A 56357-nucleotide genomic window follows, 5' to 3' on the forward strand; every position below is an offset into this window, starting at 1 on the left:
CGCGGCATGGATGCCGCGGCCAAGCCCCCAAGGACGGGTTCACGGCGTCCCCGCACTACCCACCCTCCCGGCCAGCCCCTGGGAAACCAGCTTTCCGCGAACAACCAAACCACCCACGAGGGGCTGCGCCGTTGGCGGGAATCCGCCACGGATTCGTTAGCCGGAAGTTAAAGATCCGTAAGCATTCTGCTGCGATCCCGCAGTCATTTGCATGCAACCGATCGTCATTAGCCTTCGTGACGTTCCAGTCAGGTTCGACGCGGTAAGCTCTCCCTCGATGAGCTCGCAGCATCGTTCATCGAGTGCAGTACGCAGTAGCAATTTGGAGGAATACATCACATGGCAATCGTTCTTTATGTCGGTGGTAGCAAGGATGGCGAGAAGGGCGTGGTGCCCTACGGCTTCAGCAAATCCCGCGCCGACACCGCGCTGGGGCCGGAGTTCTACACGGAGCGGTTCATGGAACTGCAGGGTGTCGGCAAGGTCCGCCTGATGGCCCTGGAAGGCATGCGTGACGAGATCGTCATGCAGCGCGCCGCCCGCCACTACCGCTGACCTTCGCAACACGCGGCAGGGCGCGCCCACCATCGCGCGCCCGCGCCGGCATCCCACCCCAGGGCCAGTCCGAGCCCTCTCTCCGCCAGGATGCCGGCGTCCACTCCGGCCCCGCCGCTGAACCTCGCCCCCTGTCAATGCCTTGTCCGGCTCCGTCGTGGATTGCCAGAATGGGATCTTCCCGTACCGCGGCACAGACCTGAAGCAATGCACGACGCCAAGAACGCCCAGAGCGCGCTCGCCCAGCAGATCGCCCAGACCATCGCCGACGAGATCGGTGCCCAGTCCGCCCAGGTGCGCGCCGCCGTCGGCCTGCTCGACGAGGGCGCCAGCGTTCCGTTCATCGCGCGCTACCGCAAGGAAGTGACCGGGGGCCTGGATGACACCCAGCTGCGCAACCTGGAAGCGCGCCTGACCTATCTGCGCGAGCTGGAGGACCGCCGCGCGGCGGTGCTGGCCAGCATCGGCGAACAGGGCAAGCTCAGCGACGAACTGCGCAACGACATCCTGGCGGCCGATACCAAGAGCCGCCTGGAAGATCTGTACCTGCCGTACAAGCCCAAGCGCCGCACGCGCGCGCAGATCGCCCGCGAGGCCGGTCTCGAGCCGCTGGCCGATGGACTGCTGGCCAATCCCACGCAGGACCCGCAGGCCTTCGCGGCCGCCTTCGTCAACACCGACAAGGGCGTGGCCGACACCAAGGCCGCGCTGGAAGGTGCGCGCGCGATCCTGATGGAGCGCTGGGGCGAGGACGCCGCGCTGGTCGGCGAGCTGCGCACCTGGCTGGGAGAGAACGGCGTGATCCGTGCCCGCGTGGCCGAGGGCAAGGAAACCGAAGGCGCCAAGTACCGCGACTATTTCGAACATGCCGAATCTCTGGCGAAGATTCCTTCGCACCGGTTGCTGGCGCTGTTCCGCGCGCGCCGCGAAGAGATCCTGTTCCTGGAACTGGACCCGGGCAGCGATGCCGAGGCCGGCCACCAGTACGCCGAAGGCCGCGTGGCGCGCAGGGCCGGCATCGCCGACCGGGGCCGCGCCGCCGATCGCTGGCTGCTGGACGCCTGCCGCCTGACCTGGCGCGCCAAGCTGCACACCCATCTGCTGCTGGACCTGTTCAACCAGGCCCGCGAGAAGGCCGAGGCTGAGGCCATCGCGGTGTTCGGCGACAACCTGAAGGATCTGCTGCTGGCCGCACCGGCGGGCCCGAAGACCGTGCTTGGGCTGGACCCGGGCATCCGCACCGGCTGCAAGATCGCCGTGGTCGATGCCACAGGCAAGCTGGTGGCCACCGACACCATCTACCCGCATGAGCCACGTCGCCAGTGGGACCAGTCGGTGCAGACGATCAAGCAACTGTGCGCCAAGCACAACGTTGAACTGATCGCGATCGGCAACGGCACCGCCAGCCGCGAAACCGACAAGCTGGCCGGCGAAGCGATCAAGGCTGCCGCCAACCCGAAGCTGCAGAAGGTCGTGGTCAGCGAGGCGGGCGCCTCGGTGTACTCGGCCTCCGAGTTCGCGGCCAAGGAGTTCCCGGGGCTGGACGTGTCGCTGCGTGGCGCGGTGTCGATCGCGCGTCGCCTGCAGGACCCGCTGGCCGAACTGGTCAAGATCGAACCCAAGGCGATCGGTGTCGGCCAGTACCAGCACGATGTGGACCAGTACCGGCTGGCGCGGGCGCTGGACGCGCGCGTGGAGGACTGCGTGAACGCCGTGGGCGTGTACGTGAACACCGCATCGGCCGCGCTGCTGTCGCGGGTGTCCGGCCTGTCGGCCACGGTGGCCGAGAACATCGTGCGCCATCGTGACGAGAACGGCCCGTTCAAGCGCCGCAAGGATCTGCTGAAGGTCGCGCGCCTGGGCGAGAAGACCTTCGAACAGTGCGCCGGCTTCCTGCGCATCGCCGACGGCGACCAGCCGCTGGATGCTTCGGCGGTGCACCCCGAAGCCTATCCGGTGGTCGAGCGCATCGTGGCCAGCACCGCACGCCCGATCAAGGCGCTGATCGGTGATGGCAGCTTCCTGCGTGGCCTGAAGGCCGAGCAGTTCACCGATGACACCTTCGGCTTGCCGACCGTGCGCGACATCCTGAAGGAACTGGAGAAGCCGGGCCGCGACCCGCGTCCGGAGTTCAAGGCTGCGCGCTTCGCCGAAGGCGTGGAGGACATCAAGGACCTGCGCGAGGGCATGGTGCTGGAAGGCGTGGTGAGCAACGTGGCGGCCTTCGGTGCCTTCGTCGATATCGGCGTGCACCAGGACGGCCTGATCCACATTTCGGCGTTGTCCGACACCTTCGTGAAGGACCCGCGTGACGTGGTCAAGGCTGGCGACATCGTCAAGGTGAAGGTGCTGGAGGTGGACGTGGCGCGCAAGCGCATTGCCCTGACCCGGCGTCTGGACGATACCCCCGGGCAGGCCACCAGCCGCCCGGGCCAGCGTGATGAGCGCGGCCATGGGCAGGGTCCGCGCCGGGATGCAGGCGGCCAGAACCGCGGGCCGAACCGGGGCCAGGGCAATGGCGGCCGTCCCGCCGCGTCCGTGCCGCCGGCCAACAACGCCCTGGCCGAGGCCTTTGCCCGCGCCAAGCGTAGTTGAGGACCGTGTTCCCCGTCACGCTTGATTCGTGGCGGGGGACTTGTCGATTTTCCCCGTGATTGCGCACACTTGCGCTTGAGGGGAGGCGTCCGGCCACCCCGCTGTCGCTGGGGAGGGCCATGACGCCAGCAGGACCCGTCGTCTTCGTTGAGGTCTGCAGCGTCGCGCTGCGGCCGCTGCCTGCCTGCGCGGGCCGGGGGCAGCGGTGATGGCGGGCCAGGGCACCAACGGCAACGGGTTGCTGGAGCGCCGCCTGCAGGCGCTGGCCGAAGAGCGTCGGCGGCTGGCGATGATCATCGATGGCACCGCCGCGGGCACCTGGGAATGGAACGTGCAGAACGGCGAGATGCGGGTCAACGCGCGCTGGGCCGAGATTGTCGGTTACCGCCTGGAAGAGCTGGAGCCGGTCTGCCAGAAGACCTTCCTGAAGCTGGTCCATCCCGATGACATAGCGCTGTCGGACGCGGCACTGGACGAGCATTTCGAGGGGCGCACCGACAACTATGCGTGCCTGCTGCGGATGCGCCACAAGAATGGCCAGTGGATATGGATCCAGGACCGTGGCCGCGTCTTCGAATGGGACGCGCAGGGCAAACCATTGTGGATGGCCGGCGCGCATGCCGACGTGACCGAGCTGCAGCAGGCCCGACAGGATGCGGCCGAAACACGGCAACGCCTGCAGGCCGTGGTCGATGCCTCCGACGAGGTGGCGGTGATCGCCACCGATATCGATGGCACCATCACCCTATTCAACACGGGCGCGCAACGCCTGCTGGGCTACAGCGCGGCGGATGTGGTCGGCCAGCGCCGGCTGGATGCCTTCCACGATCCGCAGGAACTGAATGCCTGGCTGCGACCGCTGGCCGATGCCGATGGCCAACTGCCAGATGTGTTCGAGGCACTCAGTGCGCGTGCCGATGGCCAGACCTATTCGCGGCAATGGACGCTGCTGCGCAAGGACGGCCAGCCACGCCAGGTACGCCTCTCGATCAGCCGCATGGACGGTGCCGACGGTGTACGCATCGGCTATGTCGGGATGGCCATCGACATCACCGAGATCCTGCAGGCGAGGGCCGAAGCGCGCTTGTCCGCGGAGAAGTTCGCCGGTGCATTCACCTCGGCTGCGCTGGGCATGGCGCTGGTGTCACTGGAAGGGCGATGGCTGGACGTCAACGATGCGCTGTGCCGGATCCTCGGCTATCCGCGGGAAGAACTGCTGCAGGTGGATTTCCAGCGTCTCACCCATCCTGATGACCTGCAGACCGACCTGGCCCTGGTGCAGGACCTGCTGGCCGGGCGTCGCAGCCACTACCACCTGGAAAAGCGCTATCTCGATCGCGATGGCAAGGTCATCTGGGCCCGATTGTCTGTCTCGCTGGTGCGCAACGAGCATGGCGAGCCGTTGCATTTCGTGTCGCAGATCCAGGACATCACCGCCCAGCGCAGCAGCGAGCAGCGGCTGTTCGAGAGCGAACAGCGCAGCCGCATCACCCTGGATGCCGTGGCCGACCTGGTGCTGAGCGTCAGCCTCGATGGCCGTATCGATTACGCCAATGCCGCTGCAGTACGCATGTTGGCCGGCGATGGCGCGTTGTCGCTGGCCGGACACAAGGTGCAGGATGTGCTGGCGCTGACCACCGAATACGCGCCGGGTTCGGTGCTGGACGTGTCGGTACTGCTGGATCCGGACAGCAATGCGGTCGACCTGCATGCCGACCTGCTGCTGCGCCTGGGTGCCGCCACGGTGCCGGTGGACCTGACCCGCGCCTGGTTGCGCGATGACGAGGGCCACGTGCGAGGCGCGGTCTGGGTGCTGCGCGACGATACCCAGCAGCGTGCCCGCCAGCGCGAGGCGCGTCATCTGGCCGAGATCGATCCGCTGACCGAACTGAGCAACCGCCGTGGCTTCGAGGTGCATCTGCAGCAGGCGATCACCCGCGTCGAACGTACCGGCCAGGCCGCGTCGCTGATGTACATCGATCTGGACCGGTTCAAGCCGATCAACGATACCTGGGGCCATCTGGCTGGCGATGCGGTGCTCTGGGCAGTGGCCAGTGTTCTGCGTCACGGGGTGCGCGATTCGGATGTGGTGGCGCGGCTGGGCGGCGATGAGTTCGCGGTGATCCTGTCCGGTTGCACGCCGCGTCGTGCAGCGCGCATTGGCGGCGAGCTGCTGCATACCCTGGCGTCGCTGTCGATTCCGTGGGACCAGGACCGGTTGCGGGTAGGGGCCAGCATCGGCATCGCGCCGCTGGCCGGAGGGATGAGCGTGGACCAGGCGGTGGCCGCGGCCGATGCCCAGTGTTACCGGGCCAAGGCGATGGGCCGCAACAACGTGCAGGTGCAGGGCGAGGCCAGTGAGCTGCCGGGCGATGATTCCGAGGTCGTCGAGGGCTGATCTCAGCCTGTGAGAGGGCGGGCGCAAATACTCCGCGCACCTCCTCTCTTACAGGTGATCCCATGAATGTCTGCAACCCGATGGCGGTGCGTGCCTTCGCCCCGGCCCTGGTCGGCTGGTGCCTCGCGCTGGCCGCCTGCCTGCGTACGGAACAGCTGCGCGGCGACCTGCACGCGCAGGCCTTGCTGCCGGTGCTACAGGGCGGGGCGGTCGCCCTGCTGGTGTTCACGCTGTCCTGCATCGGTGCCGCCAGCATCGTGCTGTGGCGGGCGGGCAGGAAGGAAGTACCGCCTCATGCTTTTGATGCTCAGGCCCATGCTTCACGGGAAGGCGCAGAGATCACCTGAAGGGAAAGAGATGTTACCTGTCGATATAACGCCTGCAACACCACCCTTTGCATTGATGCCGTTGCAGTTTCCAACACCCAAGCGACGATTCTGAATGAACCGGTTGGAGCGGAATGTTGCCGTGGTACCGCCCGATGTCTCAAACACCGCCCCACCATAGTTCGCACCGCTTACAGCATTGTTTTCTGCAAGAAAGCGCTGTGAACCCTGTACGACGTCGATACCCCATTCGCCAGGGCGTTCAATCACCGAGTTCTTGATGGTGCAGTCGACGCAGTTCACCAGATAGATGGCGCTGGCGCCGGAGTCGATGACGCGGGCGCCATCAATCATGACGTTGCTCGAGTTGTAGATGGCCATCTCGCCATCGCCCCCCGGGCCATCCTTGCGGCCGGTCAGCTGCCCATAGAGGATGGTGACGTCGCGGGAATCGGTGATCCACAGATTCGGGTCTGCCACATTGTTGCCCGCTATGCCGTTGGCACGCATGAAGGTGTCCCATATATCCACACCTTTCCCGCCCACGACACCAGTGCTGATCTGGAAGCCGACGATATCGAGGCTCCAGATGATGATGCGGTCCTGATGATAGGCCAGTACACCGAAGTTTCCGCCTGTACCGGTGGACAATGTGAAGTTGTGCAGCATGGTGCCGCTGCCGAGCCCGATTGCCTTCTGTGGGGAGCCATGGGCGGAGATCACGACGTCGGCCATGCTCGCACCCAATCCCTCGATGGTCGTGCCGGAGGGTACTTCAAGTGGTGCAGGCCCAGTGACGTAGGCGCCAGGCCGCAGGCAGATTTTCTTGCCAGGTGCGGCTGTCACTGCGGCAGCAAGGTCACCACCACTGTCGAGAGTGAGATCGCATGCCGAGGCCTGCGCAGCACCGGTCAGGCCTATGGCAAAGAGTACGGCGGAAATGCGTTGTTTCATTATGGGTTCCTTCCGTGGAGTGGTTGAAGTTGCATCCAAGATACCGCAGCCGACCGGCTTGACGTCAACGCAGAACTTCATCCGCACTGACCAGCTGCACATCGTGCATCTGGTTGAGGTACGCCTCGTAGTAGCCCTTGTGCGAGGCACCGACGATGGTCAGCATGCGGGTGCCCGGGTGCTGGCCGAGCACGTCGCGCATGTTGGCGACCATGCGCAGGTTGCGGGTTTCCCAGTAGCCCACGTAGTTGCGGCCGAAGCCTTCCGGCGAGGGTTCGACGAGCGTCGCGCCGAAATCGCTGTTGAAGGCCAGCATCGCGGCCTCGGGTGCGTTGTAGGCGCGATACATCGCGAGCAACCCATCCGGTCGAGCAAGATTGGCTTCCAGTCGTTCATCGGCCGCCCTGCGCGCTTTGGCGAAGGAATTGTCCCAGGCACCGCGTATGGCGGCAGCGTAGGCCTTCTGCTGCGATTCCGGTGTAGGCGAATCCGCAGTGTGGTCGTCGACCGCCCACAGCCGCTCCAGCCCCAGGCGTGCGGCGAGGACGCCGGCCACCAGGCCGGCCTCGTTGCGGCGTGCCATGCGCGTGTCGAGGAACTGCACCAGCTCCGGTGTCAGGCTGTCCGAGGCGCGTCGCTCTTCCCTGGGCAGCCGCAGCCATTGGACGACTGCCGAGCTGCTCTCGCCCGCAGCCAGGAACACTGCGGCCAATCGGCGTCGCTGGGCAGCGGTTGGCGCCTTCGGCCAATCCGCAAGCAGGCGTTCCATCTCCACGTTGGCGCTGGGCACGTCCAGGCCGGTGGCGGCCTGCGCCGGTGCCGGATCGACGCAGTAGTCCGCTACGCTGTCCGCGTATCGGGCCGGATTGCGGCGCATGAAGTCACACTGCAGGCCGGACAGGTTCTCCACTGCGATCGCGGTGGGCCGCCAGGCTTCCAGACGCTGCAGCAGAGGTTCCAGCATCGCCGGCGTGAAGGTCTCCGGCAGGCTGGACAGGTGCGGGCTGCCCAGCACCAGCACTTCGTTCGGGCGCCCCGCGGGCGGTCCCTTCAGCTGGTCCGGGTGGAAGGCCGGTCGATAGGCGGTGTCGTTGGCCAGCGCGCTGCTGCTGCACACGGCCAGGAAGAGAAGGCTGGCAAAGCGAGGGAACATGCGATCTCCATGTCGATGAGCATCCTGCGGGACCTTCATGCTGGTCATATTCTCCTGCCGCGGAATCCCGCATTGGTCATGTAAACCTTTTTGCCTTGAGCTGCATCCTTCTGCTGAGCGATGCTGTACCCAGCGCCCAGGCAATGCAGAACATGACGTCCGACGACTGGACCATCGACAGTCCGCGGCTGCACCTCCGGCCATTCACGCCCCGGTGTATTCCTTGGCCTGGCAGGCCTGCATCGAGCCCGTGACGCAGAACCCGAACTGGGCATCTGGACCGCCGAAATGATGCATGGGCACGGCTATGGTCGCGAAGCCGTGGCGGCGGTGTGGTCGGCCGCCTCAGGGCGCCTGCGCTGTGCTGCGTTCCGCTATCCGGTGGCCGAGCAGAGCCGGTCCAGCCGTTCCCTCGCTGAGTCCCTCGGCGGACTTCCTGTAGCACGTGAGCAGGGCGTGAAGTACACGGCAATCGTCTACCGCATTCCGGCTGCAATGCACGGAGTTGCGACGGACGTCGCGGAATCCCGCTAAAGCGGCCGACGGCATCGCCGATACTCCCTCTGGATCCCGCTCCAGTCACCCGCCGCAGGACCCCAGGCTGCCCCCGATGGGCGGTCCGCGCAGTGTGTTCCGCCGCTCCCAGATGCCGATCGCACCCGCAGCAGACGTTCTTGGCAGTCGCTCGAGAGGTGCCGTTGGCACCTGTAGTCCCTGGCAACTGATGTTGCCGCCGGGCATCCCGCCCGTCGGGTCACAACCGCTTACCGGACACCGAGGATCAGACAATGCTCATTCCAGGCTTCACGGCAGGCGCGCAGGCGCCGGCCGAGCTGCACACCCGTTGGTCGCCGTGGCGTGCGCTGCTTGGCGTACTGGCGCCGCAGCAACGCACCGGCACAGAGAAGGCGATGACCGACCGCACCGAGCTGGAAGCGCAGGTGGCCGCGCTGCATCGCGTGCAGGCCGTCATCGAGTTCGCGCTCGACGGCACCATCCTGCAGGCCAATGACAATTTCCTGCAGGCGATGGGCTACCGGCTGGAGGAGATCCAGGGCAAGCATCATTCCCTGTTCGTCGACCCCGAGCTGGCGCGCAGCGCCGAATACCGCGACTTCTGGGCGCGCTTGGAGCGCGGCGAATACGACGCCGGACAGTACCGCCGCTTCGGCAAGGGCCAGCGCGAGATCTGGATCCAGGCCTCGTACAACCCGGTACTGGACCGCCAGGGGCGGCCGTACAAGGTGGTCAAGTTCGCGACCGACATCACCGCGCAGAAGCTGCAGGCGGCCGACTCGGCGGGGCAACTGGCCGCGATCACCAAGTCGCAGGCGGTGATCGAGTTCAGCATGGATGGCCGCATCCTGTCGGCCAATGACAATTTCCTGGCCGCCACCGGCTACAGCCTGGACGAAGTGCGCGGGCAGCACCATTCGTTGTTTGTCGAGCCCGAGCATCGCAGCAGCATCGAATATCGCCAGTTCTGGGAGAAACTGGGGCGCGGCGAATATGACGCCGGCCAGTATCGGCGTCTTGGCAAAGGCGGGCGTGAGGTCTGGATCCAAGCGTCCTACAACCCGATCCTGGACCTCAATGGCAAGCCGTTCAAGGTCGTCAAGTACGCCACCGACATCACCGCGCAGGTGCATGAAAACCAGGCCATGCAGCGCGCGGTGGCGCAGACCCGCGAGGTGGTGGCCGCGGCCAAGCAGGGCGATCTGACCCAGCGCGTGGCCACCGCCGACAAGAATGGCTCGATCGCCGAACTGTGCGAAGGCGTGAATTCGCTGGTCGAGGCGATGGCCGCGATCATCGGCCAGATCAAGTTCGCCGCGGACACCATCGCAGTCGGCGCGACTGAAATCGCACAGGGCAACAGCGACCTCTCGCAGCGCACCGAGCAGCAGGCGGCTTCGCTCGAGGAAACCGCGGTGTCGATGAAGGGCCTGGCCGAAACCGTGCAGCGCACCGCCACCAACGCGCGCCAGGCGAGCCAGCTGGCCGGTGGAGCCGCCGATGTCGCTGCGCGCGGCGGCAGTGTGGTGCATGAGGTGGTCGAAACGATGGCGGTGATCAATGCCTCGTCGCGGCGCATCGTCGACATCATCGGGGTGATCGACGGCATCGCCTTCCAGACCAACATTCTCGCGCTGAACGCAGCGGTGGAGGCGGCGCGCGCCGGTGAACACGGCCGTGGATTTGCCGTGGTTGCCACCGAGATCCGCGAGCTGTCGCAGCGTTCGGCCAGCGCAGCGAAGGAGATCAAGCACCTGATCGATGAGTCGGTTGCCAATGTGGGTGCCGGTACGGCGCAGGTTGAGAGCGCGGGCCGCACCATGGACGAGATCGTGACCAACGTGCGCCGGGTGAGCGACCTGATGACCGAAATCAGCACTGCCTCGCAGCAGCAGAGCGACGACATCCAGCAGATGAACCAGGCCGTCGATCTGATCGACCAGGGCACCCAGCAGAACGCGGCCCTGGTCGAGGAGGCGTCGGCGGCGGCACGCAGCATGGAAGAGCAGTCGGCGCAGCTGCTGCAGACGGTGGCCAGCTTCCGCTTGCAGGGCGGCGCCGGGCACCGGCACGGAGCGGCGGCGCTGCATGCGGTCTAGGCGCGGCGACCGGACTGTTCTTCCTTGGTTTCGGTGTCGCCGCGTACGCAGTTGCGACCGGCATGCTTGGCGCGATACAGGGCCTGGTCGGCGCGTTCGACCAGGCCGCGCGGATCGCCGTCTTCGCCGGGTGCCTGCCAGGCCACGCCGATGCTGATGGTGACGCTGGAAACGGGGGCGGGCAGGGCTGCGGCTTCGACCGAAGCGCGCAGCCGTTCGCCCAGGCCCAGGGCGTGGGTGGCATCGGGCGAGGGCAGGGCGGCGATGAACTCTTCGCCGCCATAGCGGGCCAGCAGATCGTCGCCCCGTTGCAGGCAGCCATCGAGGATGCCGGCGACGGCACGCAGGCGCCGATCACCTTCCGGATGGCCGTAGGTGTCGTTCAGCCGTTTGAAGTGGTCGATGTCGATCATCAGTACCGCCAGGCCCTGGCCCTGGCGGCGCGCGCGGCGGTGGGCCCGATCCAGCGACTCATCGAAGCTGCGCCGGTTGCCCAGTCCGGTCAGCGGATCGCGCCGCGCCAGCGTTTCCAGTTCATCGCGCTGGCGCTGGATCTCGACCTGGCTCAGCACGCTGCGCAGCGCATAGCCGAGCAGGGAGCCGATGAAGCCGACCGTGGCCAGGGTCGGCTGCAGGCGCGCGACCAGAAGCGCCACCAGCATCAGCAGCAAGGGCAGCATCAGTGGTACGCCGGCATCGACGATGCGCCGCAGGCTGCGGGATACCTCCACTGCCGGGCAGCGACGATGGCTGCCCGCCAGGATGGCCAGCAGCACGAACAGTCCACTGATCAGCAGGTCGCCCCAATTGCCGTCGGGCACCTGCGGCTGATAGGTATTGATGTAGAAGGCCAGCAGGAAGTAGCCCAGCGCGTAGATCGTCAGCGTCCGGAAAAAAACGCGGCGGTCCGGATCGTCCTCGGCCAGGAAACGGATCAGTGCGAAGCAGAACACCAGGCTGTTCTGCACGCCGCTCATGGTGTTCAGGCACTGCGTCCACAAGGCGGTGTTCAGCGGCGCCATGGCCCGCGCATGCAGGTAGTACAGCAGCCAAAGCAGGGCAATGATCCCGAGGTCCACCGCACGGATGTAGCGGTTCCCGCCGCCCGGGCTTGCAGCGACGTAGGTCAGGGGGATCCGGTAGAACACGTACAGGATCAGTGTTGAGGCGGTCATCTGCGCAGGGGCGAGGCCGGCCACATTGCGGTACAGCAGCGCCAGCAGCGCGAGAGAGAACAGGCCGACGGCCGCGCCGAGCAGTCGCCACTGGCAGGCCGCCTGGCTGACACGTGCACGCCGTACGCAGGCCAGTGCAGCCAGCAGCGGGGCGGTGATCAGCATCAGGTAGGAGCCGACCGGGTCCTGCGGGCCGACAAAGGCAATGACGAGCGCGTGCGTGACGAGAAAAAACAGTGCAGCACGCAACGTCATGCAGTCCCCCACCCCCGGATCCGGCGGGATCACCATAGGCAGATGTACGTGAGGCTGGCAAGAAAAGTGTGCACTACGTCTAGCGACAACCCTGTCAGCGGTCGCAGTTTTGCGTCAGCACAGTGACACCGGAGCGGCTACACGGGCCTGCATCGCCCGAAAAGCAAAAGGCCAGGTCATGGACCTGGCCTTTGATGCTGTGGTGCCGGTGAAAGGACTCGAACCTTCATGGGGTCACCCCCGGCTGATTTTGAGTCAGCTGCGTATACCATTCCGCCACACCGGCAGGCAGCGTGTGAGTGTAACCGAGGAGGGCAGGGCTTTCATAGGGGCAAGGCAGATCGAGGCGTTTCCTGTCGGCATCGGCTCTGCGCTGGCTATACTGCGCCGGCTTGAATGCCTCCAGGAGCCATAGCCGATGACAGTGTTGCAGGACCTGAGGGTGCTGGTGGTCGAGAACGACGAGATGAGCGCAGCCTTGCTGCAGATGCAGCTGGTGCATGCCGGCGCGACCGTGGTCGGGTTGGCGGCGAGCGTGGCTGAAGCATTGCGCGTGCTGGAAGACTCGGTCCCCGATGTGGCCCTGCTGGACTATCGCCTGGCCCGCAACGAGACCAGCGAGCCGGTGGCGGCAGCATTGTCGGCGCGAGGCGTACCGTTCGTGCTTGCCACCGGAATGCTGGCTGAGCAGCTGCCCGAGTCCATGCTGTCCGGAGTACTGCTGGTCAAGCCGTATCTGTCGGCGGATCTGACCCGGGCGCTGAGCCGTGCGGTGGGCCGTTCCAGCGCAACGGCGTGAGAACGGCGCTTCAGCCGGCCTCCTCGTACAGGTAACGGATGTCCTCGCGGTCGTCGAGGATGCTGTACTGCCCGGCCAGGTTGTCCGGATCGGGGTTGAGCCACGCATCGAGATGCTCCCTGCGGATCGGTATCACGCCGCGATCGTGACCTGCCGCGGCGACATCGCGTGGCGGGGTGTCGGTGATCGTGGCGAATGAGAGCAGGCGTCCTTCCGGTCCCTCCCATTCCGCCCAAAGGCAGGCCAGAAGCAGGTCGCGGGGCGGGTCCGGGCGAAACTCCAGCACCACATCCTGTTCCTTTTCACTGGCGCCAAGCGCGCGCCCTGCGATCGCGTGGCGTGGTACGTGCTCATAGAACGCCTGCACCACGACAACGCCGTGGCGAAGGCCGAACGCGCCGCGCCAATAGCCTTCCAGGCTGTCGCGTCGTGCGTTGTAGGTGCCGGGGTAGAGCACGTCGTTGCGTGCCGGCTTGTCCGGCAGCCGGCATTGGTAGCGCATCGGCTTGATCACCCGTCGGCCGCTCTCGCTGACCATCACCGGCGCGTAGGTGCCGGGAAAAATGCGGTTGTCGCGCGGCAGTAGTTGTACCCGGTGCAGGTCCTCAAGCCGGGCCTGGGCGCGCTCGATGCGGTTGCCGGCCACGCGCAGGTCGTTGCGTGCCTTCTGGGTGGGGCGGGTGGCGAGCGTCGCGTGGGCGATATCGCGGCGCTCGCGTTGGCGGGCCAGCTCCGCCTCCAGAGCCTGGCGTTCCTGCGCATGCCACTGCTGGATCTTCGCGACGATGTCGCGACCCTGTTCGGTGCGCGCGCCGGCAAAGCCGTCGTCCATGGCCTTGGGGGTTTTCGGCCGCTTCTTGCCGGGATCGTGCGCGTACAGTTCGGCGAACTCCTCCAGCGACAGGATGGCACCGAACTCGCGGACCAGCTTGGCGTAGTCAGCGCGGATCAGGGCGGAATAGCACATGGGAACTCTGCAGGCCTGGGTCGCAGTCGTTGCGACGTGGATGCGGCAGGATAGCCCGACCTACAGGGAGATACCGCATGAATGATTCTGTCAGCTGCCAGTTCCGCGAGGCTGTCCCCACGGTCGAAGACTATTGCCAGCTGCGTGTGCTGGCGGGCCTCAGTGCCAAGAGCCAGGAGGCGGCGGCACGCGCGCTGCCCAATACCCTGTATGGCGTGTGCGCCTACCAGGGCAATGAGCTGGTAGCGATGGGCCGCATCGTCGGCGATGGTGGGTGCCACCTGCAGGTCTGTGATATCGCGGTGCTGCCGCGCCTGCAGGGGCAGGGCCTGGGCAAGGAAGTGATGCGTCGCCTGGATGGCTGGATGCAGGCGAACCTGCCGCCGTCTGCATACGTCAGCCTTCTGGCCGATGGTGAAGCGCACCGGTTGTACGCGCAGTTTGGTTTCGCACCCACCGCACCTGCATCGATCGGGATGTATCGCCGGTTCTGAGGTGTGTTCAGGCTGAGGCCATCCATGCGTGGCATGGATCTACTGGGCCAACCGGCCGCCGGATCCATCCCGGCTCTGCAGTAGATCCACGCCATGCGTGGACAGGGCTTTCACGGGAATCTCAGGCAAAGAAAAACCCCGGCCGAAGCCAGGGTTTTCAAGAATTGGCGTCCCCACGGGGATTCGAACCCCGGTCGCCACCGTGAAAGGGTGATGTCCTAGGCCTCTAGACGATGGGGACGCACGAAAACTTCAAGTTGTAGATCCTTCGACGGCCTAATGTCGAAGTGGTGGAGCCAAGCGGGATCGAACCGCTGACCTCCTGCATGCCATGCAGGCGCTCTCCCAGCTGAGCTATGGCCCCATGAAACTCCGGATGATCTGCCGGGAGCAGAGTCCGTTTTGAAACTGGCGTCCCCACGGGGATTCGAACCCCGGTCGCCACCGTGAAAGGGTGATGTCCTAGGCCTCTAGACGATGGGGACGCACGAAAAACTTCAAGTTGTAGAACCTTCGACGGCCTAATGTCGAAAGTGGTGGAGCCAAGCGGGATCGAACCGCTGACCTCCTGCATGCCATGCAGGCGCTCTCCCAGCTGAGCTATGGCCCCGTGTTACCGAGCCGCCTATCATACCTGCGTGTTCACGTTTGTGGAAGTCTTTTTTTGAACTTTTTTCGTTCCGGTTCAACCGCAGCCACGAGGGCAGGGGAACCGCAACGCCACACCCTGAATGCCGGTAGGCGGTGAACAAAAAAGACCCGGTTATCGGCCGGGTCCTCGTTGTTCGTGATGAGTGGCGTCCCCACGGGGATTCGAACCCCGGTCGCCACCGTGAAAGGGTGATGTCCTAGGCCTCTAGACGATGGGGACGCAATTCTCATCAATGTTCTTTAGCGACCTTTCGACGGCCTAATGCCGAAAGATTGGTGGAGCCAAGCGGGATCGAACCGCTGACCTCCTGCATGCCATGCAGGCGCTCTCCCAGCTGAGCTATGGCCCCACGTCGCTGAGGAGCGAAATAATAGCCTTGCCCCAGGGGGTTGGCAAGCATTTGTTGCACTTTTCTTCACGCGTGTTGCGAAGCCGATGTCAGTCGCCTGCGGCCGTGGTGTCGTCGGTCAGAGCGGCCAGGATCGGGCACTGGTCCAGCGCGCCATGGCCGGGGCAGGCGTCGACCAGCTGCGACAGCGCGATGTGCATGCGCTGCAGTTCGGCCAACCGTTGTGCGATGTCCTGCAGGCGGGCCTGCGCGGTGTCACGCACGCTGCCCATGTCCTGCTGGTGGTGATCACTGAGCGCGAGCAGCTCTCCGATTTCCTCCAGGCTGAAGCCCAGTGCCTTGGCGCGGCGGATGAAGCGCAGCCGGCGCAGATCCGGCTCGCCGAAGATGCGGTAACCCCCGGCCGAGCGCGCCGCCGTCGGCAGCAGCTGCTGCCGTTCGTAATAGCGGACCGTATCGATCGGCACGCCCGCCTGACGGGCCAGTTGTCCAATGTTCATGGCAGCTTTCCTGCGGATCCTGCCGGCCATTGTGAAGCCTGGAGTCTGGTCGAGAGTCAAGGCTTCAGCTCGGTGCGCGCATTCAGCCCACTTTGCAACTTTCTTCATAGCCCCGCAGATGGGCCTGTTCCTACCCTTCGCCTGAACCGGCCGTTCGATGGCCTGCAACGAACCGAGGAGGTGGTCTGTGGAGGGAGTCAGGAACGAAGCATTCGTAGAGGTTGCGGTGGTCGAATATCCGGGAGGGGACCCCTCCGCCGCCTCTGTGCTGGCCGAAATGGCCCACGTCGCCAACCGCCTGGCCCAACAGCAGCGCCGACCCTTCAAGCGTGTGCTTGTCACCCGCTGGATCGTTCCCGCCAGCCAGACCGGCGTACACCGCATCGCGGGTGCTGAAATGCTCGACGCCGCCATTCCCGCGGTGATCGCGGTTCCCGGCCAGATCAGCCCCGGAGCCTGTCTGCGCGCCGAAGAGGTCCTGCTGGACTGGTTGCGGGCCCATTACGACGGGGGCAGCCTGCTGGCTGCTGCCAGCGACGGGGTCGGTGTACTGGCCCGTGCGGGACTGCTGGCCGAAAGAACGGTCAGCGGCCCCGATCTGGGGCGACATCCTGGGCTGCAGGCGCAGGCGGTGAGCTGGGTGCCCAGTGAGCGGGCGCTGGTCGACGATGGCGATCTGCTGACGGTTGGCGGATCGCAGGCCTGGCGTTTCCTCGGGTTGCGTTTGCTGTACCGGCTGCACGGGCAGGGCGTGGCGAGCGCGGTCGCGCAACAGCTCGGGATCGTCGTGCCCGCAGGAATCCAGCAGGATCTTGAGCGTTTCAGTGCCAACTTCGCCCACGGTGACCGCGATGTACTGAAGGCCCAGCGCTGGCTGCATACCACTGCGGCACGAGGAGCCACTCTGGCCGCAATCTGCGAGGTTTCCGGATTGGAACCGCGCACCCTGCAGCGGCGCTTCCTCCGGGCGACCGGTCTGCGGCCGATCGAATACTGCCAACGGCTGCGCATTGCCAAGGCGCAGACCCTGCTGCAGCAGGGCGCAGGCATCGAGGAGGTGGCCTGGGGGGTGGGCTACGCTGATCAGAGCGCGTTCCGGCGTCTGTTCCTCCGCATCGTAGGCATGACACCGGCCAACTATCGCCGCCACGTCAACTGCAAGCGGCGGGAGCGACCGTTGATGCCGTCGGTGGCCGGAAGTCTGCGCGGCCTGCAGGCGTCCCCCGGAATGCAGTTGGGGCGGAGTGCGGCCTGACCATGGGTGGCGGGCGAGCGCTTGCAACCTGGGCGTGACGCTTTGACCATGCAGGCAGTGGAACTTGAACAGGTGGGCTGATGTCGAGTGTTGGACCGGTACCGATGCCGGTGGTGTTGATCCTGATGTGCACATTGCTGGCCATGATCGTTGCCCGTCTTTGGCCGCGCAGGGCAGTGGGAATGCCGCTGCCGTCGGCAGCAGGCATGGTGCTGGACATGCTGCTGGTCGGCCTGCTGTGTGGTCGTGTCAGTTTTGTTGTGCTGAATTTCGCGCTCTATCGTTCGGAGCCCTGGAGCATTCTGCAGGTCACCGATGGTGGCTATCACCTGATGGTGGTGCTGGTGGCCGGGCTGTCGTGGGGATTATGGCGTCTGCGGCCGTGGCGTCAGTTGCGTGCACCGGTGCTGACGAGCGCACTGGTGGGTGCGTTGTTCTGGGTCGCTGGTGGCCAGTTGCTGTCGGCATGGCAGGAGCGGCAGATGCCGTTGCCGGCGCTGCAGGTGGCGGACCTTCAAGGCGATCGTATCGATCTGCAGCAGTTCCGCGGCAAGCCGCTGGTGCTGAATCTGTGGGCCACATGGTGCGGGCCCTGCCGCCGTGAGATGCCGGTGCTGGCGACGGCACAACAGGCACATGATGACGTGCAGTTCGTATTCCTCAACCAGGGCGAAACCCTGGATGAGGTCCAGGGTTTCCTGGCCGGCGAACGACTGATGCTGGGCAACGTGCTGCTGGATGATGACGCTGCTGCTTCCACCGTGCTCGGCGTTCAGGCATATCCTTCCACGCTCTTTTTCGACGCCGATGGGCGCCTGCGTGAACTGCACCTGGGCGAACTGACTGCGGCCGGCCTTGAACACAAACTGCGCCGGCTGCGGTAGCCTGCGCAGGCATCTCACTACGGAGTTCCCATGTTGTCGATTTCCCTGCGCACCGCCCCGGCGGTGCTCCTGCTGCCGGTCATGCTGGCATTGGCCGCCTGCAGCCAGGCACAGACGCCGCCGGGCAAGGCCGCTACGGCGTCGGCGACGACTGCTCCGGCATCTGCCGCCAAGGGCGACCGTCCAGCGGTGCTGAAGGGCATCGAGAAGCACGGCTTCGAGGTCGTTGCCGAGTTCGATGCGCCGGACGGCCTGCGCGGTTTTGCTGGCGTGGTGGGAGGGCAGCAGCCTGCAGCGGCCTATGTCACGGCCGATGGCAAGCACGTACTGGTGGGCAGCCTGTTCGATGCCGAAGGTAATGATGTGGCTGCCGAAGCGGTCGAGAAGCTGGTTGCCGCACCGATGTCGGTCAAAATGTGGACCAAGCTCGAAGCCAGCGCCTGGGTACGTGATGGCAAGGCCGACGCGCCCCGCGTGGTCTATACCTTCAGCGATGCCAACTGCCCGTATTGCCACAAGTTCTGGGAGGCGGCCCGTCCGTGGGTCGACGCCGGCAAGGTACAGCTGCGCCACATCATGGTGGGTGTGATCCGCGAGGACAGTCCGGCCAAGGCCGCAGCCATCCTCTCCGCACGTGATCCGAGCGCGGCGCTGCTGGAGAACGAACACCAGTTCGACCGTGGCGGTATCAAAGCGCTGCCGAACATCAGCCGCGAGATCGCCGGCAAGCTCGACGCCAACCAGGTGTTGATGCTGGAAATGGGGTTCCAGGGCACCCCGGGCATCCTGTTCCAGGATGCACAGGGCCAGGTGCAGCGCCGGGCCGGATTGCCGCAGGGCGACGACCTGCAGACGGTGCTTGGTCCGCGCTGATCCACGCCTGCATGATGATGTAGACCACAGGCCCGCATGGTGACATGCGGGCCTGTTGCGTTCCTGCCCCAGGCGAACACAACCGCTTGCGCATTGTCTGTTCGTCGTCACGTCTGAATCGTGACTGAGATCAAGCATCGTGCCTTGATTCCAATCAAGGCCAAAAGCGACAAACGGACTAGCCTTTGACGCATGGAATACAGCGTCAATGCGCGATGGATGCCGCGCTCGCCACGCCCTGATCAGGGTCGGCCGGCACAGCCATTCACGACACTCTCACTCTGTGCTTGTTACCCAGACCGCTGCGGTCGCCACCTCTCTGGCAGCGCGGCCTTGATGGAGTCGACATGGATGCAGGCGGGGCAGTGTCATCGTCCTGTTGCCTGCCGTGCGCAGGCTGGCCGATGTCGTCGACGCAGTACCCGCATTTCCAGCAACGGCAACGCGAAGCCAGGGCGGCGCATGAATGCGCTCCGGAACCGTGATGCGAGTGTTCGTCAGGGGAGGATGCAATGCGTTTGGCCGTACTGAGTCTGGCATGCCTGGGGGCACTGGCGATCACGCCGGCGTACGCTCAACAGGGTGATGCAGAGGATGCGCAGGCATTGCGGAGCGAGATGGCCGCCATGCGCCAGGCGCTGGAACGCATGCAGCAACGGCTGGACCGGCTTGAGCAGCGCGATGCTGCGCCTGTGCAGGCAACAGCCGCGCCTGCAATGGCGCCGATGGCCTCTGCCGCCCCTGCCGACGTGATCCATCGCACCCAGGTGCCGGGTGTGGCGCAGCCGGTACTGCCGCAGCGCGATTCGGTCGCTGATCCGTCCACTGCGGCATCGCGACCGGACAGTGCGGCGGGCCCGACCGATCCGGATCTGAAGGGGTTCTTTGCCATACCCGGCACTGATACGGTGATCCGCATCGGCGGTTACGCCAAGCTGGATGCCATCGCCGATTCGCGCGCGGCCGGCGACGAGGATCAGTTCATTCCCTCGTCGATGCCGGTGGGCGGCAGCCACCGCGATGTCTCCAACTTCAACATCCACGCCAAGCAGACCCGCTTCAGCTTCGAGGCGCGGCGTCCAACCACGCACGGCAACCTGCGCTTCTATCTGGAGAACGACTTCTTCGGCAGCAGCGATGGCTACGAGTTCCGCCTGCGGCATGCGTATGGACAGCTCGGCAATACCTATGCCGGCTATGGCTACTCCAGCTTCATGGACCCGGACAGCCTGCCCGACACGCTGGACTTCGCCGGGCCGGGCGGCGCCGGCTATCTGCTGGTGGCCGGCATCCACCACAGCTTCACGATGGGCAAGGGCAACACGCTGACCGTGGCGGCCGAAGACCCGAAGACTGAACTTGCCGGTGCCAGTGATGAGCGGGCTGCGGTGAACCGTCTGCCGGACGTAACCGTGACCGCGCGCATGGAGCGCGACTGGGGCCACCTGCAGGTGGGCGCGGTGGCGCGCAGCCTGGCCTATGACGGCGATGGCGAGCGCGACCGGCGAATGGCCGGCGGCCTGCAGCTGAGTGGCTCGGCCTCGGTGGGCGAGCGCGACCTGCTGCTGTTCGGTGCGCTGGGAGGACGCGGCCTCAGCCGCTATACCGCCGACCTGACCGGCTCCGGGCTGGACGCGGTGGTCGGTGCCGATGGCCGCCTCGACGTGTTGGACCTGCACGGCGGCTTCGTCGGCTATACCCACTACTGGTCCGAGTTGTGGCGATCGAACCTGATCTTCGGCCAGCTGACCCTGGAGCGGAACGCCGCACTGGCGGCCGATGCCTTCCGGCAGAGCCGGTACGGCGTATTCAACCTGATCTGGAGCCCCGCGCCGTCGTGGACGATGGGCATGGAGGTGCTGTACGGCCGCCTGGAACAGCAGGGCGGCGCGCGCGGCGACACGGTCCGGGTGCAGGGCAGCCTGCAATACAACTTCATCAAATAGGCGCCAGCGGTCGTACGCCAGCGCAACCGTCCCCACGCCCGGTGCTGCCGGGCTCATGCCAGTACCGGAGATCGTCATGGCAGAAGCAAAGAAAATCGGGGTGGTCGGAGCCACCTTCCTCGTCGCCGGCAACATGATGGGCTCAGGCGTGTTCCTGTTGCCATCGAGCTTGGCCAAGATCGGTACCGCCTCGATCTGGGGCTGGTTGATCACCACCGCCGGTGCGCTGTTGCTGGCCTTCGTGTTCGCCAAGCTGGGCAAGCTGGCACCGAAGGCGGGCGGCCCGTACGCCTATGCGCGCGACTGGTTCGGGCCGTACATGGGCTTCCAGACCAACACCATCTACTGGTTCGCCAACTGGATCGGCAACGTCGCCATTCCGATCGCCGCGGTGGGCTATTTCAGCTACTTCTTCCCGATCCTGTCCGAGCCGCTGGTGCGCTGCATCGCGGTGCTGATCCTGGTATGGGCGCTGAGTTTCGCCAACGTGATCGGTCCGGCGTTCGTCAGCCGGGTGCAGACCGTCACCACCAGTTTTGCGCTGGTGCCGATCCTGGGCATCGCCATCTTCGGCTGGTTCTTCTTCGATGCCGACATCTTCAAGGGCGCCTACAATGTGTCGGGTGAATCCAACTTCGGCGCGATCTCCAGCGCCGCGGCACTGACGCTGTGGGCCTTCATTGGTGTCGAGTCGGCCTCGGTCACCGCTGGTGTGGTCGAGAACCCGGAAAAGAACGTGGCCCGTGCCACCCTGGCCGGCGTGTTCCTGGCTGCCATCGCCTATATCGCCAGCTCCTCGGTGATCATGGGCATGGTGCCCAATGGCGAACTGCAGACCTCCGATGCGCCGTTCGCACTGGCTGCCGCCAAGGCCGTCGGTGGCTGGGGCGGTGCGCTGGTCAGCCTGTGTGCCTTCATCGGCGCTGCCGGTTCGCTGGGCGGCTGGATCCTGCTGACCGCGCAGAGCGCCAAGGCGGCCTCCGATGACGGCCTGTTCCCGAGCATCTTCAGCAAGACCAACAAGGACGACGTGCCGGTCAAGGGTGTGCTGATCGTGGCCGTGCTGATGACCCTGGCGGTGCTGGTCACTTCCACCTCGGAAACCGCGTCGGCACAGTTCGACGTGATCACATCGGCGGCGGTGGTGCTGACCCTGCTGCCCTACATCTACTCGTGCGTGGCCTGCTACTTCGTGGTCGAGCGCTCGCACACCCTGGTCCACACCGGTGCGTTCTGGACCCTGACCAGCCTGACCGTCGTTTACTGCCTGTGGGCGATCTACGGCTCGTCGGGAACCATCGTGCAGTACGCGTTCCTGTTCGTGCTGTTCATCACCGTGTTCTATCCCTTCTTCAGCGAGGAGCGCCGCCAGCAGCGGCAGCGCGCCCGCGAGGCCTCGGCGATCAGCGCCGGCGCCCAGCGTTCCTGAGTTAGACAAGGAGAATCAACGTGTACTTCAAGTCCCTGGACTACCCGGTCATTGTCATCGACAACGACTACGAGTCGCCGCGCATCGGCGGCATCCTGATCCGCGCCCTGGTGGAAGAGCTGCGCAGCAACGACCAGCGCGTGCTGTGCGGCCTGAACCTGGATGATGCCCGTGCCGGTGCCCGCACCTACGTGGCGGCGTCGGCGGTGCTGATCTCGATCGATGGCAGCGAAGAGGTGGATGGCGAGTTCCAGCGCCTGACCGCCTTCCTGCGCGAGCAGAGCGCGCGCCGCGCCAACCTCCCGGTGTTCCTGTACGGCGAGCGCCGCACCATCGAGAAGGTGCCGAGCAAGCTGCTCAAGTACATTCACGGCTTCATCTTCCTGTTCGAAGACACCAAGAGCTTCATCTCGCGGCAGGTGATGCGCGCGGCCGAAGACTACATGAAGAACCTGCTGCCGCCGTTCTTCAAGGCGCTGATCCATCACGCGGCCGAGTCGAACTATTCCTGGCATACGCCTGGCCATGCGGGCGGCGTGGCGTTCACCAAATCGCCGGTCGGCCGCGCGTTCCATCAGTTCTATGGCGAGAACACGCTGCGCAGCGATCTGTCGATCTCGGTGCCGGAACTGGGTTCGCTGCTTGACCATACTGGTCCGATCAAGGACGCCGAGAACGAGGCCGCACGCAACTTCGGTGCCGACCATACCTTCTTCGTCACCAACGGCACTTCCACCGCCAACAAGATCGTCTGGCACGGCACAGTGGCCCGCGGCGACGTGGTGTTCGTCGACCGCAACTGCCACAAGTCGCTGCTGCACGCGCTGATCATGACCGGCGCGGTGCCGGTGTATTTCACCCCCAGCCGCAACGCGCATGGCATCATCGGCCCGATCAGCCTGGACCAGTTCACGCCCGAGTCGCTGCAGCAGCGTATCGCCGCCAACCCGCTGGCCAGCAAGGCCTACAAGGCCGGCTCCAAGCCGCGCATCGCAGTGGTGACCAACTCCACCTACGATGGCCTGTGCTACAACGCCGAGAAGATCGCCGACGAGATCGGCAGCGCGGTGGACTTCCTGCATTTCGACGAAGCCTGGTACGCCTACGCTGCGTTCCATCCGTTCTACGAGAACCACTACGGCATGGCCAAGGGCAAGCCGCGCGAGCAGGATGCGATCATCTTCACCACGCATTCCACGCACAAGCTGCTGGCCGCGTTCTCGCAGGCCTCGATGATCCACGTGCGCAACTCGGCGCAGCGCGACCTGGATGCCGAGCGCTTCAACGAGTCGTTCATGATGCACACCTCGACCAGCCCGCATTACGGGGTGATCGCGGCCTGTGATGTGGCCTCGAAGATGATGGAAGGCGATGCCGGCCGTTCGCTGGTACAGGAAATGCACGACGAGGCGATCGCGTTCCGCCGCGCGATGCTGCACGTCCGCGATGACCTGGGGCGCGACGACTGGTGGTTCAGCGTGTGGCAGCCGACCCAGGTCGAGCGCAGCCTGGACAAGGGCGATACGCCGGCACCGATGGTGGCCAAGCGCGAGGAGTGGTACCTGCAGCCGGATGCGCACTGGCACGGCTTCGAGAACCTGGTGGATGACTATGTTCTGATCGACCCGATCAAGGTGACCCTGCTGACCCCGGGCCTGGCGATGGACGGCAGCATGGGCAAGCTGGGCATTCCGGCGGCGGTGCTGAGCAAGTTCCTGTGGGGCCGCGGCATCACCGTGGAGAAGACCAACCTGTACTCGGTGCTGTTCCTGTTCTCAATGGGCATCACCAAGGGCAAGTGGAGCACCCTTGTCACCGAACTGATGGCGTTCAAGGAACTGTACGACCGCAATGCGCCGCTCAGCCAGGCACTGCCGACGCTGGCCGCCGACTATCCGAATGCCTACGCCGGTTGGGGCCTGCGTGACCTGTGCGACGCGCTGCATGCGTTCAACCAGGAGTTCGCGGTGGCCAAGGTGATGCGCGAGATGTACGTGGATCTGCCAACCCCGGTGATGACCCCGGCCGATGCCTACAACCACCTGGTGAAGGGCGAGATCGAGCGGGTCGACATCGAGCAGGTCAGTGGTCGCATCGCCGCGACCATGCTGGTGCCGTACCCGCCGGGCATTCCGACCATCATGCCGGGCGAGCGCTTTGGCGACAGCGATGAGCCGATCATCCAGTCGCTGCGCATCGCCCGTGAGCAGAATGCCCGCTTCCCGGGCTTCGAGTCGGACGTGCACGGGCTCATCATCGAGAACGACGGCGATGTGACCTCGTACAAGGTGGAGGTACTGAAGGCCTGACCGGCGACGGTCGGCCCTTCGGCGAACGATGGATACCGCGCGCGAGCAACGCATCCTGAAGTTCTCGATCGGGGTCACCATCGCGGTCAGCGTGGTCGGCTTCAGCGGTGGCCTGCTGGTGGGATCGCAGGCCATCCTGTTCGACGGTGTGTACAGCCTGGTCGACGTTGCCCTGACCCTGGTGTCGTTGTCGGTGCTGCGGCTGGTGGCGCGGGAACAGAGCCCGCGCTTCCAGTACGGCTACTGGCACCTGGAGCCGATGGTCGAGGCGCTGGGCGGTGTGATCCTGTCGCTGGCCTGCGTGTATGCGCTGGCCAACGCGGTGATCGGTTTGACCACGGGCGGACACGAGGTGAAATTCGGGCCCGCGCTGTGGTGGGCGGCGCTGCTGAGTGCCAGCAACCTGGCGATGGCGGCGTTCGTCGCCCAGCGGGCGCGGCGCCTGCGCTCGGCGCTGTTGTGGCTGGATGTACGAGGCTGGCTGCTGGGTGGGTTGATGAGCCTGGCGGTAGTGCTGGCCTTCGTACTGGCCCTGGTCCTGCATGGCGGTGAGTGGCACCACTGGGTGCCGTACCTGGATTCGATCGTGCTGGCATTGATCAGCCTGGCGGTACTGCCGGTACCGGCGCGCAGTGCGTGGAAGGCCATGCGCGAAGTACTCCAGGTGGCGCCGGATGATCTGGACCGGCGCGTGCAGCAGGTCATGCAGGCATTCGTGGCCGAGCGTGGCTATGCCGGTTTCACCAGCCACGTGGCGAAGATGGGGCGGATGCGCTTCATCGAGATCCATGTGCTGGCCGATCCGGCTACGCCCTTGGGCTCGGTGGGCGAGGTCGATGCGATGCGTGACGAGATCGCGGTCAGGCTGGATGCTCGGGGCAGCACGTTCTGGTTGACCATCGATTTCACCGCAGACCCGGCGTGGACGTGACCACGCTTCTGTAGAGTCGAGATTGCTCGACTGCTTTTCGTCAGCGGAAGTCGAGCAGGCTCGATTCCACGGGATCGCGTGATCGTTGCGCGTGGCAGACCGGTCTGTTGCACCGGATCCGTTTGACCTCAACCGGGGTTGAGGTCACAGACTGCCGGCAACCCCCACGAAGCGCGCGGCATGAACCTGCTGACCACACCGGACTTCCGCCATGGCCTGCTGGAGCTGTTCAATCCACCGGGCCTCTACGATCCTTCGGCCAACGGCTACTCACACGTGGCGGTGGTGCGCCTGCCGGCACGGGTGATCCACGTGGCCGGGCAGGGCGGTGAAGATGCGCAGGGCCGTCTCTCGCCCAGCTTCGAAGACCAGGTCGGGCAGGCGCTGGACAACCTGCAGACCGCGCTGCGCTCGGCGCAGGCAAGCCTGGTTGATGTGGCGCGGTTGCGCATCCTGGTGGTCGGCCACGATGAGGACCGGCTGGGCATCATTGCCCACCAGGTACGGCGACGCTGGCCGAACCGTGCGGCGCCCACCTGCACGCTGATCCCGGTGCCGCGACTGGCGCTGGACGGCATGCTGTTCGAGATCGAGGCGGAGGCCTACGCCGCCTAGCGCAGGTAGTACTCCACCGGCACCACCAGTTCCTGTGGTGCCTTCAGTTGATCGGGAATGGGCGGTAGTGGCTGCGCGCGACGGAAGGTCTGCAGCGCAGCGTCATCGAGCATCGGCTGGCCACTGGACTGTTCCAGCCGCAGAGCCAGCAGGCGGCCTTCGCGGTCGATGCTGGCCCTGACCCAGGCAGTGCCCTGCTGCCGGCGCGAGCGTGCGGCGGCAGGGTAATAGCGGTAACGCTCCAGCCGCGCCATCAGGCGGGCTTCCCACTGGTCGCTGGCGGCGCCGGCCTGGAAGTCCGCCGGTGGCGCGTCTGGAGCGGGCGGAGCGGCCGTGATCGATGCCGGTGCGGGACTGGCATCGGTCGCGGCCGCCGGCGTGGCGACCGGCAGCGGCGTTCGACCCGTCCCGCCCGTTTCGCTGGCGGCCAACTCGCCCTCGCGCGCGGCGGTGGGTTTCGGTGGCGGCGGCGACTTTGCCGGTTGCGATGCGCGCGCCTGCTGCGCCTGGCTGGGGGTGTCGGCCTGGCGCTCCTCTACGGGCTGTGGCGGCGTGGCCGGCGCCAGCAGGCGCAGGCTGATGCGCACGTCCTGCTCCGGCGGCGGCAGCATCGGCGGCGCTGCCACCCAGTGCACCAACAGCAGCAGGGGCAGCAGGTGCAGGACGGCGGTGATCGCGATCGCCTGCCAGTGTTGGCCGCGCTCACTCATCGTCCAGCACCCACAGCAGATCGGCATCCGCCGCATCCACGGTTTCACCCGGCGAAGCCAATGCGATCACCAGCGCAGGCGTAGCCGGTGACAGGTAGCCCGGTACCCCGGTACCGCGCAGTACATGCCAGCGCCCCGCTACCAGCAGCGCCGGCGCGGGCGCATCGAGCAGCACCTGTGCCATGCGTGTGTCGCGGGCCTGTTGCACGGCCAGCATCCCTTCCAGCATCGGTGCTGCGTCTGCGTGCTGGGCCAGCACCACCGCCGACAGGCGCTGGCGGGCAGCGGCCACCGGGAACCGTACGCCCTTGGTGGACGCGAGCAGCGCGTTGACCTCGGCACGCGACAGGTTGCCGCCGAACAGCGGCGTGCCTGCATCGGCAGCATCCTGTACCAGCCCGCCATACGCGGCCCACGGCCAACGCGTATCCCAGTCCAGCAGTTCCTGCAGGCGTGCACCTTCGGCCTGGTTGCCCTTGGCCAGCCAGCGCTGCACCCGCTGCAGGCGTGGCTGGCGCTCGCTGGCGATCATTTCCAGCACCAGCGAACCCTGCGGGCGCCGCCGCTGCAGCGCCTGCAGCAGCCAGCGCTGGGCGGCGTGGTCTCCGGCGAGGTCATGGCGCTCACCCAGCATCAGCCTCTGGGCGTCCGCCGCATACGCCACGAACGCGGCTTCGTCCAGGTGCCGGCCGTTGGCCAGGTCGATCACTGAGCCAGGCATCGGCTGCGCGCTGGCCACGGTCGCCAGCGCGAGCAGGCATACGGGCAGCCAGCGACGGCTAGAACGCCACATTGACGCCCATCGAGACGGTACGGCCACGGCCGTTGCCGCGGTCCAGGATCGGGCTGAAGATGCTGTCGATCGAGGCATTGTTGTCATAGGCCTTGTTCTGCAGGTTTTCGATGTTCAGCCACAGCGTGGTGTTGGCCTGGGGCTTGAAGCTGGCGTAGAAGTCGAGCAGCACGTCGGTGCCGCCGGTCTTGCGGGTCTGGAAGAAGTCGTAGCCTTCCTCGGTCGGCCCGGAGTACTCGGCGCGCAGGCCGGCCTGCACGCGCTGCTGCCACCAGCGGCCGCCCACGTCCAGCGTCCAGTAGCGGTCGGGCAGGGCGGTGATGTCTTCCAGGTTGACGAACTCGATGGCCGGCGCACTGGTGTGCGAGCGGGTCCAGCTCAGCGTGGCGTGGTAGTGCTCGCTGGCGTAATGCGCTTCCAGTTCGATACCGCGCATGCGCACCACGCCGGGGTGGTTCATCCAGCGCGTGGTGGTGCTGAAGTCGTCCACGTCCAGCGCATCGGTCCAGGCAGTGAGCTGCGGATCGCTGTCGATCGGCACCACGAACGGTTCCACTTCCGGCGGATGCACGATCAGCAGGTACTGCGGCTTGATGTAGTCGCGGATGCGGTTGTCGAAGCGGGTGATCCGCAGCTGTGCCAGGTCACCGTCGACCAGCAGCGAGTCGGTGCTGAGGTTGGCACCGACCTGCAGGTTGCGCGAGCGCTCGCGGCGCAGGAACGGGTTGGCGCCCACGCCATCGGCATCGCTCATGCCTTCCAGCGGGATCTTCTCGAAGAACATCTCCTGCACCCGCGGCGGGCGGGAAGTACGCGAGGCTTCTGCGAACAACTGCAGCCAGTCGGTGGCCTGCCACGATACCGCCAGGCTGGGGCTGAGGGCGCGCTGGGTACGGCGCACGTCGATGCCGCCACCGTTGATCTCCGCGCACTGGCCGGGCACATCCGAGCACACCGGGATGTGGCCACGGATGCCGAAGCGGTCCTGGCGCAGGCCGGCGGTCAGCGCGTAGATGCCGTACTGCAGCTCCAGCGTGCTGAACAAGCTGTCCAGCTGGCTGCGACCTTGCGGGTTGGCACCGCGCAGGACGGGGGTATCGGCCACATAGATGTCCGACTGGTGCTTGATGCCGGTGTTCCAGCGCGCCTGCAGTGCCCCGATGTCGAAGCGGCTGGTGTTGTCAACGGTCCAGCTGCTCAGGTTGCTGTGGGTGCGGCGACCGATGTAGCTGGAATCCTCCACTGGCGGATAGAACAGCCGGGTCTTGTTGCCGGCGAAGGTTGCACGCAGGTCGATCCACGGCGAATAGGGCGTGTAGTGGTAGTTGGCGCGCTGGTTGCGCGCGGAAATCTGCCACGGATAGTTGTGGTAGAAGTCGTTTTCGTAACGCATGTGGCTCAGGTCCAGCCGGTGCTGGTCGCTGGGCTGCAGGCGTGCTTTCAACAGCCAGCTGCTGGGCTGCTGGCTGCCCGGGTCGGCGTTGTTCTTCTGCCCACGCGCGGTCGCGTATTCGCTGCTGCGGCTGCTGCTGGCAGCGGCCAGCAGGCCGAACTGGCGGTCGCCACCCTCTTCACCGTGGCGCCAGGCACCGGCGAAGGTACGGCCGCTGCCGTAGCCGTTGTTGCCGTGGCGATAGCCTGCACGCAGGCCCCAGTCACGGCCCTCACCGAGCAGATCGTCGATATCCAGCGTGCGGAAGTTGGCACTGCCGGCCAGCGTACCCGCACCATCACCACCGGCGACCGCACCGCGTTGCACGTCCACGCCGGCCAGCAGGAAAGGATCGACATAGGCGAACGGACCACCCGAGCCATGCCCGGCATTGTTGCGGAAGGTCTGGGTGACACCGTCGATCATGGTGTTGACCCGGCCAGCACCGGTCATGCCGCGGATGTTGACCTGCAGGCCCGGCTGGCTGCGCGAATGGAAGCTGTGGGTGCCAGGCATCGAGCGCAGCAGGCTGTTGCCTTCCTGGCGTTCGGGCATCGCCACGCGCTCGCTGCCGATCGAAGGCGCAAAGCCATCGCGGGTGGCTGGTACATACTGGCTGGCACCGGCACCCGGTGCCTGGCCGTGTGCGGTAGTACCCTGCACCCGCAGCGGGCCGGTGCGGCGGCTGCCATCGGCGCGTTCGGCCGGCGCCGGTTCCAGGGCGGCACGACGCGCATCCACGAAGCGCGGGCGCAGGCCGCTGCCTGCCAGCAGGCGCGTCAGGGCCTGCGCATCGTCGAAGTCACCGCGCAGCGCAGGCGCCGAATGACCTGGGGGCAGCGCCGCGCCGATCACCAGATCGACACCGGTCAGCCGGCTGTAGGCGTCCAGCGCGGCCGCCAGTGGCTGGGCGGGCAGATCGTAGCTTCGAGTGGCGGCCTGCGCGTGGGCGCTGTTTGGCAGCAGTGGAACGGTGCTGGCGCAGGCCAGCGACAGGGCGAGGACAAGGGGGCGGGGGCACAGCATCGGGGGCTCCAGGGGCTGACGCAGAGCGTCGTCATCCCGGGTAGACGCAGCCGCAGGCCGGATGTCAGGGTCCATCACGCCGTTCCCTGCGTGGCGGCAGCCACACCTGTATGCCGTCGCCGAGGCGCAGCACGCGCACCTGCAACTGAGTGGCCAACTGGTCGCGGTTGCTGGCTGCGCCGTCGGTACTGCCAAGCAGGGTGACCGGCTGCTGGCGCAGCTGCTCGCCGATGACCCACGTGTGCCCGCCGTGCCAGCGGTCCAGGCCCTGCGTGACGTCGGCCAGCGGGGCCGAGACCCAGTGCAGGCGCCGCTCGCGCCAGGCCAGTGTTCCGGGGGCGATGGTTGTTGCATCGGCTGTTGACTGCCCATCGAAGCGCAGCTGCTCGCCGTCGTTGGCCAGCATGCTGGCGTTGCCGCTGTCCACGCGCACGCGATGCTCGGTAACGGTGACCACGCTGCTGTTGCCCTGCACGGCAAGATCGAATGCGGTCCCCAGTGCAGTGACGGTGCCCTGCGGGGTGTGCACCTGGAAGGGCCGGTCGGCATCGGCGGCGACCTGGAACCAGGCCTGGCCACGCTGCAACTGGAGCTGGCGGCGCTGCCCATCGATGCGCACCTTCACTTCGCTGCCGGGTGACAGCAGGACATGCGAACCATCCGGAAGGGTCTCCTCGCGGATCTCGCCAGCGGCCGTACGCAGTACCTGCGCCAGCGGCGGCGAGGCATGGCGGCTGTAGAGACCCAGCGCACACAGCAACAGAACCGCAATGCCGGCTTCGCGCAGGCGACGGCGTTGCCTGCGCTGCTGTTGCCGCTGCAGGCTGGGCAGCGTCGCGCCTGCCTGCCACAGGTGCTGCAGATACTGGTACTGCGCGGCATGGCGAGGGTCGGCCTGGTACCACTGGTCGAACGCGTTCTCGTCGCGGTCACCGTCGTGCCCGTCCAGCCACCAGCGTGCGGCTTCACGCGCGATCGCGTCCTGGCTCATGCGCCGGGCACCTGCTGGAGGGCGACGAGGGCGCGCAGCAGATGGCCGTGCGCGGTCTGCCGGCTGATGCCGAGCTGGCGCCCGATCTCAGCCAGCGCCAATTGTTCAACCCGCGCCAGCAGGAACACCTGGCGCGAGCGCGGTGGCAGCGCGGCGATGATCGCGTCGAGGTGGCGCAGCTGTTCGGCGTCGAGCAGTCGCTGCTCGGGCAGTGGTGCAGGATCGGCAATGGCCTGCAACTGCGTGTCATCCAGTACCTCTTCGCGACGGCGCTGGCGCTGCCGGTAGTGATCCGCGATCAGGTTGTGGGCGACGCGGTACAGATAGGCGCGGCCGTTGCTCAGCAGGCCGCTGGCGGCGACTTTGACGACACGCAGCCAGGTTTCCTGGACGACGTCATCGGCGTCGCTGCGTTGCGGGAGTTTGCGGCGGACATGGGCGTGCAGCGGCCGGTAATGGGCCGCGCACAGCTGCGCGACATCCGTCGGTTCGACAGGCGTGGACACGGGGCGGGCGACAACTGGGAAAGGGAACAGCCCGCGGCGGCAAGGGCAGCGGCTGCACCTTACAGCAAAAGAGAATCATTTGCATCCATGGCGCGAGGCACGGCACGCATGGGTCACCGCGGCGTCAGCGCGGACGATAGTCGCAGTGGATCTGCAGGGCTTCGGTGGCGTTGTGATGCAGCTCGAAGCCGCACTGCTGCAGGCTGCGCTTCACCTGCACGACGGCTTCGGAATGACGGGCAACGCGACGATCCTGCCAGCGCAGTGGGGTGAACACGCCCAGGGGCAGCAGCCGCAGCCGCTTGCCGTGCAGTACCAGTGAGACATCGACATGACGGCCATCGATGTCGTGGCCGTTGGCACCGAAAATGGCATCGATCTCATCGCGGCGTTGCGGGTAGCAGGTGCGGAATGCTGCGATGCCGAGCCGTCGTACCGCGCGGCGGAAGCCACCGAGACGGCTGTGGCCGGGTTCGAAGCCACGGGTGAGCAGCAGGCGCAACCCGGCAGGCAGCATCGCCTGCGCGTCGAGCAGGCGTTGCAGTACCTCTTCTTCCAGTTGGATGCGGGTGGAGGGCCAGCGCGGGGCGATGAGCAGTCCGTGGTGGTTGCCGCGTTGCAGGGTCAACATGCGTGAAGCTTCGCACGCGGGCGAACAGCCGCGGTAGTGCCGGCCGCTGGCCGGCAGATCCGGGTGCCGGCCAGCAGCCGGCACCACCATCGGGTCAGATGTCGCGGTACTGGATCTGCGAAGCCAGTACCCGCAGGCCATCGGCATTGCTGGACAGGATGCGCTCTTCGCCGACACCTTTCTGCCGTTTCAGCTGGAAGCCCTGATCGGCAGGCAGCTGTGCGGCAATGGCGTCCATGCGTTGCAGGGCATCGGGGCCGCTGCAGTCGAAGTGGCCCCAGTGGGCGCCATCGCGGTGGATCTGCAATCGGTAGTTCATTGCGGTGTCTCCGGCAGGTCCTGCAGCCAATGGTCGAACATCGCGGTGGCGGCCGCTGCCAGCGGTGCGCCATAGCGACGGGCCTGGGCGCGCAGGTCGTTGGGATCGATGCCGGCCTGGGCCAGCTCCAGCGTGTGGCCGATCAGCCAGCGCTCGAACTGGCGGGCGTCCAGTTCCGGATGGCATTGCAGGGCCAGTGCGTGGCTGCCGATGGCGAAGGCCTGGTGACGGCAGGCCGGCGTGCTGGCCAGGCGGCGTGCACCGGCCGGAAGTTCGAACGCCTCACCATGCCAATGCAGTACCGGAATGCCCTGCAGGGACTGCAGCGGAGAACGCTGGCCTTCATCGGTCAGCAGCAGTGGCGCAAAGCCGATTTCCTTGCCACCACTGGGAGCGACACTGGCACCGAGTGCCCGCGCCATCAGCTGTGCACCCAGGCAGATGCCCAGGGTCGGCCGCTGCCGCTGCAGCCGGCGCTGCAGCAGGGCAATGCTGTCGTTGACGAAGGGGTAGGTCCCTGTGTCATTGGCACTGATTGGACCGCCCAGCACGACCAGCAGGTCGGCGGTTTCGGCGTCATCGAGCGCATCGACGCCGGCCTGCAGCGGCTGCAGCTGCCAGCCTTGCGCCAACAGCAGTGGCTGCAGGGTGCCGAGGTCTTCAAAGGCAACGTGCTGCAGGACAACCGCGTGCTTCATGCCGGGGCTCCGCTGTTCGGCCAGTAGAAGCTGTCCGGGGTGGCGCGGGCGCCGAAAATGGCCTGGCCGACGCGGACCACGGTGGCACCTTCCTCGATGGCTACTTCGAAATCACCGGACATGCCCATCGACAGCTGCGACAGGTCGATGCCGGGAGGTGCAGTGCGCTGCAGCTGATCGCGCAGTTCGCGCAGGCGCACGAAGCAGGCGCGCACGCGCTCGACGTCGGGGGTGAAGATGGCCAGGGTCATCAGGCCGCGCACGCGCAGGCGATCGAAGGCTGGCAGCTGTTGCACGAAGGCCTCGACCGCGTCGGGTTCCAGTCCGTACTTGCTGGGTTCGGCCGAGGTGTTGACCTGCACGAACACATCCAGGGTGCGCTCTTCCAGTTGCAGGCGCTGCTGCAGGGCCTCGGCTACGCGCAGGCTGTCCAGCGCCTGGAACTCGCTGGCAAAGCGCGCCACGTAGCGCGCCTTGTTGGTCTGCAGATGGCCGATCACCGACCAGTGCACGACCAGGTCGGCCATCGCTTCGGCCTTGCGTTGTGCCTCCTGCACCTTGTTCTCGCCAAGTTCGTGGCAGCCTGCGGCCACCGCCATGCGGATGCGGGCTTCATCGACGGTCTTGCTGACCGGCAGCAGGCGTACGCTGGCCGGGTCCCGGCCGACGCGGGCGCAGGCATCGGCGATGCGTTGGCGCACCGTGACCAGGTTGGCGGCGATCTGTTCAACGGACTGGGCGACGGGCCAGTCGGCGGCGGCAAGGGGCATGCGGGCACCTCCAATGCAGGGCGGCCAGGGTGGGATACACTGGCACAGGACAATAGATATTTTGGCATAGGACAAAATGAAAATCACCGGGCACAGTGCCGAGTCGATCTTCGACAGCATCCGTGAGGGCATCGGCGAGGGCCGCCTGCCGGCCGGCAGCGTGCTGCCGCCGGTGCGTGAACTGGCCGAGCAGCTGGGCGTGAACCGCAACACCGTGGCCGCTGCCTACAAGCGCCTGGATGCGGCGGGCCTGGCCAGCACGGCGGGCCGCCGCGGCACGGTGGTGCGTGGCCTGCCGCCGCCGCTGGCGCGCGAGGGCAGTACGCCCGGGCTGGCGCTGCAGGACCTGGCCGGTGGCAATCCGGATCCGCGCCTGCTGCCGAACCTGCGCCTGGCCCCGGCCGCACCGCGGCTGTATGGCGTGGGTACGGTCGACCCGAGGTTGCAGGCGCTGGCGCGCGCCTCGCTGGATGCGGACTGCCCGGCGGGTTATGCGCTGGAGCTGACCCATGGCGCGGTCGATGGCATTGAACGCCTGCTGGCGGCCTGGCTGCTGCCGGGGGATCGCATCGCGGTGGAGGATCCGTGCTTCCTCGGCAGCCTCAATGTGCTCAATGCCGTGGGCCACGCGCCGTTGCCGGTGGCGGTGGACGCGCATGGCATGCAGGTCGAATCACTTCGGCAGGCGCTGGAGGCCGGTGCACGCGCGGTGCTGCTGACCCCGCGTGCGCACAACCCGACCGGGGCCAGCCTGGATGCGAAGCGGGCACGGGCGTTGCGCCAGCTGCTGGCGGCCTACCCGCAGGTGGCGGTGCTGGTCGACGATCATTACGCGCTGCTTTCGCAGCAGGCCTACCACTCGGTACTGCCGCTGGATGGCCGGCGCTGGGCGCTGTTGCGTTCGTTGTCCAAACCGCTCGGCCCCGACCTGCGCCTGGCCTGGTTGGCCTGCGATGAAGAAACCGCGATGCGGTTGCGGCTGCGATTGGCGTCCGGCACCGGCTGGGTCAGTCATCTGCTGCAGGATGCGGCGACGTCGGTGCTGGCGTCGGCAACGCAGCGGGCGAAGATCGCCTCGGCAGGTGAGCGTTACCGGCAGCGCCTGCAGTCGCTGCAGGAGTTGCTGCGCGCGCGTAGCATGCCGACGCCGCTGCCAATGGAGGGATTGAACCTGTGGCTGCCGTTGTCGGCTGACAGCCATCCTCAGGTGCTGGCACTGGCTTCGCGCGGATGGCATGTGCGGGCGGGCGAAGTGTTCGCGGTGGCGGCGCCGGGACATGGCCTGCGCATCACCTGTGCGGCGCTGGGGACGACGCAGCTGCGGCAGCTGGCCGATGACCTGGCGGCCGTGTGTGGGGTGTAGCGTCGAGCATGGCTCGACGCTACAGAAGCCGATCAGGGCGCGGCGTTGGCGCCAGGGCGCACGTAGTAGGACTGGCCGCTGTCATCGACGAACATCAGCTCCGGCTTGCCCTGCCAGGAGGTGAGCATGGCGCCGGTGTTGTTCTGGTGCTTGACCATCAGGCTGGCGCCGCGGTCCGGATTGGCGACGACCTTGAATACTTCGGTAGTGCCGGTGGCATCGTCGAGGGTGAGCAGGGCTTCGCCGCCGCGGTCGCTGGTGCCATAACCACCACGCTCGGAACCGTCGGGGCCAAGCAGGATCAGGCCAGACAGGGCGGTGGCGCGCGGCCCCTGGGTGCGGCCCTGGCTGAGCGGGTCGGGGACCGGTGCGCCGAGGATCACCCGCGGCTGGCCGCTTGCATCGTGGATGACCAGGCCGCGTGCTTCGATGATGCGCTGTGGCGATTGGCTGCGATGCAGGTTCCAGGCGGTCCAGCCGGAAACAAGCAGGGCGAGGGTGGAGACCACCAGGGTGGTCAGCAGCAGCGCACGGGGCATCGGGTGGTCCTTCCTTGGATGTGCCGACGATAGCGGATGCAAAAGGCGATGGGTAGAGTCGACTGTCAGTCGACTGCTGTTCGATCAGATCACGGAGATTCCCGCGCTGGCGCGCGCAAGTCGACTGACAGTCGACTCTACCTCTACCTGCTCGACATCACCCAGTGGCCATTACGCGGTGTTTCCCGGCGTCAGTGGAAATCGCGGCTGTGGCTGCGCAGTCCCTGCAGCAGTTCATCCAGGCAGTGCATGCGTTGCACGATGACGTGCTGGACGCCATCGACGCGTTCCAGGCGACCATCGATCTGCATCAGCTGGGTATCGACCAGCACCCGGTGCTGGCGATCGGCCAGGTGCCGCCAGACCACGGCGTTGACCATGCCGGTCTCATCCTCGAGCGTGAGGAAGGTGACACCGCTGGCGGTCTGTGGACGCTGGCGCATGCGTACCAGACCGGCGATGCGCACGCGACGGCCATGGCCATGGCCCGCCAGTTGCGCGGCATCCAGGCAGCCACGGCTGCGCAGCTGCGCGCGCAGGAATGAGATCGGATGGCGGCCGAGGGTGGTGCCGGTGCTGCGGTAATCGGCCTGCATGTCCTCCCAGGCGCTGGGCAGGGGCAACGGCACGCGGGCTTCGGCGGTGGCGCGGGCCTGGTCGAACAGCGGCAGCCGGTTTTCCACGCCGGAGATATCCCAGCGTGCACGATGGCGATGGCCACTGAGCCCACGCAACGCACCGGCATCGGCCAGCAGGCCCTGCTGGCGGCGGTCCAGGGCGGTGCGCTGGCACAGGTCGCCGACATCGTCGAACGGGTGCCGCGTACGTTCGCGCATGATGGCCTGCACGGCGGGTTCATTGCAGCCATCGACCAGGCGCAGGCCGAGCCGGATCGCCGCCGGCCCCTTGCTGAAATCCAGGGTGCAGTCCCAGTCGCTGTGGCGCACGTCCACCGGCAGCACGCGGATGCCATGCCGGCGCGCGTCCTGCAGCAGCTGGTCGGGGCTGTAGAAGCCCAGCGGCTGGCTGTTGATCAGGCTGGCGGTGAACGCGGCGGGGTGATGGCATTTCAGCCAGCAGCTGTTATAGGTCAGCAGGGCGAAGCTGGCGGCGTGGCTTTCCGGGAAACCGTAATCACCGAAGCCCTTGATCTGCTCGAACAGATGCTCGCCGTACTCGCGGCTGAAGCCGTTCTTCAGCATGCCGGACAGCAGCTTCTCGCGATGCGGTTCCAGGCCGCCACGGCGTTTCCATGCGGCCATCGAGCGGCGCAGGGCATCGGCTTGGCCCGGCGTGTAGCCGGCCGCTTCCACCGCCAGCTGCATCACCTGTTCCTGGAACAGCGGCACGCCCAGCGTGCGTGCGAATACGCGTTCCAGCTGCGGTGGGTAGAGCGGGTTGTCCGGGTCGCTCAACGCGTCCGGTCCCTGTTCGCGCAGGATCCGGCGCCGCTCCAGATAGGGGTGCACCATGTCGCCCTGGATCGGGCCGGGGCGCACGATCGCCACCTCGATCACCAGGTCATAGAACGTGCGTGGCTGCATGCGCGGCAGCATCGCCATCTGGGCGCGCGATTCGATCTGGAACACGCCGATGGTATCGGCGGCGCAGATCATGTCGAAGGTCTTTGCATCCTTGGGCGGGATCGCATCCATGCGTCCTTCATGCAGGCCGTGCTGCTTCAACATCGCCAGGCATTTGCGGATGGCGGTGAGCATGCCCAGCGCCAGACAGTCGACCTTCATCAGGCCGGTGGCATCCAGATCGTCCTTGTCCCACTGGATGACGGTGCGGTCGGCCATCGCCGCGTTTTCCACCGGCACCAGGGTCGACAGCGGATGCTCGGAGATGACGAAACCACCCGGATGCTGAGACAGGTGGCGCGGGAAGTCGATCAGTTCATTGGTCAGTGACAGCAGCCGCCGCATCAGCGGCGTGTCCGGGTCGAAGCCGCGCTCGCGCAGGGTTTCCGGCAGCGGGATGCTGCCACCCCAGTGGTCCATCGCCGCGCCGAGTTCGTTGACCTGGTCCATCGGCAGGCCGAGCGCACGGGCGACGTCGCGGATCGCGCTGCGGCCACGGTAGCTGATTGCTACTGCGGTCAGTGCGGCGCGCTCGCGGCCATAGCGCTTGAACACGTACTGCAGCACTTCCTCGCGGCGCTCGTGCTCGAAGTCGATGTCGATGTCCGGCGGCTCATTGCGCTCGGCGGAGATGAAGCGTTCAAACAACAGATTGCTGCGCGCAGGATCGATCTCGGTCACGCCCAGCACAAAGCACACCGTCGAATTGGCCGCCGAGCCACGCCCTTGGCAGAGGATGTCCTGGCTGCGGGCGAAGCGCACGATGTCATGCACGGTAAGGAAGTAGGAGGCGTAGTTTTTCTCCCGGATCAACGCCAGCTCATGTTCGATCTGCTTGCGCTGTGCGTCCTTGATCCCTTCTGGCCAACGCCAGGGAACCTTTTCTTCGACCAGCTCGCGCAGCCAGCTGTCCGGGTCATGCCCCTCCGGCACCAGCTCGCGTGGATAGGTGTACTGCAGCTGTTCCAGGGTGAAGTGGCAGCGTTCGGCGATGCGCAGGGTCTCGGCCAGCAGTTCGGGCGGATACAGCTGGGCCAGCGCGGTACGCGGGCGCAGGTGGCGCTCGCCGTTGGGGAACAGGCGCCAGCCGGCTTCGGCCACGCTGCAGCGGTGGCGGATCGCGGTCAGCGTGTCCTGCAGGGCGCGGCGGCGTCGCACGTGCATGTGCACATCGCCACTGGCGACCAGCGGCAGGCGGTGACGTTCGCCGAAGGCCTGCAGCTGCTGCAGGCGGCGTGCGTCGTCGTGCTCGTGGTGCAGTTCCACCGCCAGCCACAGCCGATCATTGAAGCCGGCGCGCAGCAGTTCCAGGTCGGTGGCGGCCGGTTGCCGGTCCAGCCACAGGCACAGCAGGCCGTCGGGCAGGCCGAGCAGGTCCTCGCGCAGGCAACGGTACTCGCCCTTGGCCGCGCGCCGCCGGCAGGTAGTTATCAACTGGCACAGCCCGGCATAGGCGGCCTGGTCGGTGCACAGCAGGGCCAGCTTGGGTCCGTCCTCGACCTGGAATTCGGCGCCGACGATCAGCGCCACGCCATGCGCCTTCGCCGCCTGCCAGGCACGCACGATGCCGGCCAGCGAGCATTCGTCGGTGATCGCCAACGCGCGGTAGCCCTGGCCGGCGGCGCGCGCGAACAGCTCTTCGGCGATCGAAGCACCACGCTGGAAACTGAAGGCCGACAGGCAGTGCAGTTCGGCGTAGCCGGGCAGTTCGCTGTGCATGGCGGCTCAGCCGAACCAGCCGTGCAGCATCCACGGCGCATGCGGATCGTTGCGCTCACGGAAAGCCCAGCCGCGCTGGCCGTGTGCGGTTTCCACCACGTAGTAGTCGCGGCGCGCGTCGGCCTGGTCCCACCAGCCCGATTCGATCCGCTCCGGCCCGGTGACGATGCGCAGCCGCGGATCACGCAGCGGTTGCGGGGTGTCCAGCAACCAGCCAGGGCGCAGCGGCCAGTACGACGGGGGCTTGGCCGGTGGCTGGGTGCCACTGGCGCGTTCGGGGCGATGATCGGCCTGCACCGCCAGCGGCTGCACGGCATCATCACCCAGCCGCGCACGCAGGCGCTCGCGCAGCTGGTTCCAGGGCATCGCCTGTGCCGGGCGGGTATCGAACAGGTCGCGCGCGGCGGGCACGAACGGTGGCAGCTGTTCGGCCTGCAGGCGCAGTGCGCGGCTGCCGGCCGGCAGGGCGAACGCTTCCATGCGGTTGCGCGCGATCTCGAACAGCAACGCGGGATCGCGTTCCGGTGCCAGCAGGCCGATGGTCAGCACGCTGGCCGGCAGCAGGTCGTGCTCGAAATGCAGGTCGAAGCGCTGCACGCCGCCATCGCGCGAACACAGGAACGCGACCAGGTCCAGCAGCAGGCGACGCAGCGGGAACAACAGGGCCTGGCTGGATTCGATCTCGTACTCGAATTCGATGCGTGTATCGAAACGGTCCGGTGGCTGGTAGTAGCGCAGTGGCGCGGTGGGTAGCCCACGCAGTGCATCCAGCTGCTGCAGGACCTCGGGGGCAAAGCGCCGGGCCAGGCTGTCGCGCGGCAGCTCGAGCACTGCGCCCAGCGTGCGCAGGCCGGAGCGGCCGAGCACCGTCACCGCCTCGTTGGGCAGGCCGCAGCGCGGCAGGGGCAACTGCGCCAGCGCCGCCGGCAGTTGCTGTGCATCGATGCCGAGGCCGTCGTGGACGTTGGCCAGCACGCGCGCGGCATGTGGGGTAGGTGCGGCCACCAGACGGTGACGGAAGCCGAGTTCGTGCAGTTCGTTGCGCAGCCGCTGCTGGATCGTCAGCCAGTCACCGAACAGGGCGCGGCTGGCGCCGATCTCCAGCACCAGTGCATGCGGGAAATCGAGGCTGACCTGGGAGCTGTAGGCGTAGGCCCAGCTGGCCAGCAGCTGCCGGGTGTGCTGTTCGGCGTTGGGATCGTAATCGTGCAAGTGCATGTCCTGCACGAGCACCTGCGCAGCCGACAGCAGCATGCCCGGGCGCAGCCCCGCTGCGCGTGCCGACGGGCTGACCGCACGCAGTACGCGACGCTGTGCCGGCCCCTGCAGCAGCACCAGTGGGCGCTGCGGATCCGGCTGCAGGCGCAGCACGCTGTCCAGCGCCAGCTGCGGCAACAACAGGCAGGCCCAGTGCATGGCGCGGCCTCAGTGGGCGATGGCCAGCGGCAACGGCTGCGCCGGCGGCAGGCCGCCTCGGCACTTCAGCACCCGCACCTGGCCGTGGTCGAGCTGCAGGCGCAGGCTGGCCGGAGAGGGATTGCGCGCCGCCTGCGCCTCGCGGAACACGAAGCCCAGGCACTGGCCGCTGTCGGCGGCCACCTGCAGCCGGCGCAGGGCGCGATCGTCGGCCTGGTGTGGCCAGCACAGCACCGCTGCGCAGGCGGCAGAGCGCAGGCACTGCTCGGTGGCCCAGAGCGCCTGTTTCGGCGCTGCGTGGATGATCTGCAGCTGGGCCAGGTCCAGCCCGGCTGCCGCCCAGGCCGGGGCATGCGGGCGATAGGGCGGGGCGACCAGCACGATCGGGCGGTCACGCAGGCTCAGCTTGGCCAGCGCCGGCCAGACCAGCGCCAGCTCACCCACCCCGGGCGCCGCCTGCAGTACCTCGCACAGCCCGCTGATGGGCCAGCCACCGCCGGGCAGGCGTGCGTCCAGTGCCGGGTGGCCGCTGGCCAGATGGTCGCTGGCCGGCCCCTGGCGGGCCGGGCCGCGCCACAGCTGGCGCCCGTCCAGCAGCCGGTCGAGGGCGACGACGGCACCCATCAGCCGGCCCTCCAGGGGAGGCGCCGGGCAGGCTGGAAACGGCAGGAACGGGCGGAAACGGCGGGCATGGCGCGAGTATCGACGGGCCGGTATCAGGGGCTGAGACCGGACATGCTACTCGCCTTGTGAGTAGAATTACTAATGAAATCGGAGGGTCCGGTTTCAGGTTGCTGAAGGGGGTAAAGAGTGCCGATCAGGGTCGGCACCCACAGGCCCGGTTACGGGCGGACTGGCAGCGCCACCGGGCGCAGCGGCGCGGCATCGCCGCCGCGGATCTTCAGCGGGCCGCCGATGAAGGCGAACTCGTAGACCTTGTCGCGGGCCAGTTCGTCCAGCGCCACCAGCTCGATGATCGGCGCGCCCTGCTGGGCCAGCAGGTAGGTGTGCAGCGGCACGTAGTCGTCGGACACCTCCGAGGGGAAGGTCTCGAAGCTGAGGTTGTCGGCACCGACGATCATCGCGCCGCTGTCCTCGACCAGGAAGCGCGCCGCGTCCAGGCCCATGCCCGGCGGGTTGGCCATGTAGGCCCTGGGCTGCTCGAACAGGCGCATGCGGCCGGTGCGGATCAGCACCACGTCGCCCTGCTGCAGTTTCACCTTCTGGCGTGCCAGCGCATCCTTCAGGTCCTGGCGGGTGACGCGGTAGCTGTCAGGCAGCATGTCCACGCCCTTGGCGGCGGCCACGTCGATCAGCACGCCACGCGCGATCAGCGGCGGGAACTTCTCGATGCCGGTGACATTCCAGCCACGATCGCCGAGGTGCTTGTCGGCCTCGAAGCCGTTCCAGATCTTCCCGTGGATGCCGAAGTGGTTCAGCGCATCGATGTGGGTGCCGGTGTGGCTGTACATCGAGAATGCGGTGCCGGTGTAGCTGCGGGTGAGGTTCATGGTCTCGCCCACGCCCATCGGGTCGTCCATCACCGTGCCGCGCGGGGTGTGGGTCATCCAGAACTGGTAGTGCGGGTCGCCGGCATCCTGCCAGCTGGGCATGCCGACGTAGTATTCGGTGGCCAGGTCATAGGCCTTGCCGCCGCTGACCCGTGACAGGATCGCCGCACGCGAGGCCTCGGTGATCAGGTTGAGGCGGCCGATCTCGTCCTTCGGCCCCCAGGGGCTGGTGCCGACCTGCTGGCCGGAGGGAACGCGTTCGTGCGCGGACACGGTGGTGGACGCGGCGGTGCCGGCCAGCAGCAGGGCCAGCGCGGTGGCCAGGGTACGTGGGGTCATGGGAAATCTCCTTGCAGGGTGGGGGGCGGTGCGGCTCAGGCCGCGACCAGGTGCGCCAGGGCCTGGCGCAGTTGCGGCAGCGGCAGGGTCTGCAGGCGCAGGCCGTTGCCGCCGGTCACGGTGGGTATGGAACGGATGCCGAGGGCAGCGGCTTCGGCACGATCGGCCTGCACGCGCTGGCGTACTGCGTCGCTGCGCATGTGGTCAACGAAGGCGCCACGTGGATGACCCAGCGATTCGGCGATATCCAGCAGGACTTCGGCATCGCCGATGTTGCGGTGCTGGTGCAGGTGCGCCCACTGCACGGCATCGAACATCGCGCCATGGGCGTCGTTGCCACCGAGCATGCCGGCGGCCTGGCAGGCCAGTGCGCCGAGCCAGCCGGATGGATACTCGAAGTCCTGTGCGCGCATGCCTTCGATATCGATGCGCGCGGTGTCTTCATGCGCGGCGCAGTCGGTCCAGTGGCGCAGGATGATCGCCTTGGCGCGCTCCATCGAGCCGAACACCTCGACCATCTGCGCGCGCGAGTCCTGCAGCACGAAGCTGCGGTGGCGCACCTGGATGCCGAGTTCGGCCGAGACCTGCTGCAGGCGCGGGGCCAGCACGAAGCACCAGCCGCAGACCACGTCGTGGAAGAAATCGACCACCGGCGCGGCGGTGGCGGGGGAAGGAACGGAAGACATCTGCCTGCCATCGGTGAGAGGGGAGGCGGCAGATTAGGCAGCGCGGCGTGGCCGAAACAGCACGCCGCGGGCAGCTCAGTTTTCGCTGGCGGTTACGAATCCAGGCCGGCGCAGCCGGACAGCTCGGCGTGCAGGAAATCGATGAAGGCACGCACCTTGGGCTGCAGGTGGCGCGAGGTCGGGTAGACCGCATGCACGAAGCGCGGCGGATAGCGGTGGTCGGGCAGCACCTGCTGCAGTTCGCCACGGGCCAGTGCGGGTGCCGCCAGGAACGAGGGCAGGGCGCCGATGCCCATGCCGGCCACCAGCAGGTCGCGCAGCAGCAGGCTGTTGTTGACGGTGACGCGCGCTGGCAGGGTGATCGTCACCTGGCCATCGGGGCCGAGCAGCGGCCAGCTGCCCGGTGAGTCGGACAGGCTGTAGGCCAGCACGCTGTGCGCCTGCAGATCGTCCACCGCCTGCGGTGCCGGATGCTGCCGCAGGTAGGACGGGGCCGCGCACAGCACCTGCTGCAGCGAGGCCAGCCGGCGCGCCACCAGGCGTGAATCATCCAGCTCGGCACGCAGCCGCAGCGACACATCGAAACCCTCACCGACCGCGTCGAGCAGGCGATCTTCCATCACCAGGTCCAGCGACAGCTGTGGATGCTGCTGCAGGAAGCGCGGCAGCAGCGGCGACAGCGTGCTCAGTGCGAACGACTGCGGCGCATTGACGCGCAGGCGCCCGGCTACGTCGCCGCGCTGTTCGGCGATGCCACGTTCCAATGCGTCCAGCTCGTCGAGCAGGCGGCAGCATTCACGGTAATAGGCGTGGCCGGTTTCGGTCAGGCTCATGCGCCGCGTGGTCCGCTGCAGCAGTACCACGCCCAGATGCGCTTCCAGCGTGCGCAGCTGCTTGCTCAGGCCGGCGGGCGACATGCCCAGGTCTTCGGCAGCGCGGGCCAGCCCGCCGCGTTCGACGATGCGGCGGAAGGCACGCATCAGGTTGAAGGAATCCATGCCGGCCCCGGGCGCGATGAGGGCGCCATTGTAGAGCCGCGCCATGCGTGGATGTGGGAAACGCGGCGCCGACCAAGATCGGCGTCTACCCGGTGTGCGCGGGTTGCGCCGTTTGTTCAAGCCCGTAACCGGCATGCCACGCCAGCATGCAGGCCCCTCACTTTCCGGGTTGCCCATGAAGCACTGGATGCTCCGCCTGTATGCCCCGCTGTTCCTGCTGGGCTTCGTTGCCACTGCCGTCGTCTGGGTCGGCCATTGCCACGGTGATCCGTTGTGGCTGCTGGCCTTGCTGGCGGCCGCCATCGCGCTCTCGTTCGCCGCCGAGCGTGCCTGGCCGTACGACCCCGCGTTCAACCACGACCACGGCGACAGCCTGCGTGACAGCCTGCATGCACTGGTCAACGAAAGCCTGAACCTGCTGTCGATCGCGGCGGTGCCGCTGCTGGCGGCAATCATTCCGTGGCAGTTGTGGCCGGTGCAGTGGCCATTCGCGCTGCAGGTGCTGCTGGCCATCGTCTGCGCTGATCTCGGCATCACCCTGGTGCACTACGCCAGCCATCGCATCGGCTGGTTGTGGCGGCTGCATGCGGTGCATCACAGCGTCACCCGCATGTACGGCTTCAACGGGCTGATGAAACACCCGCTGCATCAGGCGGCCGAAGCGGTGGGCGGCGTGCTGCCGCTGCTGCTGTTGGGCCTGCCGATGCCGGTGGCTGCGGTGCTGGCTTTCGCCATTGCCATCCAGCTGCTGCTGCAGCACTCCAACGTGGACATGCGTCCCGGCGTGCTCGGCCGGGTGATGGCCTGGGCGCCGCTGCACCGCTTCCACCACGTGCGTTACGGCACCGCGGGCGACGTCAACTTCGGCCTGTTCCTGACCGCCTGGGACCATCTGCTGGGGACCGCCTTCGATGCGCCGGGTTATCGGCTGCAGCAACGCGACCTTGGCATCGGCAGCCAGCCGGACTATCCGCGCGATTATCCCGGGCAGCTGCTGGCGCCGTTCCGCGAACTGCCGCATGGCGAGGTGCCGGAGTTGCCGGAAGGCCTGCGCAGGCGCGAATGATTGAACATGTCAGGCCGCGTGCAGCTGCAGGCCCTGCAGCTGCGCGGCACCGATGCCGAACATGCGGCGCAGGCTGCGCGAGAGATGGGCCAGATCGGCGAATCCAGCGGCATGCGCACTGTCGGTCAGGTTGTGTCCGCTCAGATGATGCATCAGCGCGCGGCGCAACCGTTGCCACAGCACCCAGCCGCGCAGGGTCACTGCCAGCTCGGACTGGAAACGCCGGTGCAGTTGGCTGGTCGAGAGGTGCGCCGCCTCGGCGATATCGGCGGGCGGCACCGGGCCGGGCAGGTGCTGGGCAGTACGGGCCAACGCCGCCTGCACGCGGCGGTCCAGCGGCTGTGGGCGGCTCAAGGAACACCGTACAGCCCGCTTCCGGCGCCGACAGGATCGCGTGCGTCTGGAAGGACGGCAGCCACAGCCGTTGGCGCTGCTGCCGTACGCCATCGACTTCGATCTGCCAGGGCGTACCGTCGCTCAACAGCAGTTGATGGGCGTAGTGCGCATGCGAGGCGCTGCCACCGGCATGGCCCTGCAGCACGGCCACGTGAGCATCCAGCTGCAACGTGCCATTCCAGGGTAGGGCGGGGGAGGACATGGAGGGATTGTAGATCCACGCCATGCGTGGATGAATCTCCATCGAAATCGAGTAATTCGACAATGAAACGAAGAGCATCCACGCATGGCGTGGATCTACTGCAGGTCGCGAGAGACTGTCGAAGGCGGGGTGGGTCCGGTTGCGGGGGCGTGAGCGCCATGGATGGCGCGACCGAGCTTACATGGACGTACTTGCAGCGTCCCCCGCAGCCGGATCCACCCCGCCATCCCACAGGAAGCCCGCTTTTGCTTCGGCTGTTGCTTCTGAGGTTGCCGGCCAGCGGCCGGCACTACCTCGGGTGCCGGGCGCAGCCTGGCCGTTCGCACCCTCACCGCCCGTGCGGATCCGGCCGGTGATGCACGTACTCGACCACCGTGCCATCGGGATGCACCGCGTTGAACGCCGCCCCGGTGGGTACCACCTGCAACGGGAAGATGATCTCGGCGCCAGCCGCGACCAGCTTGTCGTGATAGGGCCGAACATCGTCGACCAGCAGCGTTCCCGTGGTCGAAGTGAACGGCGCCAGCGCCGTCTCGCTGCCCTCGATCAACAGGAACGCACCGACCATGGCCAGACGCAGCCCGGCTTCCGGAAACGGGAACCCCGCATCGGCCACCACACCCTGCAGCTGCTCGTAGAACGCCACGCTGCGCTCCAGCTCACCCGGGGCCACGAACACCCGGATCAACACGCGCGGCGCGCGCTGGCTGGAGGTGTCACAGCGGTCGCGCCAGAGATGGTCGAAGTCGCGATGGACGGTCATGGGCTCGGTTCGTGGCCAGGGACCCTCATTATCGGCAGCCTCGCGCGGCGCGCTGATGACCGCCGGTGATGGCCTGATAACCGCTGGCCGGGTTGCCCCTGTGACTTAGGTCCTGTTGACAGGTGTGAACGCCCTCGCACAATCTTCACAGGATTGGGTCGCCCTGCGCGGCCCGGGCAGGCAGGTTGTCACGCCGGGAGGAGGGTCCCGCGCGCAGACCGGCCCGTCCATCGGCCTGCGGGACGTTGCCTGGCAACCCCTGCGCGGCATGAACGCTGCACCCTTCGGCGGCACTTTCCCTGGACCGATTGCCTTGGCAACGGAATTACGCCTGCCGATGAAAACGTTTACAAAGCCGCTTGCACTGTCCCTGGCCCTGTCTGCCGCACTGGCCGCCCCGGCCTGGGCCGACCCTGCCGCGTTCACTGTGCTGACCCTGGAACAGGCCCCGACCGCCGAGGCGATGCCGGCCCTGGCCGCCCAGTTGAAGACCCTGCAGGTGGACGCGGTGAGCGTGCGCCAGGTGCAGCGCGGCATCGGCCAGGTCGATCCGCTGCAGGTGCTGGCCGATGGCCTGGGCTACGCGTACCGCTTCATTGCTGCCGGCAAGGATGATGGCCAGACCCAGCGCGGCCAGGCCGTGCTGACCCGGTTGCCGATCGCCGCTGAATCCGGCCCCGACCAGCCGGGCCTGAACTACCTGCGCCTGGACGACGGCCGCCACACCGTGGCGGTCTATACCGATGCCGGTGCAGGTGCGGCGCAGCTGCCGGCGCTGGTCACCCGTTCGCGGCTGGGTGCACCGGCGGTGCTGCTCGGCGCGGTGGCCGGTGAATCGGCCAAGGCCGCAGGCTTCGATCCGGCGCGTGTCGCGCTGGAAGCCGATGCCAGCTATTTCAGCGATGGCTTCCAGGCCGCCAGCAGTGCGCCGTTCAAGGTGGAAGGCAGTACCCTGCGCGCCACCCTGCTGACCCTGGCCTACGCCGCCGACACGCATGGCGACAGGCCGTGGATGGACACCACCCTCAACGCCGACGCGCGCGCTGCGCTGCTGCTGAAGGCGATGACCGAGGATGAGAAGTTCCAGATGCTGCACAGCTACTTCGGGCTGGGCAAGGACGGTGGCCCGCTGCCGGAAGGCGCGGTCGGTTCGGCCGGTTTCGTGCCGGGCGTGGCGCGGCTGGGCATTCCGTCGCAGCAGTCGGCCGATGCCGGCGTTGGCGTGACCAATCCGGGTGGCATCCGCCCGGGCGATTTCGCCACGGCGATGCCGTCGGGCCCGTCCACCGCATCGAGCTGGAACCGTGAAGTCGCCTTCGCCGGTGGCGCCACGATGGGCCGCGAGGCATGGCAGCAGCGCTTCAATATCCTGCTGTCGGGCAGCGTCAACCTGCAGCGCGACCCGCGCAACGGCCGCAACTTCGAATATGCCGGTGAAGATCCGCTGCTGGCCGGCTCGATGGTTGGCGCGCTGATCCAGGGCGTGCAGAGCCAGCACGTGATCTCCTCGATGAAGCACTTCGCGCTGAACGACATGGAGACCCGTCGCAACTTCCACGACGTGCGCATCGGCGAACAGGCCATGCACGAGTCGGACCTGCTGGCCTTCGAGATCGCGCTGGAAGCCGGTCGCCCGGGCGTGGCGATGTGCTCGTACAACAAGATCAACGGCACCTACGGCTGCGAGAACGGCTACCTGATGAACCAGGTGCTGAAGCAGGAATGGAAGTTCCCCGGTTTCGTGATGTCCGACTGGGGTGGCGTGCACAGTGGCTCGAAGGCGGCGCTGGCCGGCCTCGATCAGCAGTCGGCCGGTGAAGTGTTCGACGCGGCGGTGTTCTTCGACGAACCGCTGCGCTTGGCCGTGCACGGTGGCGTGGTGCCGCAGGCGCGCCTGAACGACATGGTGGCGCGCATCCTGCGCACGATGTTCCTGCATGGCAACTTCGACAACCCGCCGCAGCACCAGAAGGTCGATGCCGAGGCCGGTTTCGCCGTTGCCCAGCGCACGGTGGAAGAGGGCAGCGTGCTGCTGCGCAATGAGGGCAACCTGCTGCCGCTGGCCGACAGCGTGAAGCGCATCGTCATCATCGGCGGCCATGCCGACAAGGGCGTGATCGGCGGCGGTGGTTCGTCGATGGTGGGCGTGACCGCAAAGGGCACCAATGCGGTGCCGGGCGTGATGCCGACCACCTGGCCGGGCCCGGTGATCTTCCACCCGTCCTCGCCGCTGGAATCGCTGCGCGCCGCGCGCCCGGACGCGACCATCGAGTATGTGGACGGGACCAATGCCGCCGCTGCGGCCAAGGCCGCCGCGCAGGCTGACGTGGCCATCGTGTTCGCCACCCAGTGGGCCGCCGAATCGGTGGATCTGCCGGACATGCAGCTGCCGGACAACCAGGATGCCCTGATCTCGGCAGTGGCCAAGGCCAACCCGAAGACCGTGCTGGTACTGGAAACCAATGGCCCGGTGCGCACGCCGTGGCTGGCGCAGGTGCCGGCGATGCTGCAGGCCTGGTACCCGGGCATCCGCGGTGGCGAAGGCATCGCCGCGCTGCTGACCGGCCAGGTCAATCCGTCGGGTCGCCTGCCGGTGACCTGGGTGGTGGATGAATCGCAGCTGCCACGCCCGCATATCGACGGCCTCGGCTTCAAGCCGGCCAAGCCGTTTGGTGATGTGTTCGATTTCGATATCGAAGGCGCCAACGTCGGCTACAAGTGGATGGCGGCCAAGGGCCTGACCCCGACCTTCGCCTTCGGCCACGGGCTGTCCTACACCTCGTTCACCTATGAAAATCTGAAGGTGAGCGTGGAGGGCTCGCGCATGGTCGCCAGCGTCGACATCCGCAACACCGGCAAGCGTGCCGGTGCCGACGTGGCCCAGCTGTACCTGAAGCTTCCGGCTGGCAGCACCACGCCGATCCGCCTGATCGGCTATGACAAGGTGAACCTGCAGCCGGGCGAACAGCGCCGCATCCGCATCGAAGCCGAGCCGAAGACCCTGGCCCACTACGATGCACAGGCGCGCCAGTGGAAGATCGACGGCGGCACCTACCAGGTGCAGCTGTCGCGCAATGCGGCCGAGCCGCTGCAGAGCGTGGACGTGCAGCTGGTGGAGCAGGTGCTGCGCTGATGCCTGAAGACACGGCCTGCACAGGGCCGTGTCTGAAAAAGGGGACGGAGGGGATTAAGTCGTTTATGCACAAACGACTTAATCCCCTCCGTCCCCTTTTTTCATTTGCCAAACCACCCGCGCAGGAAATCGATCAGCTGCCGCACCTTCGGTGAGGGCTGCGTGCTGTGCGGGTAGACCGCGTATACGCTCTGCTGCGGGAAGCGGTGCTGGCGCAGCACCGGGCGCAGGCGGTCCTGGGCCAGGTCGTCCTCGATCAGCCAACGTGGCAGCACGGTGACCCCGGCGCCGGCCACGGCGAAGGCGCGCAGGCTGCTGGCACCATCCACGCGCACCACTGCATTGCCCGGGTTGGTGGCAAACAGGGCGTCGCTGCCGTCGGGCGCGACCACCGGCACGTCGGCCAGGCGCGGGTAGCCGAGGCGGGGCAGGGTGCCCAGCTGGGCCGGGTCATCGGCCGCATCGGCAGAGGGCAGGCGTGCCAGCAGGGACGGAGCCGCCACCGCGCATAGCGGGTGCCGTTCCAGTTCGCTGGCATGCAGCCCTGAATCCGGCAGGCGGCCGAGGCGGATCGCCAGGTCGAAGCGCTCGGGAATCAGGTCGGCCGGTGCCGGTGAGGTCGACAGGTGCAGCTGCAGCGCCGGGTGCCGCGCACGGAAGGCCTCCAACGCAGGAATCAAGCGTAGCTGGGCGTACTCCGGCGTGGTGGTCAGGCGCAGCAGGCCCTGCAGCTGATGCTGGTCGCGGCGCGCGGCATCGATCGCTGCCTGTGCGGCGTCCAACGCCTGCACGCAGTGCTGCAGGAACTGTTCGCCGGCCTCGGTCAGGGCCAGGTGGCGGGTACTGCGCAACAGCAGGGTCACGCCCAGCTCCTGCTCCAGCCGCTTCAGGTTGAAGCTGACCACCGCGCGGCTGAGGCCGAGCCGATCGGCTGCTGCGGTCAGGCTGCCGGCCTCGACCACGGCGCGGAAGATATCGAAGCGATCGAGGCTGACCATGGCAATTCATTGTCAAAATGGATTTGACAGTGTTGCAGTTGCTGTCGTGTTTTTCCAACAAGGCCCGCACGGCATGCTGGCCGCTTCCCTGCTGGAGCGCCGCCGATGCCGTCCCCCCGCCTGCGCCATGAGGCGATCTTCCTGCTGGTGTTCGCCCTGGATCTGGTCAACATGTTCATCGCCACGGTGGCCTATCCGGCACTGGCAGCGGAACTGCACGCTGATGTCGGTACCCTGGCCTGGGTGGGCACCGCCTACATGCTGGGCCTGAGCGTGGTGATTCCGCTGGCGCCCTGGTTGGCCGCGCGCTGTGGTGAGCGTCGCCTGCTGCTGGTGGCGTTGCTGTTGTTCGCGGTTGCCGCTGTGCTGGCCGGCGCAGCACCGGGTATCGGCTGGCTGCTGGGCTGGCGCCTGCTGCAGGGGCTGGCCGGTGGCCTGCTGATTCCGGTGGCACAGGCGGCAGCGTACCGACAATGCACGTCCGACCAGCGTGGCGCGCTGACCCGCCGCATCCTGCTGGTGGCGCTGCTGGTGCCGGCACTGGCGCCAGCGCTCGGTGGGCTGCTGGTGCAGTGGTTGTCCTGGCGCGGCGTGCTCTGGGCCAGCCTGCCGTTGGCGGTGGTGGCGATCAGCCTGGTGCTGGCCTGGATGCCGGCCGATGGCGCGCGCAGTGCGCCGCGCCTGCAGGCCTATGCGCTGTCCACCGCGATGCTGGCGCTGGGCGCGCTGCTGCTGGCGTTGACCTGGCTGGGTGAACCCGGCCATCGGGCCGCCGGTGCCGTACTGCTGTTGATCGCAATGCTGTTGGCGGCGGCCCACCTGCGGCATGCACGGCAGCAGACGCAGCCCCTGCTGCGCTGGTCGCTGCTGTCCCATCGGGGCCTGCGCCTGGCGATGCTGGTCTATCTGGCAGTGCCCGGTGTGTTCATCGGCAGCCAGCTGGTCAGTACCCTCCAGCTGCACCAGGCCGGTTACAGCGCGGCACGCATCGGCGGGTTGATGCTGCCCTGGGCGTTGGCCTCGGCCATTGCGATCACGGCCAGCAAGCGCCTGCTGGCGCGCTTCGGCCCGGCCACGGTACTGCGTGCGGGCATGCTCCTGCAGGCCAGCGGCCTGCTGTTGATGGCGCTGCTGCCGCAGCCGGCCTTCGCGTTGGCCGGGCTGCTGTTCGCGCTCATGGGCGCCGGCGGCAGCCTGTGCAGCAGCACCGCGCAGACGCTGGCCTTCCAGGGTGTGGAAGGTGAGGCGCTGGGCGATGCCAGTGCCCTCTGGAACCTCAACCGTCAGCTCAGTTTCTGCCTTGGTACTGCCGCCATTGCGCTGCTGCTGGCATTGGCCATGCAATGGCTGCCGGCCCACGCCACCGGCATGGCGCTGGGTCTGGCCGCGGTACTGACCCTGCTGCCCCTGGCGCTGTTGCGTCGGCCGCAGAGGATCACCCTTTCGCAACCGGAGAACACTTGATGGCTACCACCGCAGAACATGAAATCCACCACCTGCACGACAAACTGCAGGCCTGGTTCCGGGCCGAGGTGGCTGCGGATGCGCTGGAGGATCTGGTGGCGCACTTCTGTGCAGACTTCAGCATGGTCGGCATCGCGGGTCGCAGGCTGGACCGGAAGGCCGTGCAGGCACTGTTCGCGGGCGGTCATGGCGCGCGTCCAGGACTGCAGATTTCCATCGACGCCGTGCAGGCGGTGGAAGCGCCATCACCGCTGGCGGTGCTGCGCTATCGCGAAGGGCATTCGCTCGATGGCGGCCAGCCCACATGGCGAGAGTCGCTGGCGGTGCTGCGCCAGGAGCAGGGGCGTTGGCGTTGGCTTGCGTTGCACGAAGTGCCGATGGCCTGACCGGTAGTGCCGGCCGCTGGCCGGCAACCGCGTAACGCGCCCCAGGATCATGAAGTTGCCGGCCAGCGGCCGGCACTACCGGTTGTTGGCGAGCGCGGCGGCACTGCGGGCACATGTGCCATCAGTCCTGCCTGCATCCGCCGCAGAATGCAAAGCCCGCCCACACCTCACGGCTCAAGGCAGGAGTAGGCTTGAGGCTTTCCTGCCGGGAGGGGTTGTCCATGCGTGTGCGTGCCGTCGCTGTAGCCATTGCCCTTTGCCTGTCCAGCACCGTGCTGGCTGCCGATACCCCGCCGATGACCCCGGACATCAGCGGCAAGCCCTTCGTTGCCCCCGATGTCGGTCGTGACTACGACAAGCGCGTGGTGATGGTGCCGATGCGCGATGGCACCAAGCTGTATACGGTGATCGTGGTGCCCAAGGGCGCCCGCAATGCCCCGATCCTGCTGACCCGCACGCCCTACGATGCCGCTGGCCGCGCCAGCCGCAGTGATTCGCCGCGCATGCGCGACCTGCTGCCGCAGGGCGACGAGGTGTTCGTCGACGGCGGTTACATCCGCGTGTTCCAGGACATCCGTGGCAAGTACGGCTCCGAAGGCGATTACGTGATGACCCGGCCGTTGCGCGGGCCGTTGAACAACACCAAAGTCGACCACTCCACCGACGCCTGGGACACCATCGACTGGCTGGTGAAGAACGTGCCGGAGAGCAATGGCAAGGTCGGCATGCTCGGCTCGTCGTACGAGGGCTTCACCGTGGTGATGGCGCTGACCGACCCGCATCCGGCGCTGAAGGTGGCCGCACCGCAGAGCCCGATGGTCGATGGCTGGATGGGCGACGACTGGCTCAACTACGGTGCGTTCCGCCAGGTCAACTTCAACTATTTCGCGATGCAGACCGAGAAGCGCGGCAAGGGTACGCCGCTGCCCAGCCTCGGCTATGACGACTACAGCACTTTCCTGCGGATCGGTTCGGCTGGCGACTACGCGCGCTTCACCGGCGTGGACCAGCTGACCTGGTGGAAGAAGCTGGTCGAGCACCCGGCCTATGACGGCTTCTGGCAGGGTCAGGCGCTGGACGCGGTGATGGCGAAAACACCGTTGAAGGTGCCGACCATGTGGCTGCAGGGCCTGTGGGACCAGGAGGACATGTGGGGCGCCAACCACGCCTACCAGGCAATGGAAGGGCGCGACAGCGGCAACAACCGCAATTACCTTGTGATGGGGCCGTGGCGGCACAGCCAGGTGAACTACAGCGGCAGTGAGCTGGGCGCGCTGAAGTTCGACGGCGATACCGCGCTGCAGTTCCGCCATGATGTACTCAAGCCGTTCTTCGACCAGTACCTGGTGGACGGTGCGCCGAAGGCGGACACGCCGCCGGTGCTGATCTACAACACCGGCGAAAACCACTGGGATCGCCTGAAGGGTTGGCCGCGCAGCTGCGACAAGGGCTGTGCCGCCAGCAGCAAGCCGCTGTACCTGCGGGCCGGCGGCAAGCTGGCATTCCAGGCGCCGGCGGCGGGCGAGGGTGACTTCGAGGAGTACGTGTCCGACCCGGCCAAGCCGGTGCCGTTCGTGCCGCGTCCGGTCCGCTTCGGTGACCGCGACATGTGGACCACCTGGCTGGTCAAGGACCAGCGCTTTGTCGATGGTCGCCCGGACGTGCTGACCTTCATCACCGAACCGCTGACCGCGCCGCTGCGCATCGGCGGCGCGCCGGTAGTGCACCTGCAGGCCTCGACCAGTGGCACCGACAGTGACTGGGTGGTGAAGCTGATCGACGTGTATCCGGACCAGGAAGCGTCGACGCCGGAGATGGGTGGTTACGAGCTGCCGGTGTCGCTGGCGATCTTCCGTGGCCGCTACCGCGAAAGCTTCAGCGATCCGAAGCCGCTGGCGGCGAACCAGGTGCTGCCGTACCGCTTCGACCTGCCCAACGCCAACCACACGTTCCAGAAGGGCCACCGGGTGATGGTGCAGGTGCAGTCCAGCCTGTTCCCGCTGTACGACCGCAACCCGCAGACCTACGTGCCGAACATGTACCTGGCCAAGCCAGGCGATTACCAGAAGGCCACGCAGCGGGTCTGGCACAGCGCGGCGCAGGCGAGCTACATCGATCTGCCGGTGTATTGAGGCGGAGAGGATGACGCCGGGCATAGCCCGGCAGCACGCGGTAGTGCCGGCCGCTGGCCGGCATCCGCGATGGCGCGGGAGCGTGTCGACCAAGGTCGACACCCACCAGAGCGGAGCCATGGCAGGTCGATTCAGGCGGGTGTGGTAGTGCCGGCCGCTGGCCGGCATTCGCGATGGCGTAGGAGCGTGTCGACCAAGGTCGACACCTACCAAGGCTGGGCCATGGCATGCCGATCGACCAAGATCGACACCTGCCAAGGCGGAGCCATGGCATGTCGATTCAGGCGGGTGGGGTAGTGCCGGCCGCTGGCCGGCATCCGCGATGGCGCGGGAGCGTGTCGACCAAGGTCGACACCTACCAGGGCACAGGCCTCACCCCACCTTCGAAGGGCCCGTGCGCCAGCGGCTGGGGACCAGGCCGAAACGCTTGCGGAATGCCGCGGCGAAGTTGCTGGGATGACGGTAGCCGCTGGCGGCGGCGGCCTGCTCGACCGTCCAGCCGTCCTCGCGCAGGCCCTGTTCGGCGTGGCGCATGCGCTGCTCGTGCAGGTAGTCGAACACCGAGCAGCCGTACTGCTGGGCGAAATGACGGCGCAGCGAGCTGGGGCTCATGCAGGCCAGCTGGGCCAGCTCGACCAGGCTATGGGCGTGACTGGGCTCGTCATGCAGGTAGGCACGCACGCGCTCCAGGCGCTCGCGCTGGCCGGCCCGCAGCGTTCGTACAGGGTCGGTCTGCAGATCCTCGGCCTTCAGGCCAACGGCCAGCAGCTGCAGAGCAACGCCCTCGCGCCACAAGGCGTCGATGCCATCTTCCCATGGGCTGTCGAACAACTGGCCGAGTACCGGCAGCAGGGTATGCGGAATGGCCCAGTGGCGGCATTCCAGGTGGCTGTTGAGCGCGGTCTCCAGCTGCGGCAGATGGAACAGATCCGGATCGATCTGGCCGGGCACCATGACGCTGACGCCGCGCATGCGCGTTTCGCCGGGATGCGCACCGGTCATCTCGACCTGCTCGCGGTGGTGCGCGGTCATCGCCGTGCCGGCGCGCAGGGTGAAACCACCGCGTCGCGGAATGCGCACATCGACCTGGCCCTGCAGCATCACGCGGATGGCCAGGCCGGGACTCTGCTGGGCGGTCGCTACATAAGGAAAGCGATTATGGACGTCGGAGGCGATCAGGCTCATGCCGCCGCGCAGGAACTGCTCGTTGACCTCGCCATGGCCGGCCCACTGGTCGTCGCGCAGGTGTTCCGGGTCAGCGCGGTAATCGAAGCCATGACGGTGGCCAAAGCGGCGGTAATCGGCAAAAGTGAAGTATCGGGACATCGCTCGGCACGTACTTTGGAGGTGGACGCTGGCATTACCTCGCCCACGCGCTCTGCAACGCAGATGCAGATCCGGTCGTTACCCGCGCAGGCATGCTGGGAAGCAGTGGCGTGGGCACTCTGGATGGCTGGGGAAACGCCAGATTGAATGGAGTGTGTCGAAGAAACTGGAAACGTTTCCCATTGTCGCCTCGATTCGCGCGCTTTTGATTCCAATAGGGTCAAAACGATTGACGATTACGGCCAAAGTGAAAATGCCGCCGAGCATACGCCGGCGTTTTGCATGCATATCCGTACGTAATTCCATACATCAACTTGAGTTGAGGTTTCATGGGTGGAACGATCACCCGTAGACGCGGTGTCAGCCAGGCCATCACAGGCACGCGCGTAGGGTGGGGTAGTTGGCTGCTGCAGGCCACTTCGATACCCCCAC

General features: G+C 66.9%; 46 protein-coding genes, 7 tRNA genes and 1 pseudogene. 22 read left to right on the top strand and 32 right to left on the bottom strand.

Annotation, left to right across the window (positions count from 1 at the left end):
* The first annotated feature begins 339 nt into the window (after positions 1-339).
* The 4 genes from AC5P68_RS16170 (at position 340) to AC5P68_RS16185 (ending at position 5895) form a co-directional block, all read left to right on the top strand.
* The gene (locus AC5P68_RS16170; protein ID WP_005410085.1) at positions 340-555 is read left to right on the top strand and encodes a hypothetical protein; all 216 of its coding nucleotides are present in this window, start codon (positions 340-342) and stop codon (positions 553-555) included.
* Between the two features lie 207 nt (positions 556-762).
* Positions 763-3150, top strand: a complete 2388-nt coding sequence (locus tag AC5P68_RS16175; RefSeq protein WP_231522398.1) for a Tex family protein — start codon at positions 763-765, stop codon at positions 3148-3150.
* A gap of 208 nt (positions 3151-3358) precedes the next feature.
* Positions 3359-5548 (top strand): PAS domain S-box protein, encoded by a 2190-nt coding sequence (locus AC5P68_RS16180; protein WP_005410083.1) that lies wholly within the window; start codon positions 3359-3361, stop codon positions 5546-5548.
* A 62-nt stretch (positions 5549-5610) separates the two neighbouring features.
* The gene (locus tag AC5P68_RS16185; protein WP_049453095.1) at positions 5611-5895 is read left to right on the top strand and encodes a hypothetical protein; all 285 of its coding nucleotides are present in this window, start codon (positions 5611-5613) and stop codon (positions 5893-5895) included.
* Here the strand turns inward: AC5P68_RS16185 and AC5P68_RS16190 are convergent.
* Both AC5P68_RS16190 and AC5P68_RS16195 read right to left on the bottom strand, forming a co-directional pair.
* Positions 5869-6828 (bottom strand): right-handed parallel beta-helix repeat-containing protein, encoded by a 960-nt coding sequence (locus AC5P68_RS16190; RefSeq protein ID WP_164124353.1) that lies wholly within the window; start codon positions 6826-6828, stop codon positions 5869-5871. The two genes, AC5P68_RS16185 and AC5P68_RS16190, sit on opposite strands and share 27 nt — an antisense overlap.
* A 64-nt stretch (positions 6829-6892) precedes the next feature.
* Positions 6893-7981 carry a DUF5694 domain-containing protein gene (locus tag AC5P68_RS16195; RefSeq protein ID WP_033833937.1) on the bottom strand — a complete coding sequence of 363 codons (1089 nt, stop codon included), beginning with the start codon at positions 7979-7981 and terminating at the stop codon, positions 6893-6895.
* 273 nt (positions 7982-8254) lie between these two features.
* On the opposite strand from AC5P68_RS16195, the gene AC5P68_RS16200 reads away from it, so the two are divergent.
* Together AC5P68_RS16200 and AC5P68_RS16205 are read left to right on the top strand one after the other, a co-directional pair.
* Positions 8255-8515 carry a hypothetical protein gene (locus AC5P68_RS16200; RefSeq protein ID WP_329761723.1) on the top strand — a complete coding sequence of 87 codons (261 nt, stop codon included), beginning with the start codon at positions 8255-8257 and terminating at the stop codon, positions 8513-8515.
* 254 nt (positions 8516-8769) lie between these two features.
* Entirely contained in the window at positions 8770-10596 is a 1827-nt protein-coding gene (locus AC5P68_RS16205; RefSeq protein ID WP_033833936.1) for a methyl-accepting chemotaxis protein, read from the top strand.
* On the opposite strand, the gene AC5P68_RS16210 is transcribed toward AC5P68_RS16205, so the two are convergent.
* Positions 10593-12026, bottom strand: coding sequence for a GGDEF domain-containing protein (locus AC5P68_RS16210; protein WP_033833935.1), 1434 nt, complete (start codon positions 12024-12026; stop codon positions 10593-10595). The genes AC5P68_RS16205 and AC5P68_RS16210 overlap by 4 nt on opposite strands.
* Before the next feature lie 200 nt (positions 12027-12226).
* Positions 12227-12312 (bottom strand) — tRNA-Leu (locus tag AC5P68_RS16215).
* Between the two features lie 132 nt (positions 12313-12444).
* Between AC5P68_RS16215 and AC5P68_RS16220 the strand changes: the two genes are divergently transcribed.
* Entirely contained in the window at positions 12445-12825 is a 381-nt protein-coding gene (locus AC5P68_RS16220; protein ID WP_005410076.1) for a response regulator, read from the top strand.
* A 10-nt stretch (positions 12826-12835) separates the two neighbouring features.
* Here the strand turns inward: AC5P68_RS16220 and AC5P68_RS16225 are convergent, their stop codons facing one another.
* A complete protein-coding gene (locus tag AC5P68_RS16225; RefSeq protein WP_033833934.1) occupies positions 12836-13792 on the bottom strand; it encodes an SOS response-associated peptidase family protein in 957 nt (318 codons plus the stop codon).
* A 77-nt stretch (positions 13793-13869) separates the two neighbouring features.
* Here AC5P68_RS16225 and AC5P68_RS16230 point away from each other — a divergent pair, with 77 nt between their 5' ends.
* Positions 13870-14286: a GNAT family N-acetyltransferase gene (locus tag AC5P68_RS16230; protein WP_005410074.1), complete on the top strand. Its 417-nt coding sequence runs from the start codon at positions 13870-13872 to the stop codon at positions 14284-14286.
* 165 nt (positions 14287-14451) lie between these two features.
* On the opposite strand, the gene AC5P68_RS16235 is transcribed toward AC5P68_RS16230, so the two are convergent.
* From AC5P68_RS16235 to AC5P68_RS16265, 7 genes are all read right to left on the bottom strand, one after another.
* A tRNA-Glu gene (locus tag AC5P68_RS16235) sits at positions 14452-14527 on the bottom strand.
* A gap of 47 nt (positions 14528-14574) precedes the next feature.
* A tRNA-Ala gene (locus AC5P68_RS16240) sits at positions 14575-14650 on the bottom strand.
* A 45-nt stretch (positions 14651-14695) separates the two neighbouring features.
* A tRNA-Glu gene (locus AC5P68_RS16245) sits at positions 14696-14771 on the bottom strand.
* 49 nt (positions 14772-14820) lie between these two features.
* A tRNA-Ala gene (locus tag AC5P68_RS16250) sits at positions 14821-14896 on the bottom strand.
* A 185-nt stretch (positions 14897-15081) separates the two neighbouring features.
* Positions 15082-15157: transfer RNA gene (locus AC5P68_RS16255), tRNA-Glu, on the bottom strand.
* A 54-nt stretch (positions 15158-15211) separates the two neighbouring features.
* A tRNA-Ala gene (locus AC5P68_RS16260) sits at positions 15212-15287 on the bottom strand.
* Positions 15288-15376: 89 nt separating this feature from the next.
* Complete coding sequence (locus AC5P68_RS16265) at positions 15377-15787, bottom strand: heavy metal-responsive transcriptional regulator (RefSeq protein ID WP_033833933.1); 411 nt, start codon at positions 15785-15787, stop codon at positions 15377-15379.
* A 187-nt stretch (positions 15788-15974) separates the two neighbouring features.
* Here AC5P68_RS16265 and AC5P68_RS16270 point away from each other — a divergent pair, with 187 nt between their 5' ends.
* From AC5P68_RS16270 to AC5P68_RS16305, 8 genes are all read left to right on the top strand, one after another.
* Complete coding sequence (locus tag AC5P68_RS16270) at positions 15975-17042, top strand: GlxA family transcriptional regulator (RefSeq protein ID WP_495217108.1); 1068 nt, start codon at positions 15975-15977, stop codon at positions 17040-17042.
* Positions 17043-17122: 80 nt separating this feature from the next.
* Positions 17123-17926: a TlpA disulfide reductase family protein gene (locus AC5P68_RS16275; RefSeq protein WP_033833932.1), complete on the top strand. Its 804-nt coding sequence runs from the start codon at positions 17123-17125 to the stop codon at positions 17924-17926.
* Between the two features lie 30 nt (positions 17927-17956).
* Positions 17957-18799: a thiol:disulfide interchange protein DsbG gene (gene dsbG, locus AC5P68_RS16280; protein ID WP_033833931.1), complete on the top strand. Its 843-nt coding sequence runs from the start codon at positions 17957-17959 to the stop codon at positions 18797-18799.
* 512 nt (positions 18800-19311) lie between these two features.
* The gene (locus AC5P68_RS16285) at positions 19312-20745 is read left to right on the top strand and encodes a DcaP family trimeric outer membrane transporter (RefSeq protein ID WP_231522397.1); all 1434 of its coding nucleotides are present in this window, start codon (positions 19312-19314) and stop codon (positions 20743-20745) included.
* Between the two features lie 76 nt (positions 20746-20821).
* Positions 20822-22174 carry an arginine/agmatine antiporter gene (gene adiC / locus AC5P68_RS16290; RefSeq protein WP_005410068.1) on the top strand — a complete coding sequence of 451 codons (1353 nt, stop codon included), beginning with the start codon at positions 20822-20824 and terminating at the stop codon, positions 22172-22174.
* 20 nt (positions 22175-22194) lie between these two features.
* Positions 22195-24483 (top strand): Orn/Lys/Arg family decarboxylase, encoded by a 2289-nt coding sequence (locus tag AC5P68_RS16295; RefSeq protein WP_033833929.1) that lies wholly within the window; start codon positions 22195-22197, stop codon positions 24481-24483.
* 28 nt (positions 24484-24511) lie between these two features.
* Positions 24512-25414, top strand: coding sequence for a cation diffusion facilitator family transporter (locus tag AC5P68_RS16300; RefSeq protein WP_005413800.1), 903 nt, complete (start codon positions 24512-24514; stop codon positions 25412-25414).
* A 180-nt stretch (positions 25415-25594) separates the two neighbouring features.
* Positions 25595-26029, top strand: a complete 435-nt coding sequence (locus tag AC5P68_RS16305) for a RidA family protein (RefSeq protein WP_231522396.1) — start codon at positions 25595-25597, stop codon at positions 26027-26029.
* Here the strand turns inward: AC5P68_RS16305 and AC5P68_RS16310 are convergent.
* The 9 genes from AC5P68_RS16310 to AC5P68_RS16350 all read right to left on the bottom strand — a co-directional run bounded on the left by AC5P68_RS16310 (position 26026) and on the right by AC5P68_RS16350 (position 33905).
* On the bottom strand, positions 26026-26739 hold the full coding sequence (locus AC5P68_RS16310) for an energy transducer TonB family protein (RefSeq protein ID WP_033833928.1): 714 nt from the start codon (positions 26737-26739) through the stop codon (positions 26026-26028). The two genes, AC5P68_RS16305 and AC5P68_RS16310, sit on opposite strands and share 4 nt — an antisense overlap.
* Positions 26732-27532 carry a ChaN family lipoprotein gene (locus tag AC5P68_RS16315; RefSeq protein WP_033833927.1) on the bottom strand — a complete coding sequence of 267 codons (801 nt, stop codon included), beginning with the start codon at positions 27530-27532 and terminating at the stop codon, positions 26732-26734. The genes AC5P68_RS16310 and AC5P68_RS16315 overlap by 8 nt, the downstream gene beginning before the upstream one ends.
* Positions 27519-29990 (bottom strand): TonB-dependent receptor, encoded by a 2472-nt coding sequence (locus tag AC5P68_RS16320; protein WP_231522395.1) that lies wholly within the window; start codon positions 29988-29990, stop codon positions 27519-27521. The genes AC5P68_RS16315 and AC5P68_RS16320 overlap by 14 nt, the downstream gene beginning before the upstream one ends.
* A gap of 64 nt (positions 29991-30054) precedes the next feature.
* On the bottom strand, positions 30055-30981 hold the full coding sequence (locus tag AC5P68_RS16325; RefSeq protein ID WP_033833925.1) for a FecR family protein: 927 nt from the start codon (positions 30979-30981) through the stop codon (positions 30055-30057).
* Entirely contained in the window at positions 30978-31487 is a 510-nt protein-coding gene (locus tag AC5P68_RS16330; protein ID WP_033833924.1) for an RNA polymerase sigma factor, read from the bottom strand. The genes AC5P68_RS16325 and AC5P68_RS16330 overlap by 4 nt, the downstream gene beginning before the upstream one ends.
* A gap of 124 nt (positions 31488-31611) precedes the next feature.
* Positions 31612-32118, bottom strand: a complete 507-nt coding sequence (locus tag AC5P68_RS16335; protein ID WP_033833941.1) for a hypothetical protein — start codon at positions 32116-32118, stop codon at positions 31612-31614.
* Between the two features lie 94 nt (positions 32119-32212).
* Positions 32213-32437: a hypothetical protein gene (locus AC5P68_RS16340; RefSeq protein WP_005410058.1), complete on the bottom strand. Its 225-nt coding sequence runs from the start codon at positions 32435-32437 to the stop codon at positions 32213-32215.
* Complete coding sequence (locus AC5P68_RS16345) at positions 32434-33135, bottom strand: glutamine amidotransferase (protein ID WP_231522394.1); 702 nt, start codon at positions 33133-33135, stop codon at positions 32434-32436. Before AC5P68_RS16345 ends, AC5P68_RS16340 begins: the two co-directional genes overlap by 4 nt.
* Positions 33132-33905, bottom strand: a complete 774-nt coding sequence (locus AC5P68_RS16350) for a YggS family pyridoxal phosphate-dependent enzyme (RefSeq protein WP_231522393.1) — start codon at positions 33903-33905, stop codon at positions 33132-33134. The genes AC5P68_RS16345 and AC5P68_RS16350 overlap by 4 nt, the downstream gene beginning before the upstream one ends.
* Before the next feature lie 76 nt (positions 33906-33981).
* Here AC5P68_RS16350 and ptsJ point away from each other — a divergent pair, with 76 nt between their 5' ends.
* Positions 33982-35268, top strand: a complete 1287-nt coding sequence (ptsJ, locus tag AC5P68_RS16355) for a MocR-like B6 salvage transcription factor PtsJ (protein ID WP_231522392.1) — start codon at positions 33982-33984, stop codon at positions 35266-35268.
* Positions 35269-35300: 32 nt separating this feature from the next.
* Here the strand turns inward: ptsJ and AC5P68_RS16360 are convergent, their stop codons facing one another.
* The 7 genes from AC5P68_RS16360 to AC5P68_RS16390 all read right to left on the bottom strand — a co-directional run bounded on the left by AC5P68_RS16360 (position 35301) and on the right by AC5P68_RS16390 (position 44104).
* Positions 35301-35807, bottom strand: coding sequence for a hypothetical protein (locus AC5P68_RS16360; RefSeq protein ID WP_005410054.1), 507 nt, complete (start codon positions 35805-35807; stop codon positions 35301-35303).
* Positions 35808-35998: 191 nt separating this feature from the next.
* Positions 35999-39109, bottom strand: a complete 3111-nt coding sequence (locus AC5P68_RS16365; RefSeq protein ID WP_231522391.1) for an error-prone DNA polymerase — start codon at positions 39107-39109, stop codon at positions 35999-36001.
* A gap of 6 nt (positions 39110-39115) precedes the next feature.
* On the bottom strand, positions 39116-40525 hold the full coding sequence (locus AC5P68_RS16370; RefSeq protein ID WP_231522390.1) for a Y-family DNA polymerase: 1410 nt from the start codon (positions 40523-40525) through the stop codon (positions 39116-39118).
* A 9-nt stretch (positions 40526-40534) separates the two neighbouring features.
* On the bottom strand, positions 40535-41149 hold the full coding sequence (gene imuA, locus AC5P68_RS16375) for a translesion DNA synthesis-associated protein ImuA (protein WP_049453594.1): 615 nt from the start codon (positions 41147-41149) through the stop codon (positions 40535-40537).
* A 218-nt stretch (positions 41150-41367) separates the two neighbouring features.
* Positions 41368-42375 (bottom strand): cyclase family protein, encoded by a 1008-nt coding sequence (locus AC5P68_RS16380; RefSeq protein WP_012480589.1) that lies wholly within the window; start codon positions 42373-42375, stop codon positions 41368-41370.
* A gap of 35 nt (positions 42376-42410) precedes the next feature.
* On the bottom strand, positions 42411-43061 hold the full coding sequence (locus tag AC5P68_RS16385; RefSeq protein ID WP_231522389.1) for a DsbA family oxidoreductase: 651 nt from the start codon (positions 43059-43061) through the stop codon (positions 42411-42413).
* 92 nt (positions 43062-43153) lie between these two features.
* Positions 43154-44104 carry a LysR family transcriptional regulator gene (locus AC5P68_RS16390; RefSeq protein ID WP_331283606.1) on the bottom strand — a complete coding sequence of 317 codons (951 nt, stop codon included), beginning with the start codon at positions 44102-44104 and terminating at the stop codon, positions 43154-43156.
* Positions 44105-44246: 142 nt separating this feature from the next.
* On the opposite strand from AC5P68_RS16390, the gene AC5P68_RS16395 reads away from it, so the two are divergent.
* Positions 44247-45125: a sterol desaturase family protein gene (locus tag AC5P68_RS16395; protein ID WP_229295567.1), complete on the top strand. Its 879-nt coding sequence runs from the start codon at positions 44247-44249 to the stop codon at positions 45123-45125.
* Between the two features lie 9 nt (positions 45126-45134).
* Here the strand turns inward: AC5P68_RS16395 and AC5P68_RS16400 are convergent.
* Together AC5P68_RS16400 and AC5P68_RS16405 are read right to left on the bottom strand one after the other, a co-directional pair.
* Positions 45135-45747: pseudogene (locus tag AC5P68_RS16400) on the bottom strand (helix-turn-helix domain-containing protein).
* Positions 45748-46051: 304 nt separating this feature from the next.
* A complete protein-coding gene (locus AC5P68_RS16405; RefSeq protein WP_005410044.1) occupies positions 46052-46486 on the bottom strand; it encodes a VOC family protein in 435 nt (144 codons plus the stop codon).
* A 337-nt stretch (positions 46487-46823) separates the two neighbouring features.
* Between AC5P68_RS16405 and AC5P68_RS16410 the strand changes: the two genes are divergently transcribed.
* Positions 46824-49619, top strand: coding sequence for a beta-glucosidase family protein (locus AC5P68_RS16410; RefSeq protein WP_080354672.1), 2796 nt, complete (start codon positions 46824-46826; stop codon positions 49617-49619).
* A 101-nt stretch (positions 49620-49720) separates the two neighbouring features.
* On the opposite strand, the gene AC5P68_RS16415 is transcribed toward AC5P68_RS16410, so the two are convergent.
* Complete coding sequence (locus AC5P68_RS16415; RefSeq protein ID WP_033833909.1) at positions 49721-50617, bottom strand: LysR family transcriptional regulator; 897 nt, start codon at positions 50615-50617, stop codon at positions 49721-49723.
* Between the two features lie 105 nt (positions 50618-50722).
* Here AC5P68_RS16415 and AC5P68_RS16420 point away from each other — a divergent pair, with 105 nt between their 5' ends.
* The 3 genes from AC5P68_RS16420 to AC5P68_RS16430 all read left to right on the top strand — a co-directional run bounded on the left by AC5P68_RS16420 (position 50723) and on the right by AC5P68_RS16430 (position 54599).
* Entirely contained in the window at positions 50723-52081 is a 1359-nt protein-coding gene (locus AC5P68_RS16420) for an MFS transporter (protein ID WP_049403510.1), read from the top strand.
* Complete coding sequence (locus AC5P68_RS16425; protein WP_033833907.1) at positions 52081-52467, top strand: DUF4440 domain-containing protein; 387 nt, start codon at positions 52081-52083, stop codon at positions 52465-52467. Before AC5P68_RS16420 ends, AC5P68_RS16425 begins: the two co-directional genes overlap by 1 nt.
* 221 nt (positions 52468-52688) lie before the next feature.
* Positions 52689-54599 (top strand): CocE/NonD family hydrolase, encoded by a 1911-nt coding sequence (locus tag AC5P68_RS16430; protein ID WP_049403509.1) that lies wholly within the window; start codon positions 52689-52691, stop codon positions 54597-54599.
* Positions 54600-54971: 372 nt separating this feature from the next.
* On the opposite strand, the gene AC5P68_RS16435 is transcribed toward AC5P68_RS16430, so the two are convergent.
* Positions 54972-55925, bottom strand: coding sequence for a helix-turn-helix transcriptional regulator (locus AC5P68_RS16435; protein WP_049431010.1), 954 nt, complete (start codon positions 55923-55925; stop codon positions 54972-54974).
* Positions 55926-56357: the final 432 nt, after the last annotated feature.

This window comes from Stenotrophomonas sp. YJH_SMC_58 (assembly GCF_059369635.1).

Excerpts from the sequence above, each read along its gene's own strand:
- AC5P68_RS16360 (WP_005410054.1), bottom strand. The coding sequence starts at position 35,807 with ATGCCCCGTGCGCTGCTGCTGACCACCCTGGTGGTCTCCACCCTCGCC.
- AC5P68_RS16225 (WP_033833934.1), bottom strand. The coding sequence starts at position 13,792 with ATGTGCTATTCCGCCCTGATCCGCGCTGACTACGCCAAGCTGGTCCGC.
- AC5P68_RS16180 (WP_005410083.1), top strand. The coding sequence starts at position 3,359 with ATGGCGGGCCAGGGCACCAACGGCAACGGGTTGCTGGAGCGCCGCCTG.
- AC5P68_RS16285 (WP_231522397.1), top strand. The coding sequence starts at position 19,312 with ATGCGTTTGGCCGTACTGAGTCTGGCATGCCTGGGGGCACTGGCGATC.
- AC5P68_RS16205 (WP_033833936.1), top strand. The coding sequence starts at position 8,770 with ATGCTCATTCCAGGCTTCACGGCAGGCGCGCAGGCGCCGGCCGAGCTG.
- AC5P68_RS16405 (WP_005410044.1), bottom strand. The coding sequence starts at position 46,486 with ATGACCGTCCATCGCGACTTCGACCATCTCTGGCGCGACCGCTGTGAC.
- AC5P68_RS16340 (WP_005410058.1), bottom strand. The coding sequence starts at position 32,437 with ATGAACTACCGATTGCAGATCCACCGCGATGGCGCCCACTGGGGCCAC.
- AC5P68_RS16320 (WP_231522395.1), bottom strand. The coding sequence starts at position 29,990 with ATGCTGTGCCCCCGCCCCCTTGTCCTCGCCCTGTCGCTGGCCTGCGCC.
- AC5P68_RS16370 (WP_231522390.1), bottom strand. The coding sequence starts at position 40,525 with ATGCACTGGGCCTGCCTGTTGTTGCCGCAGCTGGCGCTGGACAGCGTG.
- AC5P68_RS16380 (WP_012480589.1), bottom strand. The coding sequence starts at position 42,375 with ATGACCCCACGTACCCTGGCCACCGCGCTGGCCCTGCTGCTGGCCGGC.
- AC5P68_RS16185 (WP_049453095.1), top strand. The coding sequence starts at position 5,611 with ATGAATGTCTGCAACCCGATGGCGGTGCGTGCCTTCGCCCCGGCCCTG.
- imuA (WP_049453594.1), bottom strand. The coding sequence starts at position 41,149 with ATGGGTGCCGTCGTCGCCCTCGACCGGCTGCTGGACGGGCGCCAGCTG.
- AC5P68_RS16420 (WP_049403510.1), top strand. The coding sequence starts at position 50,723 with ATGCCGTCCCCCCGCCTGCGCCATGAGGCGATCTTCCTGCTGGTGTTC.
- AC5P68_RS16385 (WP_231522389.1), bottom strand. The coding sequence starts at position 43,061 with ATGTCTTCCGTTCCTTCCCCCGCCACCGCCGCGCCGGTGGTCGATTTC.
- AC5P68_RS16195 (WP_033833937.1), bottom strand. The coding sequence starts at position 7,981 with ATGTTCCCTCGCTTTGCCAGCCTTCTCTTCCTGGCCGTGTGCAGCAGC.
- ptsJ (WP_231522392.1), top strand. The coding sequence starts at position 33,982 with ATGAAAATCACCGGGCACAGTGCCGAGTCGATCTTCGACAGCATCCGT.
- AC5P68_RS16435 (WP_049431010.1), bottom strand. The coding sequence starts at position 55,925 with ATGTCCCGATACTTCACTTTTGCCGATTACCGCCGCTTTGGCCACCGT.
- AC5P68_RS16325 (WP_033833925.1), bottom strand. The coding sequence starts at position 30,981 with ATGAGCCAGGACGCGATCGCGCGTGAAGCCGCACGCTGGTGGCTGGAC.
- AC5P68_RS16390 (WP_331283606.1), bottom strand. The coding sequence starts at position 44,104 with ATGGCGCGGCTCTACAATGGCGCCCTCATCGCGCCCGGGGCCGGCATG.
- AC5P68_RS16300 (WP_005413800.1), top strand. The coding sequence starts at position 24,512 with ATGGATACCGCGCGCGAGCAACGCATCCTGAAGTTCTCGATCGGGGTC.
- AC5P68_RS16415 (WP_033833909.1), bottom strand. The coding sequence starts at position 50,617 with ATGGTCAGCCTCGATCGCTTCGATATCTTCCGCGCCGTGGTCGAGGCC.
- AC5P68_RS16265 (WP_033833933.1), bottom strand. The coding sequence starts at position 15,787 with ATGAACATTGGACAACTGGCCCGTCAGGCGGGCGTGCCGATCGATACG.
- AC5P68_RS16365 (WP_231522391.1), bottom strand. The coding sequence starts at position 39,109 with ATGCACAGCGAACTGCCCGGCTACGCCGAACTGCACTGCCTGTCGGCC.
- AC5P68_RS16175 (WP_231522398.1), top strand. The coding sequence starts at position 763 with ATGCACGACGCCAAGAACGCCCAGAGCGCGCTCGCCCAGCAGATCGCC.
- AC5P68_RS16305 (WP_231522396.1), top strand. The coding sequence starts at position 25,595 with ATGAACCTGCTGACCACACCGGACTTCCGCCATGGCCTGCTGGAGCTG.
- dsbG (WP_033833931.1), top strand. The coding sequence starts at position 17,957 with ATGTTGTCGATTTCCCTGCGCACCGCCCCGGCGGTGCTCCTGCTGCCG.
- AC5P68_RS16210 (WP_033833935.1), bottom strand. The coding sequence starts at position 12,026 with ATGACGTTGCGTGCTGCACTGTTTTTTCTCGTCACGCACGCGCTCGTC.
- AC5P68_RS16230 (WP_005410074.1), top strand. The coding sequence starts at position 13,870 with ATGAATGATTCTGTCAGCTGCCAGTTCCGCGAGGCTGTCCCCACGGTC.
- AC5P68_RS16275 (WP_033833932.1), top strand. The coding sequence starts at position 17,123 with ATGTCGAGTGTTGGACCGGTACCGATGCCGGTGGTGTTGATCCTGATG.
- AC5P68_RS16190 (WP_164124353.1), bottom strand. The coding sequence starts at position 6,828 with ATGAAACAACGCATTTCCGCCGTACTCTTTGCCATAGGCCTGACCGGT.
- AC5P68_RS16310 (WP_033833928.1), bottom strand. The coding sequence starts at position 26,739 with ATGAGTGAGCGCGGCCAACACTGGCAGGCGATCGCGATCACCGCCGTC.
- AC5P68_RS16350 (WP_231522393.1), bottom strand. The coding sequence starts at position 33,905 with ATGCCCCTTGCCGCCGCCGACTGGCCCGTCGCCCAGTCCGTTGAACAG.
- AC5P68_RS16425 (WP_033833907.1), top strand. The coding sequence starts at position 52,081 with ATGGCTACCACCGCAGAACATGAAATCCACCACCTGCACGACAAACTG.
- AC5P68_RS16220 (WP_005410076.1), top strand. The coding sequence starts at position 12,445 with ATGACAGTGTTGCAGGACCTGAGGGTGCTGGTGGTCGAGAACGACGAG.
- AC5P68_RS16335 (WP_033833941.1), bottom strand. The coding sequence starts at position 32,118 with ATGTTGACCCTGCAACGCGGCAACCACCACGGACTGCTCATCGCCCCG.
- AC5P68_RS16410 (WP_080354672.1), top strand. The coding sequence starts at position 46,824 with ATGAAAACGTTTACAAAGCCGCTTGCACTGTCCCTGGCCCTGTCTGCC.
- AC5P68_RS16345 (WP_231522394.1), bottom strand. The coding sequence starts at position 33,135 with ATGAAGCACGCGGTTGTCCTGCAGCACGTTGCCTTTGAAGACCTCGGC.
- AC5P68_RS16395 (WP_229295567.1), top strand. The coding sequence starts at position 44,247 with ATGCTCCGCCTGTATGCCCCGCTGTTCCTGCTGGGCTTCGTTGCCACT.
- AC5P68_RS16430 (WP_049403509.1), top strand. The coding sequence starts at position 52,689 with ATGCGTGTGCGTGCCGTCGCTGTAGCCATTGCCCTTTGCCTGTCCAGC.
- AC5P68_RS16315 (WP_033833927.1), bottom strand. The coding sequence starts at position 27,532 with ATGTGGCGTTCTAGCCGTCGCTGGCTGCCCGTATGCCTGCTCGCGCTG.
- AC5P68_RS16170 (WP_005410085.1), top strand. The coding sequence starts at position 340 with ATGGCAATCGTTCTTTATGTCGGTGGTAGCAAGGATGGCGAGAAGGGC.
- adiC (WP_005410068.1), top strand. The coding sequence starts at position 20,822 with ATGGCAGAAGCAAAGAAAATCGGGGTGGTCGGAGCCACCTTCCTCGTC.